The organism is Aquiflexum sp. (assembly GCF_041751335.1).
Taxonomy (GTDB): Bacteria; Bacteroidota; Bacteroidia; order Cytophagales; family Cyclobacteriaceae; genus Aquiflexum.
Genome location: NZ_JBGSXS010000167.1, coordinates 1 through 43,719, shown reverse-complemented (window position 1 = coordinate 43,719; position 43,719 = coordinate 1). Strand labels below are relative to the sequence as shown.

Annotated in this window: 28 protein-coding genes and 2 pseudogenes; 22 read left to right on the top strand and 8 right to left on the bottom strand. The window is 40.5% G+C overall.

Translation table 11 applies throughout. The annotated features are described in order from the left end of the window. Positions 1-3,221 (bottom strand): UvrD-helicase domain-containing protein (locus tag ACEW8U_RS09530; protein WP_373521809.1); only part of this gene is annotated, 3,221 nt, incomplete at its 3' end. 390 nt (positions 3,222-3,611) lie between these two features. Between ACEW8U_RS09530 and ACEW8U_RS09525 the strand changes: the two genes are divergently transcribed. Then, complete coding sequence (locus ACEW8U_RS09525) at positions 3,612-5,123, top strand: S8 family peptidase (RefSeq protein ID WP_373521808.1); 1,512 nt, start codon at positions 3,612-3,614, stop codon at positions 5,121-5,123. A 112-nt stretch (positions 5,124-5,235) separates the two neighbouring features. Here ACEW8U_RS09525 and ACEW8U_RS09520 read toward each other — a convergent pair whose 3' ends face one another. Further along, the gene (locus ACEW8U_RS09520) at positions 5,236-8,184 is read right to left on the bottom strand and encodes an FAD-binding and (Fe-S)-binding domain-containing protein (protein ID WP_373521807.1); all 2,949 of its coding nucleotides are present in this window, start codon (positions 8,182-8,184) and stop codon (positions 5,236-5,238) included. A 697-nt stretch (positions 8,185-8,881) separates the two neighbouring features. On the opposite strand from ACEW8U_RS09520, the gene ACEW8U_RS09515 reads away from it, so the two are divergent. The 6 genes from ACEW8U_RS09515 (at position 8,882) to ACEW8U_RS09490 (ending at position 20,915) form a co-directional block, all read left to right on the top strand. Next, on the top strand, positions 8,882-9,946 hold the full coding sequence (locus ACEW8U_RS09515) for an NAD-dependent epimerase/dehydratase family protein (protein ID WP_373521806.1): 1,065 nt from the start codon (positions 8,882-8,884) through the stop codon (positions 9,944-9,946). Then, complete coding sequence (locus ACEW8U_RS09510; protein ID WP_373521805.1) at positions 9,946-11,634, top strand: hypothetical protein; 1,689 nt, start codon at positions 9,946-9,948, stop codon at positions 11,632-11,634. Before ACEW8U_RS09515 ends, ACEW8U_RS09510 begins: the two co-directional genes overlap by 1 nt. 93 nt (positions 11,635-11,727) lie before the next feature. Continuing rightward, a complete protein-coding gene (locus ACEW8U_RS09505) occupies positions 11,728-13,233 on the top strand; it encodes a glycosyltransferase (RefSeq protein ID WP_373521804.1) in 1,506 nt (501 codons plus the stop codon). A gap of 184 nt (positions 13,234-13,417) precedes the next feature. Continuing rightward, positions 13,418-17,257, top strand: a complete 3,840-nt coding sequence (locus tag ACEW8U_RS09500; RefSeq protein ID WP_373521803.1) for a glycoside hydrolase family 2 TIM barrel-domain containing protein — start codon at positions 13,418-13,420, stop codon at positions 17,255-17,257. A gap of 66 nt (positions 17,258-17,323) precedes the next feature. Continuing rightward, complete coding sequence (locus ACEW8U_RS09495) at positions 17,324-19,135, top strand: hypothetical protein (protein ID WP_373521802.1); 1,812 nt, start codon at positions 17,324-17,326, stop codon at positions 19,133-19,135. A 1,021-nt stretch (positions 19,136-20,156) separates the two neighbouring features. Continuing rightward, positions 20,157-20,915 carry a YdcF family protein gene (locus ACEW8U_RS09490; protein WP_373521801.1) on the top strand — a complete coding sequence of 253 codons (759 nt, stop codon included), beginning with the start codon at positions 20,157-20,159 and terminating at the stop codon, positions 20,913-20,915. A gap of 8 nt (positions 20,916-20,923) precedes the next feature. Here ACEW8U_RS09490 and ACEW8U_RS09485 read toward each other — a convergent pair whose 3' ends face one another. Further along, complete coding sequence (locus tag ACEW8U_RS09485; RefSeq protein ID WP_373521800.1) at positions 20,924-22,444, bottom strand: M20/M25/M40 family metallo-hydrolase; 1,521 nt, start codon at positions 22,442-22,444, stop codon at positions 20,924-20,926. A gap of 372 nt (positions 22,445-22,816) precedes the next feature. Next, positions 22,817-24,541 (bottom strand): thiamine pyrophosphate-binding protein, encoded by a 1,725-nt coding sequence (locus ACEW8U_RS09480; RefSeq protein WP_373521799.1) that lies wholly within the window; start codon positions 24,539-24,541, stop codon positions 22,817-22,819. Positions 24,542-24,679: 138 nt separating this feature from the next. Between ACEW8U_RS09480 and ACEW8U_RS09475 the strand changes: the two genes are divergently transcribed. Next, positions 24,680-26,305 carry a PQQ-dependent sugar dehydrogenase gene (locus ACEW8U_RS09475; RefSeq protein ID WP_373521798.1) on the top strand — a complete coding sequence of 542 codons (1,626 nt, stop codon included), beginning with the start codon at positions 24,680-24,682 and terminating at the stop codon, positions 26,303-26,305. 23 nt (positions 26,306-26,328) lie between these two features. On the opposite strand, the gene ACEW8U_RS09470 is transcribed toward ACEW8U_RS09475, so the two are convergent. Beyond that, complete coding sequence (locus tag ACEW8U_RS09470; protein WP_373521811.1) at positions 26,329-28,944, bottom strand: putative LPS assembly protein LptD; 2,616 nt, start codon at positions 28,942-28,944, stop codon at positions 26,329-26,331. Positions 28,945-29,156: 212 nt separating this feature from the next. On the opposite strand from ACEW8U_RS09470, the gene ACEW8U_RS09465 reads away from it, so the two are divergent. The 3 genes from ACEW8U_RS09465 (at position 29,157) to ACEW8U_RS09455 (ending at position 33,088) form a co-directional block, all read left to right on the top strand. Continuing rightward, entirely contained in the window at positions 29,157-29,957 is an 801-nt protein-coding gene (locus ACEW8U_RS09465; protein ID WP_373521797.1) for an N-acetylmuramoyl-L-alanine amidase, read from the top strand. A 204-nt stretch (positions 29,958-30,161) separates the two neighbouring features. Next, positions 30,162-31,787 (top strand): acyl-CoA carboxylase subunit beta, encoded by a 1,626-nt coding sequence (locus tag ACEW8U_RS09460; protein WP_373521810.1) that lies wholly within the window; start codon positions 30,162-30,164, stop codon positions 31,785-31,787. Positions 31,788-32,230: 443 nt separating this feature from the next. Then, a complete protein-coding gene (locus tag ACEW8U_RS09455; RefSeq protein ID WP_373521796.1) occupies positions 32,231-33,088 on the top strand; it encodes a transglutaminase-like domain-containing protein in 858 nt (285 codons plus the stop codon). Here the strand turns inward: ACEW8U_RS09455 and ACEW8U_RS09450 are convergent. Beyond that, positions 33,081-33,665: a redoxin domain-containing protein gene (locus ACEW8U_RS09450; protein WP_373521795.1), complete on the bottom strand. Its 585-nt coding sequence runs from the start codon at positions 33,663-33,665 to the stop codon at positions 33,081-33,083. The two genes, ACEW8U_RS09455 and ACEW8U_RS09450, sit on opposite strands and share 8 nt — an antisense overlap. A gap of 46 nt (positions 33,666-33,711) precedes the next feature. Then, complete coding sequence (locus ACEW8U_RS09445) at positions 33,712-34,341, bottom strand: 4'-phosphopantetheinyl transferase superfamily protein (RefSeq protein WP_373521794.1); 630 nt, start codon at positions 34,339-34,341, stop codon at positions 33,712-33,714. A gap of 38 nt (positions 34,342-34,379) precedes the next feature. Here ACEW8U_RS09445 and ACEW8U_RS09440 point away from each other — a divergent pair, with 38 nt between their 5' ends. From ACEW8U_RS09440 to ACEW8U_RS09390, 11 genes and pseudogenes are all read left to right on the top strand, one after another. Beyond that, on the top strand, positions 34,380-35,288 hold the full coding sequence (locus ACEW8U_RS09440; protein ID WP_373521793.1) for a WD40 repeat domain-containing protein: 909 nt from the start codon (positions 34,380-34,382) through the stop codon (positions 35,286-35,288). 6 nt (positions 35,289-35,294) lie between these two features. Further along, complete coding sequence (locus ACEW8U_RS09435; protein ID WP_373521792.1) at positions 35,295-36,161, top strand: DivIVA domain-containing protein; 867 nt, start codon at positions 35,295-35,297, stop codon at positions 36,159-36,161. After that, positions 36,161-36,526: a dihydroneopterin aldolase gene (folB, locus tag ACEW8U_RS09430; RefSeq protein WP_373521791.1), complete on the top strand. Its 366-nt coding sequence runs from the start codon at positions 36,161-36,163 to the stop codon at positions 36,524-36,526. Before ACEW8U_RS09435 ends, folB begins: the two co-directional genes overlap by 1 nt. After that, positions 36,519-37,382, top strand: a pseudogene (locus tag ACEW8U_RS09425) (ChaN family lipoprotein). Before folB ends, ACEW8U_RS09425 begins: the two are co-directional and overlap by 8 nt. A 5-nt stretch (positions 37,383-37,387) precedes the next feature. After that, a complete protein-coding gene (locus ACEW8U_RS09420) occupies positions 37,388-37,846 on the top strand; it encodes a DUF4268 domain-containing protein (protein WP_373521790.1) in 459 nt (152 codons plus the stop codon). A gap of 289 nt (positions 37,847-38,135) precedes the next feature. Continuing rightward, positions 38,136-38,705, top strand: a complete 570-nt coding sequence (locus tag ACEW8U_RS09415) for an RNA polymerase sigma factor (protein ID WP_373521789.1) — start codon at positions 38,136-38,138, stop codon at positions 38,703-38,705. After that, entirely contained in the window at positions 38,698-39,456 is a 759-nt protein-coding gene (locus ACEW8U_RS09410; RefSeq protein WP_373521788.1) for a hypothetical protein, read from the top strand. Before ACEW8U_RS09415 ends, ACEW8U_RS09410 begins: the two co-directional genes overlap by 8 nt. Positions 39,457-39,479: 23 nt before the next feature. Further along, the gene (locus ACEW8U_RS09405; protein WP_373521787.1) at positions 39,480-40,505 is read left to right on the top strand and encodes a hypothetical protein; all 1,026 of its coding nucleotides are present in this window, start codon (positions 39,480-39,482) and stop codon (positions 40,503-40,505) included. 25 nt (positions 40,506-40,530) lie between these two features. Continuing rightward, positions 40,531-41,340 (top strand): hypothetical protein, encoded by an 810-nt coding sequence (locus ACEW8U_RS09400; protein WP_373521786.1) that lies wholly within the window; start codon positions 40,531-40,533, stop codon positions 41,338-41,340. Positions 41,341-41,358: 18 nt separating this feature from the next. Continuing rightward, positions 41,359-42,297 (top strand): DUF4097 family beta strand repeat-containing protein, encoded by a 939-nt coding sequence (locus ACEW8U_RS09395; protein ID WP_373521785.1) that lies wholly within the window; start codon positions 41,359-41,361, stop codon positions 42,295-42,297. A 296-nt stretch (positions 42,298-42,593) separates the two neighbouring features. Beyond that, positions 42,594-43,487: a dienelactone hydrolase family protein gene (locus ACEW8U_RS09390; RefSeq protein ID WP_373521784.1), complete on the top strand. Its 894-nt coding sequence runs from the start codon at positions 42,594-42,596 to the stop codon at positions 43,485-43,487. 134 nt (positions 43,488-43,621) lie between these two features. Here the strand turns inward: ACEW8U_RS09390 and ACEW8U_RS09385 are convergent. Beyond that, positions 43,622-43,719, bottom strand: a pseudogene (locus ACEW8U_RS09385) (DUF1080 domain-containing protein); the annotation flags it as partial.

Sequence of the window (43,719 nt, the reverse complement as noted above, 5' to 3'; positions counted from 1 at the left end):
ACCTCTACAACTCTCCCGTCTTCCAAATAGCACAAATAACCCTTTGTAGTCTTTTGACTTAGAGATGCCACCAAGTCCATATACTCTCTGACCTGTTTTTGATGTTTCTCAAATTCATAACCTGTCTTAAAATCCACAATAATTGCCTCTTTGTCTTTTAGAATAATCCTGTCAGGACGCTTTTGAGAACCATCGGGAAGTATAATACCCTGCTCAGCCATCAATTGTCCCTCTCCTTCAAACCAGGATGCAAAAACAGGATTGCTGAATAATTTGTCCAGTTGCTTACTCACCTCTTTCTTTTCTCCTTCATCCAATCTCCCTTCAAAGTAAAACGCCTCCAAATGCATGTTGATATCAGCATGGGTTCGGGACTTCTCCAGAAGCTCATGGACTAACAATCCAAAATCACGCTTCTGCCTTTGATCCAATCCTTCTTTGGAAAAATCAACAGCATATTGCTTGACCTCAAGCAATTGAGTCCAGTTTTGATAGGTCCAGCGAAGGTCAGGTGTTTTAAAATCCTCTTTTTCTTTTACTACTTTTTGGGGCCAATGCCCAAAGTCAAATGTCTTTAATTCAAGATCAAAATATTCTGAAAGAGAAAGTCCATCAGTTTCATCCAAGGAGTTGCTCAACAACATTTGCAGATGGATTTCCAAATAGTTCAAAGAGGTGTCTTTCTTTAATTCCTGCTTAAAGGGGGACAGGCCCCAAATCACCTCTTCTGCTCTTGTTAATGCCACATAGATCATATTCAAGCTATCCAAATAGGCCATGATGGCCTCTTCTGCATATATTTCCTTGAAATCCGACTTGGCCAATTTGGCGTTCAGGTTCATTGGAATAATGACATCCAATCCTTTGTCCTTATCTTCAAAAGGAGACCATATGACATTGCCTTTATTGGTATCAAAAATGGTCCATGTCAAAAATGGCATCAATACCACCTTAAACTGTAGCCCTTTGGACTTATGAATGGTGAGTATCCGCATGGCATCATGCCCTTCGGGAATTTTGACGGTCCTTTTGATTTGATTTTCCTCCCACCAAGCCAAGAAGCCCGGCAGGTCAGCCCTGTTGTTAGCCGTAAAGTCAAAAACAGCTTCCTTGAAACCGGACAAATAAGCCTTTTCCATACCCGTTTTCTGTAAGTCCAATTCTGCGATCAATTCCTCCAAGGCTTCCATTAAGGGCAATTGCAATAAGGCTTTTTCCTTTTCTTGAAAGGCTTTAATTTTTTCAATTAAATGAAGTGGCGTTTTGTCCAAAGCAAAAAGATCGTGATCAATTGGTTCATTCCGCAAGACAGATCTGTAATACCACATGGTCTTAAATTGAACCTTATCATCAGGATCATGCAGGTATTTCAACCCGGCAACCAATGCTTTGACCGAAGCGGATTTATGAAGGTACATAGATTCATCGGACAGCACATCAAATCGATATCCCAATTCAGAGTTTTCAGAAGCAAAAGCCATCAATGAATCCGCTATTGCTTCACCTTCTGATTTCCGCCTAACCAAAAAAGCGATGTCTTTCAGTCCATAACCTTTGTCCTGCAGTTCCATCACTATTTGCGGCAATCTCTTTAAAACCTGATCATCAAATTTCCCATCCTCTTCTTCACTCTCCTTGAAATCTATAAATTCAAATCTGACTTTACCTTTATAATCAGATTCTGCTTTTTTTGGAGATACATGTTGAAAAACATCCTGGTATGCCTTGGAAATGATACCGGCATCTTTAGCGTGATACGAATGGGTCACCACATTCTCAAATGATTGAGGTAACTTTTTGAAAAGTGCATTGTTGAACGCAATGATATTGGGCAAACTCCTGAAATTGGTATCCAAGTCTCTTTGGTCGATATTTTGGCTGCCTATTTCGCTTTCCACCTGTTCCAATAGCAATTTCATCTCCCCCCCTCTCCAACGATAGATGGATTGTTTGACATCACCAACAAGCAGGTTGGTATTTCCCTGAGAAAGAGAGTTTTCCAAAAGTGGTTTGAAACTTGCCCATTGAAAACCGGAGGTATCTTGAAATTCATCAATCAGGTAGTTTTTATATTGGTTTCCGACTTTTTCATAAATAAATGGCGCATCATTTTCTCGGGTGATCTCCTTGAGAAATTCGTTGGCATCTGATATGAGCAACATGTTTTCCTCATCTTTGACCTGCGTAAGTTCTTCCAATAAATTTCTGAATATCCCATAAACAAATAAGTTTTTGGAAATGGCTTCAAGGGTATTCCATTTGATGAACAGTGGTTCAAATTGGGCAAGAATATTACCTAAACCTTGGTGATAGGCAGTAACAATAGCATCAATTTGTTTGCTGCTTTTTGAAAACCAACCTTCTTCGGAATAGGACAAATTGACTTGTGTCGGACTTAATTCTAAAACCGGTTGGATTCTGTCTCCCAATTTATCGAATTTGAGTGCAAACGATCTAGAGCCTCCTGAGAAATCAGTCCACTGTAGCCCATTGGCTTCCCGTATGTAATTAGCTTCTTCCTTAAGTTGCAAGGTGATTTCGATAATCTCCGTTTTTCTATCTCTGAGATATTTTTGAAGGTAATTCACATTTTCATTTTCCTTTAAAAACTCCTTGATTTCTGTCCCATACTTTTTAAAATCTTCCTGAAAAATCTGACTTCCAAGAGATTTGATATTTTTTTTAATGTCCCATGATTTTCCGTTTTGAATTTGTTCGACGGCATAATCCACCAACCATTTATGCAAAAACTTATCCTCCATGACTTTGCCTATCACCCGATCCACCACCCTATCCAGAACATCATCCTGATCCATTTCCACCTCAAACTTGGCACTGAGATCCATTTCACGGGCAAAAGCCCTTACCACCTTCTGAAAAAAACTATCAATGGTACTGACTGAAAACCGACCATAATCATGAAGTATGGCAGTGAGTGATTGGGCAGCACGGACTTTCAGTTCATCCTCCCCCACCCCCAAGGCAAATAGGATTTCAATATCCATTTTCTCATCAGGTCTGACCTCAGTTTTCAAACGCTTCAATTCCTTCAGAATCCGCTCCTTCATCTCCTGAGTAGCTTTATTGGTAAAAGTCACTGCCAAAATAGACCTGAAACTTTCAGGAGAAATCAAGGCTAACTTGAGATACTCTGTGGTAAGTGTGTAAGTTTTACCCGATCCTGCCGAGGATTTATAGATGATAAAAGGTCTGCTTTTCATATTCAAAAATCAATTTAAACAAATCAAAGGGAAAATAGAGAGATAAAAAAACTACTGACATCAATTGTCAATTAAAAAAAGAAATAGTCCTTTCATCATTACATCATCCATTTAGGTTGCAGAAATGGGTTTTGTAAAAATATGATTATTCCACTCAAATAAAACCTCGGTAAATCATGTAAACTAGTAGGAAGAAATACTATTTTTGAAATCTTTTATTTTAATAATTCAATACCGATTATGACCATAAACCCAATTAACAATTATTATACAGCTGTTTTAAATAGAATTTCAACTTTTGTAGTATTTATTTTTTTCTTCTCTGCTTGTAGTTCACTCTCACCACTCCCAAAGCCAATAGAATATAGAGGGAAATCAATTTCCAAATCCGTGGATCTTACTGATGAGGAGAAGAAAAACTGGTTTCATCTTGATCTCCTAAAAGACACCATTCCCGGCTTGAGTCTGAACCGCGCCTACTTGGAAATCATCAAAAATAAAAAAGGTGCCCCTGTGACGGTAGCAGTTTTGGATTCGGGTATGGACTTGGAGCACGAAGATTTAATCGATGTACTTTGGTCAAATTTCAAGGAAATTCAAGGAAACGGTATAGATAATGACAACAACGGTTACGTGGATGATATCCATGGGTATAATTTCCTTGGAGAATCTTATCACGAACAGGAAGAATATTCAAGAATCCTAAGGTTAGGAATCGGAGATGAATTCTTTCAGCAAAAAGCCAAAGCTGCTCATGAGAAAGAATTAGAAGAGATCACTGAAGGCTCAATGCAAATGCAGGGGATGGTATTCTTCCTTGAGGAGGCTGACAAATTTATTGTCAGGGAATTGGGGAAATCTACTTATGAAGCTGCTGATTTGAATAAGATTGAGCCTGACAATGAGATGACAGAACAGATCCTATTTTTTTTAAAGGAAATGTTATCCTATGGTGATAATATTGAAGACTTGAAAGAAATGATAGCCGAAGGAATTACTCAAATGGATTCTCGTTTGAACTATCATTTGAAAATCGACTTTGACGGCCGGGAAAAAGTGGGAGATGATCCTTATGATATCACAGACTTGGGCTATGGTAACGGCAACCCAAAGAACCTTGTTAAGGATGAAAGCCATGCAACTCACGTAGCAGGGATTATAGCTGCCAAACGGGATAATTCCTTAGGCATAAAGGGGGTCGCAGAAAATGTTACCATCATGTCTATTCGTGCTGTCCCTGATGGTGATGAATACGACAAAGATATTGCTTTGGGAATACGATATGCGGTAGATAATGGCGCTAAAATCATCAATGCTAGTTTTGGCAAATCCTTTTCTCCAAATGCGGAATGGGTTTACGATGCATTAAAATATGCGGCATCTAAAGATGTTTTATTTGTATTGGCCGCAGGAAATGATGGGGATGACCTGGATGATCCCAACAACCCAAATTTCCCCAATGACCACCAATTTATTAAGGGACGGGAATTTGTGGACAATGTAATAACCGTTGGCGCATTGACTCCCTATTTTGGAGAAGATTTGGTAGCTGTTTTTTCAAATTATGGATCTATGAACGTAGATGTTTTTGCACCCGGTGATGATATTTATTCTACGATGCCGGAAAATGAATATGAATTTCAGGGAGGCACTTCCATGGCTGCACCTATGGTTTCAGGTTTGGCCGCTTTGATCCGTTCCCATTATCCCCAACTGAGTGCAGTACATGTAAAGAAAATCATCATGGAATCAGGGATTAAGCCAAAATTGAAAGTAATGGTGGCGGGAGATCCTGAGAATGTTTTGCCTTTCGAACAACTTTCGAAGTCAGGGAAAATGATCAATGCTTATAATGCTTTGATTATGGCGGAAAAGGTTTCGAGAGGAAAAGTAAAAATTTAATTGACCTTTGGGGTTTTCAAAACCCCGAAGGTCTTGAGGATTAGGGGAACGCTTCTTTGAGAACTTTTATGACATTTCTAGAATGAAAACCTTCGATTCCGCAAGTGCGGAATTAAAGGTTGATGGCCTCCCACAAAATCTCCACAGGATGTTTGGCTTTTTTGCCAGTGCCATCGGCTATTTGATGTCGGCATGAGGTGCCAGGGGCAGCGATCATTGTACTTTCATCTGAATTTCGAACGGCTGGAAACAAAATCATCTCCCCGATCTGCATGCTTAGATCATAATGCTCAGCTTCATAGCCAAAAGAACCTGCCATCCCGCAGCATCCAGAAGGAATTACCTCCACAGAATAGTTTTTGGGAAGACTCAGTAATTTTTGCGTCCAAGTCAAAGAAGATAGTGCTTTTTGGTGACAGTGTCCATGAAGCTTTATTTTTTGAACCTTCTCAGTGAATGAATCTGCTTTGATATTTCCTGATGCTATTTCTCTTCCCAAAAACTCATCAATAATTAAGGTGTGGAATTTTAGCTTTTTGGCACCTTCAACCAGATCCTTTCCTACCAATCGGGGATATTCATCTCTAAAACTTAAAATTGCAGAAGGTTCAATCCCGACCAAAGGCGTGTCTCCATCAATGAGGTCCTGAAAGATCTTGACATTGGCCTCAGCATGTTTCTTTGCTTTTTCAAGTAGGCCTTTGGAAAGGGCTGAACGTCCACTTTCTTGATGATCAACCATTTTCACCTCATATCCAAGCTTTTTAAGCAATTTGATAGCGGTAATTCCGATTTGAGTATCATTGTGGTTGGTGAACTCATCGACAAACATATAAAAGGATTTGATAGTAGGAGTTTTGCCAGGTAGCGATGAATAATGCTTTTTATACCACTTTCTCAAACTCACCTTGGAAATTTCCGGCAACTTTCTATTTGGTGCAACTCCTAACAAAGACTTCATCAAACCACCTGTCAGGCTATTTGATAAAGAAAAATTGGCCAAGCCCGGAAAAATCGAAGCAAGACCATTTAATTCATTGATGTGTGCAAATGCTTTAGAGCGTAGGGGCGTCCCATTTATTTTTTGATATTGGTAGAGAAACTCTGCTTTCATAGAAGCCATGTCCACATTGGAAGGGCATTCTGAGGTACAGCCTTTGCAGGAAAGGCATAAATCCAAGGCTTCCTTGATTTCGGGATGGTCAAAGGCATTTTCTTTTTTGTCCAAGGTCAAAAATTCCCGTAGCGTATTTGCTCTACCCCTTGTGGTATCCCGCTCATTTCTGGTAGCCTGAAAACTAGGGCACATGGTACCTCCTGATTCAGGCAGTTTTCGGCAATCTCCCGATCCGTTGCATTTTTCAGCCAATCGAAGAAATCCTCCTACATGACTAAAATCCATCAAAGTATCTTGCATCGGAGTCACCATATCAGGTTCATACCTTAGTGAGGTATTCATTGGAGCTGTATCCACGATTTTACCGGGATTGAAAATATTGTCGGGATCCCAATTGTATTTGATCCTTCTAAAAAGTTGATAATTATCTTCCCCCACCATCATAGGAATAAATGGAGCACGTACACGTCCATCCCCATGTTCACCACTTAGCGAACCTTTGTATTTTTTGACAAGTTTGGCAACATCTAAAGAAATATTGTAAAAATCCTCCTGATCTGATTTTTTCTTCAAATCAAGTATGGGTCGAAGATGGATTTCACCAGCCCCCGCATGGGCATAATGTACTGGTTTCTGTCCGTAGACTTCCATCATCTTATCAAACTCATCAATATAATCAGCAAGGTCATCGATATCTACCGCAGTATCTTCAATGCAGGCCACAGCTTTTGGATCCCCCGGAATATTTGCCAACAAGCCCAATCCTGCAGAACGTAATGCCCATGCTGATTTAGTCAAGTCCGGACCAATGACAGGATAAGCATAACCCAATCCAGCTGCTTTCAAGTCTGCAATCAATTTATCTCCTTTGGCCCTAGCTTCTGCTTCTGTTTTCCCGGTGAATTCCACCATCAACATGGCCATGGGGTCACCTTCTACGAAATACCTGTTTTTACTGTATTCAATACTCTCCTTGGTACAGTCTAGGATGATTTTATCCATCAGTTCCACAGCAGTAGCAGGATGTTTCATGGCGACCTGTGCCGCCCTCATACTTTGGTTGATGGTCTCAAAATGCGCTGCAACTACAATTTCAAGAGGGTCAGGTAAGGGGTCAAGAGAAATTTTGATTTCAGTGGTAAATGCCAATGTTCCTTCGGAACCACTTAGTAGTTTGCAAAAATTAAAAGCCTCTCCCTCCTTAGTAAATATTCCCGAATCCAATAAGGAATCCACAGCATAGCCTGTATTTCTTCTGTGAATGGATTTTTTTGGAAAATGGTCAATGATGTTTTTTTGATTTTCCAGATTGGTTAGCTCTTCATTTACTTGGCGGTATAGGTTTCCTTCCAAAGAATCCATTTCACCTTTCGCATGAAAATCTTCCTTGCTGATTTTACCAAATACCACTTGGGAACCATCACTTAAAAATGTTTTCAGTTCCAGCACTTTATCCCTTGTAGTTCCGTAGACGATGGATGTTGTTCCCGAGGAATTATTCCCTACCATCCCTCCTATCATTGCCCTGTTGGCAGTAGATGTGATCGGACTGAAAAATAGCCCATGTGGATTAAGATACCTATTTAACTCATCCCTCACCACTCCGGGCTGAACACGGACCCATCTTTCCTCTTTGTTGAATTCCAGTATTTTGGTAAAATGTTTGGCAACATCCACTACGATTCCGTTCCCTACACACTGACCTGCCAAGGATGTTCCCGCAGTCCGGGGAATCAATGAGGTTTTGTGTTCTTTGGCAAAAAGGATCAATTTATTGATATCCAATTCGGATTTTGGAAAAGCTACCGCCAATGGCATTTCCCGATACACAGAGGCATCGGTGGCATAAAGTGTTTTGGTAAGGGAATCATATTTCAGTTCACCTTCCAATTGGGTAGACAGATTCTGTAATAAAGGCAATAGGTTCGGTTTGGTCAATGTCATGTAGCAAAAATAAGAAATAGATGTAAGGTAAATACTGTCATTCGACTGAATTCTAAAACTGGGAATAAAGCCTTCCGGAATCCTAATTAAGGTGGATTTTTTGAATTTTGAAAAACACCCCCCGTATTTAAACTGAACAATTCAAATTGTACTATTTTCAGGTCCCTATCCAAACCTGATAATCTACCTGATCTGATAAGCTTTATCAGCGAAATGTTGGTATACATGTTTTTCGCTGCCATGTTTTCGATGATAACAAACTGCTCAGCTTCTTTGCATTGTCTATGAATTACCGAAAACAATAAATTGGCAATCAAAGCTACCCATACCTATGTCCTGATCCCCTCCAAGCTGTCCGAGTAAAAATACCCTTATTCTTATAAAAAACTATTGATTAACCATTGTTCCTTTTCTTGGGAGACAGATGAAACCTAATCAGTTTATTATATTGAATATCCTACAATTCAAAATTGAATTATTGCAGAAGGTTTGAATAATTCTGTCAATATAAAAGGACCACATGAAGGTTTAAAGTTTGTCAGGGAAACTTGATATTATTGGTAAACGCCTGATTGAGGGCTTAATAGAAAAAAATAAGATTATTAATAATATTTTAGCTAAACCATGTTGTTTTCGAAATTTCATACATACTTTAGTACAGTTTTTAATAATCATCCATCATATAATATAAAAACATATGAAAATCATCCTTGTCACAGGAGCTGCCGGACTTGTCGGTTCGGAAGCAGTGCGTTTTTTTTGTAATCTGGGATATACTGTTGCTGGCATAGACAATGATATGCGCCGCGTCTTTTTCGGCGATGATGCCTCTACCGACTGGAACCGACGTCAACTTACCGAACAGTTTGGAAGCAAATATATTCACCATAATCTTGATATCCGTGACCGGGAATCGGTTGACAACCTCTTTCGGGAATACCGGGAAGACATCGACCTCATCATCCACGCAGCAGCGCAGCCCTCACATGACTGGGCTGTTAAGGATCCCCATACCGATTTTTCGGTCAATGCTAATGGCACCTTGAACTTGTTGGAATGTACCCGTCAATTTGCTCCCAACACTACTTTCATTTTCTGTTCCACCAACAAAGTTTACGGCGACACCCCCAACCGCCTACCTTTGCTTGAACAGGATCAGCGCTGGGAAATCGACGGTTCGCACCACTATGCCCAAGGAATTGACGAAACAATGAGCATCGATCAGACTAAACATTCGCTTTTCGGCGCATCCAAGGTAGCCGCAGATATACTTGTGCAGGAATACGGCAGATATTTCTCCATGAAAACAGCCTGCTTCCGGGGTGGTTGCCTGACAGGTCCCAGCCATTCGGGAACACAGTTACATGGCTTCCTTTCATACCTAATGAAATGCGCGATGACCAAAAAACCTTATACCATTTTCGGGTATAAAGGCAAGCAGGTAAGGGATAATATTCATAGCTATGACCTGATCAATGCTTTTTATCATTTTTATCGGAATCCCAAGATTGCGGAAGTTTATAATATCGGAGGCGGCAGGTTCAGCAATTGCTCGATGATAGAAGCTATTCAAATCTGCGAATCTATCAGTGGAAACAAACTGGCTTACACCTACGAAGAAGACAATCGGATCGGTGACCACATCTGGTGGATCAGCCAAATCCGGAAGTTTGAAGAGCATTTTCCGGAATGGAAACTGACCTATGACGTACCCGGTATTTTGGAGGAAATCTTCCGGAATAATTCCTTTAGATGGGCATAATGAAGATTGACATCAAGACAAACTCACAAAAGTACCTGAAAGACGGACTTTTTCTTGGGGCAATATTAGTTTCCCTTATCAGTTCATGTATTATTATGTCTGGTAAAAAAATCTTTTGGAATGACGAGCTATATTCTTGGTTCCTGCTTTCAGATCCGTCCTTCCTTCACATGTGGGATGCATTTAGCGATCAGATCAACAATACCCCGCCCTTGTATTTCCTCATCGGTTGGCCTTGGACTCAGCTTTTCGGTGATTCGGCCTTATCCCTGCGTCTTTTTTCTGCTTTGGGAATCTGTGTGGCATTGGTATTGGCCTGGGTCATCCTGCGGCGCTTTTATTCATTTTGGCCAGTGGCCATAGGATTGGCATTGTTTTTTGGCACCTCTCAATTGATTTTGGAGCAAAATGCTGAAGCCAGAATGTACGGTCTTTATCTGGCAAATGCATCATTGGCCCTCTTTGTGTATGACCGCATTTGTAGGGCACGGGTACCGGGAAGAAAGCTGCTTCTTCTCAATTTTTTAGCTCATGCAGTTTTGATCAATACCCATTTACACGGGACTTTTTACAGCGGTGCACTATTGCTTTCATTGATCGCTTATGATTTCTTTCATTTGGGACTGCGTCTAAAAGTTTACCTCACAATTATAGGGAGTTGGCTCACCTTTCTGTTTTATTTACCTGCATTTTTTGTTCAGATCGGGGTAAGCAAACCTAGGGGGTGGATTCCTGAGCCGATACAGGTTGATCTGATGAATTTGTATTTCTACCGTGACAATTTCTTTAATCCCAGCACCTTAATTCTGATATTTTTAATTGTAGCCTTCGGGTACATTCTGATTCGAAGACCACAAAATGATATAATTCTTAGTAAGGAAAAACCTGCGGACCCAAAGCACCTTTTATTGGCAGCCTTCACATGGGTGACCGTACCTCTTGGAGTTTACTTGCTTTCGAAATTCATGCAGCCAATCTTCTGGAACAGGTACTTTTTGCCTACTGGTTTGGGAATAGTAATTATTCTGGTCCATAATTTCCAACCCATTATTAAGAATATGGGTTTTCAGCGAGAAGGTATCTCAAAAATCTTCTTTCCACGAAATTGGCCAACAGGATATTTGATTTCCCGTCTAATCCTTTTCCTATTTCTACTTGCGCTCATCTGTATTCCATTAATAAGAAGCATATCTTATAAGGAAAATCCAAGGCTCGCAGGAAGTTCCCAATTGCTAAAAACCCATCCTGATTTGCCGGTAGTCTGTCAATTTTCCCATTATTTCTGGGAAAATCTTTTCAATGATAATCAACCAGAAAAATATTATTTCATTCTCGATGAGGAGGGTGCCCTGTCAGGTAGAAGTGGAATGTTCGGTGCACAGGAATTTAAACATATGACAGCCATTCTCAGAAATTACCCGGAACATATCCAGGATCAGGTAGTAGAAAGCGGAACATTTTTAAGCCGATTCGATCGCTTCATAGTCATGGATTATTCGGTGTATGACAAAGCTTGTCCCAAAAAAGTTAAAGGTCTAGACCAAGCAAAACTTTGGGAGAACATACATTGCCCTCAATGGATGGAAAATGAGATTCTAAATAATCCAGAGTACCGGATAACGGAAATAGAGCCATACGAATTCATCACTTATTTATTGGTGGAGAAGTTACAAAGTGTAGTAAATTAATTTTATAGTATGGGTGGAATAAAATAACTTCATAATAAAATTCAAAGTTTTTACGTAGCAAAATGTATAATTTTAAAGAAACCAGAAAAAATAATGGAAGCTACAGCCCCTGTTAAAAAAGATATACTCTTTGATTTTCCGCAATATCCCATAGGGATCAGGGAGACTTACCGAGATGAATACTGGAAGAAAAAAGATCCTATCTGCCGAGACCGGCTCTGGTGGAGAGCACAAACCTTCCGGCATTTGGTCCATCTGCTACCACACCAAAACATCCTAGAATTGGGCTGTGGCGCCGGTCTATTCACCGAGCAGTTGATGAAGGTTTCCAGAGGGGAAAACCCCATTACCGCACTCACTTTTATAGAAGAAAACATCCGACCAACCCATTTTACTGATCAAGTTGAATTTATCAATGTATTCAAGCATACGGATGTACTAGCAGGCCGGCAATTCGATTTTATTGTAGCCATGGACCTTCTGGACTCCAAGAACTGTGCTTGGTTGTTACAGAAAATCCATGATCTGCTCAAGCCAGGAGGACAAGTGATTTTTTACGAAAGTAATCCCTGGAATGTGATGCTAAAAATTAGGAGGTTACTGGGCATCAGTGATCCGCGAAACCTATTGAGCCGGCGGAGACTTTACGAACTCATCTCTGAACTTGGTTTTATCCGAGTTTTTGCGGTTTACAATGATTTTGTATTTGCACCCCTGACGCCGCGCCTTATCTGGCTGATGCGCAACCTATCGATAATTCTGGAGAATACTGCCAGGATTCAGACGCTGGCCGGTTCTATTCTATTGCGGGTACAAAAACCGCCGCGGCAGGTGGAACATCCCCCCTCCTCTCTTGCGGACCATCCCCAATTGAAAGGCTTGGTTTCGGTGGTCATCCCCTGCCATAATGAGGAAATGAATATCCCCGTACTTATCTACCGATTGAAGGGTTTTTATGGCGAATACTTGCACGAAATTATTCCTGTGGATGATAACAGCACGGACAGCACCGGTGAAATCTTGCGGAAAATGGCAGCAGAAGATCCGCTTATCCGCCCTGTATTCCGCAAACCACCAAATGGAGTAGGACGGGCTATCAAGGATGGGATTGATGCTTCTAAGGGATCGTATGTATTGACCATGGATTGTGATTTTCAACATTTGTTACCCGAATTGCGCGACCTATTCGATGCCATTGCCGAAGGATATGATGTAGCGGTTGGCAGCCGATTTTCCAGGCACAGCGTATTGCTCAATTATCCAGTGCAGAAAATTATTGCAAACCGGGGATTCCATTCCATCGCCCAAATACTGCTGCGACGCAAATTCCGAGATCTCACCAACAATCTTAAACTGATGAGACGTGAGGTTGTCAATCGTTTGGAACTTACCCAGCCCGGTTTTTCGGTCAATGCCGAAACTGGTTTACAACCCTTGTTGATGGGTTTTAAACTCAAAGAGGTCCCCATCTCCTGGATCAACCGGACCCCGGATATGGGAGTATCATCTTTTCATTTGATGAAAGTGGGGGGGGGATATTGGGAAGTATTGAAACAGTTGTGGAGGAAAAAGCGGGCCGGGGGGTTTAAGGGCAAATAGGTTACCACTTAAAATTGATAGTTGCTGCTTCTTGTATATACGTTATAATGAACTTACTGTCGGGTTTCCGCTTTTGAGACATATATATTTCTGCAGTCAGAAACGTCACTCAGATAGTCCATAAATCCAATATCTTTGGGAATCCACATGTAATAAATTACTGTTTTTAAAAAATCTAAACTTGATGAGAAAAAGCATTTTCATTTCTTTGTTACTATTGGTGCTGGTCTTGGCTTTATCCCTATTTTTCTTTTCCAAAAGGGAATCCAAAAGTTTTACTTTTAAAGAATACGAGGATCCAACCATATTTAGTAAAAACCAAACCGAAAGTCACACTCCTATAATCCCTTACACTTCTCTGGCAGCGGCCTTAGCCGGTCAGCGTGAAAATTGCGTTTATTATCAATCCCTGAACGGGACCTGGAAATTTAAGTGGGTAGCAAAGCCTTCAGAAGCACCTGCTGATTTTTTTACAGAAGGATTCGAGGCTTCAAATTGGGACGATATTAAAGTACCCGCTCACTGGCAAATGGAAGGATTTGGGCATCCAAAATTCCGAAACATAGCACTGCCCATCCCTACCGATCCTCCAGGGGTTCCTGATGATTATAATCCGATAGGATCATACCTTCGTACTTTTCAGATTCCAGAAAACTGGGCGGAAAGGGAAGTCTTTCTCCGATTTGCAGGGGTTACCTCCGCTGCCTATATCTGGGTGAATGGCAAGGAGGTGGGTTATAGTCAGGGAGGGATCGCCCCTGTAGAATTTAATGTAACGCCTTATCTCCGTTCCGGGAACAATACTTTGGCCGTTCGAGTGTATCGCTATTCGGATGGGACTTACCTAGAAAATATGGATATGTGGCACCTTTCCGGCATCTTTCGGGAAGTCACTTTGTTTTCGGCACCCAAACTTCACATGCGGGATTACTACATCACCACCGATTTGGATGAAAACTATCAGCATGCAGATCTTAGAGTTTGGGTGGATTTGGCCAACTACGGTCTTAAGGAAAATTCGGGTTATCAAGTTCGCCTCAATCTATTGGATCAAGCCGGAAACCAGATCCTTGCCAAACCTTTGCTACAGGCAGTACCGGATATTGCTATGAGCACAACAGACAGCCTTGTTTTCACGGCACGTGTGGAAAATCCTCTCAAATGGTCTTCAGAGGCTCCTAATCTATATAGATTGAGTCTGGAATTACTGGATTCCTATGGAGAGACAATTGAGGCATATTCGCCTCATGTAGGATTCAAAAAAGTTGAAATAATAGGCAATGCGATTTTTATAAATGGCGCAGCAGTGAAATTCAACGGCGTTAATAGCGTTATGCACCACCCCCTTCACGGAAAAGCTGTTCCTACTGAGACGATCATCAAGGATTTTACCCTGATGAAGCAATTCAACATCAACCTTGTACGAACCTCCCATTACCCACCTTCACATGAATACCTCGACCTCGCCGATCAATTCGGTATCTACATCGTGAATGAAGCCGAACTGGAATGCCATAGTTTTCTCCGTTTATCTTATGATCCCAAATGGACACAGGCCTTCCTTGACCGGGGCCGTAGAATGGTTTTGCACGATCGCAATCATCCTTCCATTGTATTCTGGAGTGCCGGTAATGAATCCGGTACAGGCAATAATTTCAAATATGTGATCGAACAGGGAAAAAAGCTCGATCCTGCACGGCCATTCTGGATGTACGGAGCCAATGTTTTTTTAATTCCTTACGAAGACATTGTAGGGCCTCGTTACTGGAAGCCATTTCAACTGAAGGAACTGGCTGAACAGGATCCTGGCGAGGACAGTCGCCCTTCCTTTATGGATGAGTATTTGTGTGCTTCTGGAAACAGCCTAGGTGGGCTGGATGAATACTGGGATCTGATCTATCGGTATCCAAGATTGAGCGGTGGTGCTATCTGGGATTGGGTAGGTCCAGGACTAGAGGTTCCAGTCCGCTTGCTTTCAAATGATGCTCCAGGCGCCGTCCAAACCGTTATTCTGGGAAGAGCAAAATTGACAGAAGGAAAAGTAGGAAAAGGAATCTACCTTTCGGGACATGATGAGTGGATCCAAGTTTACCGGGATGAAGTTTTTGACACGATCAAACAATTGACTTTGGAATGTTGGGTTAAACCGGGGGATTTTTTTCAAACCAATCCTTTTATTACCAAAGGAGATCAACAATTCGGGCTGGTTCAAATGGAAAAAGGGCGTCTGGAATTGTATATCACAACGGAAAAAACAGAACGGCGCTTACCGAACGAAGAGTATAAGCCAATCGTACGACCTCTTCAACGGAAAGCTGCTAAAACTGTGGTGAAAGCCAGTGTTCCCGGGAATTGGTCAAACACTTGGCATCATCTGGTAGGCACTTACGATGGAAAATCCCTAACATTGTACATTGATGGGAAAAAAGTTGGATCGGAAAAATGCGAAGGGTCGATCGTGCCCAACAACTTCCCTGTCAACCTGGGGCGCAACGCCGCATTTCACGATTCACATTACAATGGCATGCTCGCTCATAGCTATTTGGACGACGTTCGAATCTATCGGCGGTCTTTTACTCCAGAGGACTTGGAAAAGTTGGGGCAGGAGACCCTAAAGCAGGAAAGTCTTTTATGGTTGGATTTTGAAGAAGAAGAACAAGCCGGGAAATTCTTCTGGACAGGTCTATTAGGTGACACTTACGGGATGATTTGGCCCGACCGGGAGATTCAACCTGAGCTTTGGCAGGTCAAAAAATCTGCACAGCCCGTGAAAGTAGAAGCATTGGATATCGAAAACGGTACGATTAAAATTACCAATCGCTTTCACTTTACGAATTTGAGTGAACTGGAATGCCGCTGGCAATTGCAGGGAGAGCAAAAAGTGTTGCAAAACGGAACGCTTTCATTAGATCTTGCTCCCGGCGGTCAGCATGTGGTACAAATCCCCTTTCAAACACCCTCTCCAACAGAGAAAGATAGCTATCAACTGCTGGTTTCTTTCCATTTAAAGGAAGACGGATTATGGGCGGAGAAGGGGCACGAAGTAGCCTGGGAACAATTTGCCTTGCCAGTGATAAAAAACTTTAAGGGTATTGAAGGCAACAGCTACCAAAAAGTAGAAATCGAGGAATCGTCAACAGCCTTGTTAATCAAGGGGTCTAATTTTCAGTACAATTTCGATATAACCTCTGGTAAACTCCAATCCATGTCAGCTGGTGGGAGCGAATTGGTAAAGCAGGGTCCACAGATTAATTTTTGGCGTGCGCCTATTACCAATGATATCAACGGCTGGGCTCCCTGGATGCATTCCCAAGCATATGACACGAAGGTCTCTGATTACAGTAATGAAGTTTATTGGCGAAGATTTGGTTTAAACAAGCTGCATCATCAATTGGATGACTTTGAGGTCCTCAGGATCAATGAATCCACTGTTGCTGTAAACATCCGTGCTAACGCTAAAACCCCCGACCGACTTTGCGTCTTCGATATTCAATATAAATACCTGATAACTGGTGATGGGAAGGTACGCTTGGAAACGATTGTTGTACCCGAGGGATTACCTCCAACATGGTTGCCAAAAGTGGGCCTAAAGTGGGAACTACCTGAAAGTATCAATAGCCTGGAATGGTACGGACGCGGCCCATTTGAAACCTATCCCGACAGGAAAACAGGAGCTAAAATCGGCACTTATTCAGGAAAAGTGGCTGGGGAATACGTTCCTTATCTTGTTCCACAGGATTATGGTAACAAGACAGATGTCCAATCTCTTTCTCTTAGAGACCACAATGGAAATGGATTGGCTTTTACCTTTCCGGAACCTATGAATTTCAGTGTACACGAATACAACCTGGACCACTTGGATAGGGCCCTTTATCCCTTCCAGTTAAAAAAGTCTGGGTTTATTACGCTAAATACAGATTATCGTGTTTCTGGGGTAGGAGATACCGCCTGGTCTACCCTGGAAAAGTACCGGGTAACGGCGATAACTTATCGTTTTGTAATTGAATTTTCACCTTTGCATTGAGTAAAAATCAAAAATTGGGTAAACCACACAGCAAATCATCAAAACTTTGCAAAACAACGTAATGCGATGGAACTAAAAAAATCCAATCCATGGCAGTCGGTTATTGTATGGGGCCTCCTGGGGGCTATGCTCATTAGTATGATGGGTTTCATATGGTCGTTCGGGAGCAACGTCCCTTCTTGGGATGGCTGGGACATGGTGCCTCCGCTCACCGGCTATCAGCCGGTTACCTTGGAATGGCTATGGTCACTGCACAATGAGCACCGGGTTCCATTGCCCAGGCTCACCGCTTTGCTGCTATATTCCATTACTGGTATTAATTTCAAAATAGGGATGGTGTTCGGGGTTCTGTTGATTACAGTGATGACTTATGCCCTGATTCGTGCTGCAAGCCGAATTCGCGGTTACACGAGCTGGACTGATGCCTTTTTTCCACTCTTACTATTGAATATCGGCCATGCCACCAATTATTTATGGGCCTGGCAGATCCAGTATTTTCTGTCAGTGCTTTTTGCCGGGATTCTGTTGGCAGTGCTAGCGCAAGCTCCCAGGCATATATCGGAAAAAAACACCATCACTTGGATGGGGATTGGCGCTGTGGCACTGATTCTGTGCGGAGGAAATGGCTTGTTGATCGTTCCACCTTTGTTGACCTGGATGGTCTTTGTATTATTCATGCCTGGCGTTGCGCCCACGCTTCATAGAGGACAACGCATTTGGTTGGCTGGGCTGGTTTTGGTGGCCGCCTCTTTGACCGCTGCCTATTTCATAGGTTATGAAGGAGTGCCTTACCATCCGGTTGGTAATCGAAACTGGGCAATGATACATACCATTACCCAGTTATTTACAATCGGTCTGGGACCAGGGCTTTATCTGGCATGGCCATTATCCGGGGTGGCTGCGCTGTTGGGGCTGTTGCTTGGATTTGGGCTGATGGCGAAAAATATCCCTGATCCCAACGAGCGTTTCCGGGCTACCGGTCTGATGGCTTTGCTGGCCGGACTGTCGCTCCTGTGTGTCGCTATTGGCCATGGCCGAGATAGCATGAGCTTTACCTCGGGTCAGTTTGGCACAGGCTTCATGTTCGAAATCCGTTATTATCTGCTAATTGTCCCTGTTTGGTGCACCCTGTACCTGATATTCAGCATCTACAGCCCGCATCGGTTCAATATTTATGGGCGTGGCGCCTTGTGCATCACCGCATTGCTTCTCATTTGGCCGAACACTCAGATAGGCTTTGGCTACGGAAAATTTTTGAGGGATAATTTAGGCGCATTTGAAAAGGATATGCTTGCTGGCCTACCTACCCATGAGCTTATTGTACGCTACGGAGATGTCCTGCATGTAAACCAGGATATATTGACAGACTATTTGCCGATGCTAAGAGAGTCGCGGGTCGGCAACTTTGTTGCCTTAAAGCAGGACCCGATATTCGAGGAAATACAGTTACCCTACAACTATCTGACCTTCGAACGGGCTGTTTTTCAAGGGGATACTGTTTTCACAGAGGACTACCTTGGGTATATCGGTTTTGTGCTGCCCGAACCCCTTCACGTCAATGGAGTAATGCTTAAATTTACTAACTCAGGCCTAAAAAAAGCGGCCCCTTTCCGAACCTACTTTTGGAGCAGCAGAAAAATGGAACAAAATATCGGTTACCATGAAACCAAAGAGGGGTATAATTGGATAAACTATCAGCCGACTGGCGATCGCATGAACTGGGCAAAGGCCACTTGGCTGAAACAAGATGAAAGAGTGCCCTCTACTACAGTTTGGATGAATGATATGCTACAAGAATTCAGGATTTACCCAGACATAGAACCTTGTGCTTTTCAATTGATTGAAGTCAAGCTGCTCGTGGCTCCAAAGGAAGATTGATTTTACAGGGATATAGAAAGTAAATAATAAATTACTGTCATCCTAGTGTTCTGACACCCAGGAGTCAACAATTTGACAGGGAAAAAAAGAAAATAGCTGACAAATTACCGGTTGACCCTCAAGATTCGTGTTTTTGGACATGATGTTTTTTAGTGTGGTAACTTCAAACATCATATTTAACCAGTTGTAAAAACCTCGCTATTGTATTTTTTCAAGAATCGAAAAAACATGCAGTGTTTTTGTCGGATACCAATAGTAGTTAAAAATAGAGTTTTGCAAATAAATACAGAGAAGGAAATTTAAATCTGTTTATTATCAGTATTCTCGAGATATAAAGTTGAAATAGGCTTCCCAATGTTGAATAGAAATATGCTTATCTATTTAAAGTGTACACTTAGAGCGCTTTTAGGCGCAGAAATAAGTTTAACCAATCCCAAAATTTATTTCTTTTATCCTCAAAAACAATGCAGGTAATTGTTTAGATTTATTTTTTACAAAATATTAAAATGGGTAAGGTAATAATTTAGGTGGAGCTATTTTCTTTGTGCTGGATATGGGAAAAGCTTTGGTGATTGCTTACTGGGGTTGCCTTGATCGTATTAATATTATGCATTTTCTATGTGTTGGGCTTTTATTTGTTGATTATTAATGGACATGAATTTCCCAAAAATTACAGCGATTCATTCCATCTAATATTTTTGACCCTTGCGATGGTAGGTTTAATTGAGATATTCTACCTGATTACCAACAGTTTTGAACATTTAAAGCATCAGGCTTTAAATAGCCTATTGATGAAACAAAAAGAACTGGAATAAGAACAAAAAAGGTCTGAAGACCTCTTGTTAAATATTTTCCCAAAAGAAATTGCAGAAGAACTCAAAGATCACTTCATTTGCGAACCTCGTGGTTATGTACCTGCCAAAAATAAAGGAGAAATCAAAATGTACTGGGTACATGATGTTAGAATCAAGGATACATCAAAATAGCAATTGAATACTATCTTTGAAAAACCTTTCCCCCCATGTTCTTCTATCTTTCCCAATTTCTGAGTTTTTTAGCCATGCCCTTGACCATCATCATCATCCTGATATTGGTAGGCGTTATTTTGAAAAGGAAGAAAATCCTTTGGACAGGAATCGTTTTATTATTCTTTTTCTCCAATCAGTTTATCGCCAATCTGGCTATGAATACTTGGGAACAGGAATATAAGTCTTTTGATAGTCTTGAAAACTACGATTTAGGAATAGTATTGACAGGTGTGACAAACCTTAATAAAACAACATACGACAGGACTTTCTTTAACAAAGGTGCGGATCGTGCTACGCACACTGTACAGCTTTATAAATTGGGCAAAATAAACAGAATCCTAATCACCGGAGGACAAGGTTTGAACCCCTCCAATACCAATTCCGAAGCAGAATTGCTTCGGGACTTTATGGTCATGGCAGGTGTTGCTGAAAATGATATTTTAGTCGAAAATCAAGCTTTGAATACTTACCAAAATGCAATTCTAACAAAGGACACTTTGATAAAAAACGGAATACCCTTAAATCAAACCCAGCTTTTAATCACTTCAGCTTTTCATATGAAAAGGGCCAAAGGCTGTTTTGACAAGGCAGGAATTGTGACCGAAACCTTTCCTGTTGATTATTATGCAGAAGACATCACCTTTAGCATCCCAAAACTTATCGCACCTGAACCCTATTCTATTTTTCTCTGGCAAAAACTTTTCAAAGAATGGATTGGGATTGTGGTGTATAAGGTGGTGGGGTATATGTGAGACAAACCTTACAACTCCTGAGTCAATATCGCCAAAGCCGTCTTGATCCCTTCTTTATAATTCCCCAATCTGATGTTTTCGTTGGGACCATGTTGGTTGTTGTCAGAATTGACGGTTACCACGGTGACAGCAGGTACATTCAAGGCATCTACAAAAGGTGCAATTGGCAAAGATCCCCCGCTGATTCTTTTCATGATCGGATCTTTGCCGAATGCCCTTACCATGGATTTTTTTAACCATACTCCCGGTTCTGAATCAAAAGGGGTTCTAAAAGCCTGATAGGAAATACTACCTTCCCATTTTACCAATTTAGGATACTTGGTTCTTTCTTCATCAGTTGGATCATTTTCCAGAATATGATAACCTTGATTTTGAATATGCTGCCTAACAAGAGAAAAAAGCCTTTCAGGATCACTTTCAGGAACCAAGCGGACATCTATCTCAGCAGTTGCATCTGCCGGAACGATGGTCCTGACCTCATCACCGACCCATCCTGATGACAAGCCTCTGATATTCAGTGATGGAAATTGCAATGATTCCTGATAGGTATTCCCCACTTTATCGGTGCTGCCAATACCTAATTTTCTTTTGATCTCATTTTCATCATCTGGAACCTGATCTAAAATATTTTTTTCTTCAGCTGTAAGATTGATCCCATCATAAAAACCTGGGATGGTCACTCTTCCATCATCATCTTTCATGGATGCCAACAATTGGGACAACCTGAAAGCTGGATTTGGCGCATAGTTACCATAATGCCCTGAATGCTGTGCAGCCCTTGGACCGTAAACTGTCAGTGTAAATTGGGAAATACCTCTAGCTCCGAAACTCAAAGTAGGTTCATTACTCAAATGCCTTGGTCCATCCATGATCAACATCATATCAGCAGCAAGTTTTTCTCTATGCTTCAAAACGGCATTTGGAAGATTCGGAGAACCTATTTCTTCCTCAAAATCCAGGATCACTTTAATATTGTAATTGGGTGATTTGCCATTTTCAATCATCGCATCCCAAGCGGTTAGAAACATGGCCAAAGGTCCCTTATCATCCGAAGAGGAGCGGGCAAAAACACGCCATTCAGGGTCATAGGAATTTTGAAGTGTTTCCATGGGAATAATTTCCCAATTACCTGATGCATTTTGTTTTTTCAGAACAGGCTTGTATGGGTCTTCTTGTTCCCAACGCTTTCTGTCCACAGGCTGCCCATCAATATGAAAATACAACAACACTGTTTTTTTTGACTTAGGCACAGTCCTTTCTGCCAAAAGCATAGGAAAGCCCTCGGTTTCCAATCTTTCTGTTTTCCATTGCCTTTTGGTGAAATTATCCTCACACCATTCAATATTGGCTACCAACTGTGCCGGGTCATTGGAATCATTGGGCATGGATAAGATACTGTTGAGAATTTCAATTCCATTTAGAAAGTGTTTATCTGTCACCTCATCAAGATTGATAGCTTTTTTACTTTGGGCAAAAAGAAATATTGGTGAGAACAAAAGCAATCCGAATAGGTATATAGTTTTTTTCATAAGCTGAATTATAAGAAATAGATAATGTCGAAAAGATAAGTCAAAGTGGTAATTAAAAAAAACGGATTTATTTGAAGTAGATGAAATTGAATTTCATCATGATTTAGTATTCAAGAATTATCCCTACCATACCAATGACATAATTCGGAGTCGCCGTCATGCTGATCCCCCCGATAGCTCGGGAGAAGAGTCTCTCGAGGATCAGGAAATGTATTATAAACATAAATAGGACCTCTGGAGATTCTTCGTACCTCAGAATGACGGCTGCCTAGCTGTTAACCTGATGTCATCACCTTTTCTAAACATCTTAAAAATGTTGTAAACTCGAAATGAATGGTGAATGCCTTTTACACAAATAAACCAAGAAGCAAATCACACCGAAATAGACCCTTTTCTAAAGTCTGTCTTGCCAATCACAGCATTGATCAAAAAGGGCTTTCCTTGACCATTACAATACTTAGCCTTTTGGACTGATTTTACAAAGGCATCCATTGTTTCTACTTTCTCCCCTTCCACCCCAAAAGCAGACGGAATTTTATCATAATCAGAGGGTTTCAACATTACAGCACAATCCGAACCCAAAAATTCCACCTGATCCCTTGCGATTTGAGTCCAGCAAGCGTCATTTCCAATCAGAGCAGTTATGGCCAATCCATGTCTCTGAAAAGTATCAAATTCCATTAAAGAATAACCTGAACTTCCATCCCCATATAGAATCCAAACTGGCCTGTCCGGATAAACCAAAGCTGCTGAGATGGCAAATCCCGCACCCACTCCCAAAGTACCATATGCGCCGGGATCTAACCAAGATAAAGGTTGTCTAGCCCTCAGCACATATGAGGCGGTTGCCACAAAATCACCCCCATCAGCTACCAACACACATCTATCATCTAAAAGCAATTCAAGTTCAGACAATAACTGAACTGGATTCAAACCCTCGATATTTTCTTTGGATTGATTCTTGATTTCTAAGTCCCGAATTTCATCCCTTTCCTTTAGCTTTTCCAACCATTCTTTGGGATTGAACTGAATTTTGAAGCCCAGTTCAATCAAAAAATCACATGGATCAGCCTGAATAGGAAGATTCGGCTTTTTATTAAGATTAAGGTCAATTTTGCATCTGTTAATTGAAATAAATTTTCTGCTACCGATATGGTTTCCATAATCCAACCTGAAATCATTTGGTACCCCCGCAAGAATAATAAGGTCAGCTTCTTTGATGGCTTCTTTTCGTTTGTGGCGAATGTGTAACCTGCCGGTTCTTCCTAATAGCCCCCTAGCAGTCCCACTTAGATACACAGGAATCCCCAATTTATTCAATGAAGCTGCCAAGCTTCCTGATTTAACTGGCTGAAGCATACCACCACTTCCCAAAATCATAAGAGGTCTTTTGGACTTACTAATAAAGTTTATTGCAATGGTCAAATCCGAATCAGTATGTTTTGGAAATACTGGTAATATCGGCTTGGTATTAAAAACTGTCTTATCCGAACCTTCAAATAACTTCCTGGCATGTCTTTGAATATACCATTGAAGGGCTTTATCTTTTATGGATTTGGAGCTTTTATTGCTCTTAGCACTATACCAATCCTTCACCATTTCTTCTGGATAAAGTATATCAATGGGACATTCAATAAAAACCGGGCCAGGCACTCCTTCCTGTGCTACCTGAAAAGCCTTTTCCAGAGAGGGACCAATATCTTTAACTTTTTTAATTGATACTGCCCACTTGACAATAGGCTTCATAATGCTCAGTTGATCAATATCCTGTAAAGCACCCCTCCCCTTCAACATAGTAGCAGCAGCACCCCCCAACAAAATTAAAGGAGATTGTGCCATTTGGGCATTTTTGATGGCCGTCACTGTATTGGTCAATCCAGGACCTGCGGTCACTGCTACCACTCCGGGTTTCCCTGTAAGTCTTCCAATTCCATCAGCGGCAAATACAGCCGTAGCTTCATTTCGGGTGTCGATGACATTAATTCCAAGCTTTTCAGCTCCAACAAAAATCGGTGAGATATGGCCACCACAAAGGGTAAACAGGAATTTTACACCCTGATTTTTGAGTACTTGGGCTATGATTTCTCCTCCGTTCATAAATAAAATTAATAATGGTCGATTTAAAGTCAATTACAATAAATTGAAGATTGTTAAGTTAAAAAATTTAAGTTGTTGATCCCAAGATGATTAATTGGAAAAAAGGAATAAATTTATAAACCACTGACACAATCACCCATGGCAATACATAAAAAAATTCCTAAGAAGTTTGTTTTCAAAAGTTTTCAGGCCTTTTCAATACTGGTTTTTTTGTTGCTTTTTTCGAGCTGTGATTCCAAAAAAACAAATCATTCCTATTCACAATTCATCGAACCAGATATCCCTGTTTATGGCCCATATACGGCCATAAAGCTGCCCATCAAAAATGGAGTTGAAATTTCAAATCCCCTCCAGATTTCTCTTGGTCCCGGCGGATTGATCTTTGCGTCAAACCAAACAGGAGAAATCTACACCCTGAGGGATACTGATGAAGATGGGGTCGAGGACATTGCCCTCCTTTATTGCAATGTCAGTGATTTTGGATTAAGATCTCCTGCAGGCTTTGCTAGTCGGGGCGACACTGTATATATAGGAACCGCCCAACAGGTCAGGGCCTTTATTGATCTGGACAGAGATGGAAAAGCTGATTCCAGTTGGGTGTTTTTTGACGATATCCCTGAAAGTGGTCATCCTTATGAGTGGTCTACCGGTTTGGAATTCGCGCCGGATGGAAGTCTATATTTGGCTTTGGCGACTGATTCCTGGAATGCTGCCCCTTCACCTGACCCGAATGGATACCGCGGGTCTATTTTGAAAATTTCTCCCGACGGAAAAGAAGCAATGGCTGTCGCTACAGGTATCCGTTCCGTTTATGGAATGAAATTCAATGCCCATGGAGACCTGTTTTTTACGGACAATGAGGGCGGTGGCAATCCCACCGAAGAATTGAATATTTTGATCAGTGATAGTTATTATGGACACAATCCCAGAAAGTATAAATTTGACAAGGCAATTGATCCGATATTTTCTTTGCAAACTGAGATAGCACCTTCTGGAATGGTATTCAATCCAATTGATAATGATTTCGGAGGTTCAGCCGGAAATCTATTCATAGCCTATTATGGCCCGGGTGAAAGATGGACTCGAGGTGCCATAGGGCGTCTGGAAATTGAGCAATCTGGCAATGGGGAATATATTTTTCGGGAATACCCCATAGCAGAAATACCTAAGCTCTCAGGATTGGCTTTTGGTAAGGACGGAAGCTTGTATATAGCTCAACATGGAAAAGCGGATTATTGGTACAATACGATTTACGAAAACGAGGGTGCCTTTTATAAACTTATTTATGATCCTTCTCGGGTATATTTACCTCTGGAATCTAGAGTAAAAAAATCCAAGGACTATTCTGAAAGCTCTGTTGAAATGGGAAAACAACTTTATGCTGAATATGCCTGTCTTGCCTGTCATTCTGTGGATGGGAACACCGAACTATTGGGACCCAATCTCAAGGATGTTGGAAAAAGATTTTCAAGAGAAGAAATTCTGTATGAAATCGAAAACCCCTCCCAAATCATCAAACCCAGTATGAAGGGAGTAAAAGTTACAAAAAATAATGGGCAGGTAATGATCGGCAGAATAGTCAATTCAAATGAAAGTGATATTTCAATGATGTTGGTAGGAAACAATGTAGTCAAAATAGTCCGTAATGAAATAATGATAATACAAGATGAGGAAAAATCACTGATGTATGAAGGCCTGACCAGAAGCCTTTCTGAAACACAGTTAAATGCTTTATTGGATTACTTGATGAGTTTGAATAATTAAATTAACCAGCAACTTTCAGACTACTATCTATCAAAGAAACTCCTTCTTCTCGACACCTTCAAATCCTGCAAAATCGATGATTTCACCCTAATATCAAGGTTATAGGAAGTGAATCGTCCAAATGGAATCCAGCTTACGTTCATCTGCCAACAGTGAAGGTCCCTGGCAATACCTATCATACTTTGGGTCAATTGTGCAGTGATAAAATCGTAACCCCCACTGAAATTTATTTTCCACTTGTCAGAGATACTTAAATCACCATTGATATTAATAGCTGTCGTGATATTAGAAGGCCTTCCAGGTTGATTGTTGAAAGCGATATTATAGCCAAAACCCAAGTTCCAAGGAATATTCCAGTCTATATATTGGGTAGGGTCATTGATCACCCTGTTGATTTCTTCCTCCACAAATTCATTCAATTGTCCTCCTTGCTGCAAGAAGTCATTGGTCATATCTTCTCTCATTTCCCCTGCTGATTGGCTTGCACCTCTGGGATTTAGACTTCCGTTGACGTTCATTTGGATACTTCTAACGGTACCGAGACCCTGACCTGCTTGCCAGGCATAACGGTTGAGTCTTCTGCCGGAAACAGCGCCCGTTTCGGGATTAGTTATGACCAATGCAGCATATGGGTCGAGGTTACCTGAAAGGTTGACAGATAGCTTGTCATCAAAAAATGAAGTTCTTGTATTGAAATTGATCTGGGACAATTGGAATGAGTCTGCTGCAAAATTGTAATTCGTTGATATGTTTAAGGACTGCAATAATGGAATTTTCTTGGTAGTAGCTTCATCATCATCGTCTTGTTTTTTAAGTTTTGCTTCCACTACATTTCGGATACTCAAACTAAGCGCCCTGGATTCCCCCAGTGGTGCACCTTGGAAGATAAATCCTTGATGTCTGGAAAAAAATTGTGTTCTACCACTTTCATCTACCTGTACCTGTTGGTAATACCCAAAGATTGGATTGGAAAAGTCAGGATTAAAATTAAAACCAAAAGAGGGCTGCATGTGGTGCCTGATGGCTTCTATTTTTTTACTTTTTTTGAAATTGTAAAAACCATAAACGTTGGTGTTCATGTTGAATGAGGTATTGTAAAAACTCACTCGGTTGAATCCGTTTTCCAAAATCCTATCAACCCGCTGTTCCACCGGATTATAAAAGAAATTGATTTTTTCTGTGTACCACAACTCGGTATAGTTCATGGAAGCGGTTCCCGTAAAATATTTGAATAGGGTAAAGTTGGAAGTAAGGGGAATGGTATTTCTTGCACCATTATCCGCCTCTCTTAGCAATTGGGGAAGGTTGGCCAAATTAAATGGAATTATATTCTGATCCGCACTGATTCCCTGACCTTGCTGCAAAACCTCATTTTGGACTCCAAATGGAGGGGTAATCCTGTTGTTGATTGAATTTTGAAGGTTAAAGTTCCAGGCAATGTTCAATGTTTTCAAAGGTTCAAACTTGACATTTTGAAAAGGGTTCTGCCTGTTCATGTTGACGGCAATATCTGGTAAAATCAAGTTGACCTCATCCGTCTGTACATTTTGGGAATGCCTCAAGTTAGCAGACATACTGAAAGGAGTACCTGTGAATGTCTTGCTGTAGGACACATTGGAAGAGAATTCCGAATTGACATTTTGGACAAAACTGTTGGGATTGACCACCACGTTATTATAGTTGGTAGTTCCGGCATTGACTGATGCCGAAAAGCGGGAATTGCCCCTTGACTCAGGACTATGCTGCCAATTGACCCAAATGGTATTATAGTCCACTGGATTCAGTTCGGTTTCAGGGCTTTTGAACCTTTGGTAATCGATATTAAAACCTCCGTTATACCTGTATCTCTTTTTATAAATAGTCGCGGCCTTGGCACCATATCCACCATTGGTAAAAATATCCCCTGTTACTCTGGTATGTACATAATCATTGAAAGCAAAATAATACCCAAAGTTTCTGAGAAAAAATCCCCTTATCTGCTCTTGACCATACGAAGGAAATACAATTCCGGAAGCTTTTTCATCAGGAGTATCAGGGATTATCCCAAAAGGCAATCCGACCGGAAGCGGGATATCGTTGAAATACATATTAAACGGTCCCGTCACCACCTGTTTGCCACGGATAGACTTGATTTTATTTGCGCTGATATGCCAATGTGGTTCTGCCAAATTGCAAGTAGTATAATACCCGTGGTCCATATATATACTACCATCCTGGTCTTTTTTGATTATCTGTCCACGTAATAGGCCATCCTGCTGTTCTGTAACCACATCCTTAATAATGGCCTTTTGGGTTTTGAAATTGTACCGCATTTCTTTCCGTATTTCGTAAGTTGATGCGCCTTCCTTAAAAACCGGATTGCCTGTCAAATTCCCTAAACTGTCTGTAACACCTGAGGCAAACAACTCGCTTTTTTCCCAATCAATGATAATCAGATCCGCATCTAAACGGATATTACCATATTCAAACCAAGCTTCTTTGTGCAGAAATACTTTATTGGCAACAAAATCAGTTATTATACTGTCTTCTCCGTAGTAATTGATGGTAGTTTGGATATCACTCTTCGGAACTGTCTGGGTTGTATCATTCCTTGGGATGGTATCTCTTGATATAATACTGATGGAATCCAAAGGGGGCATCAATAATTCCGGGCGGTTGAGAACAGAATCAGGGGCAATAATTCTTCTCTCCACATTTGTTTGGCTTCTTATTTGTGAAAAGCTAAATTGGGGTATTACCCAAAGTAGGATGAAGGCAATCAAATGGAACCAGTTATTCCGCACTTAATAATGTTGATTTGTTTAAAAATTTGTGAAATTTGCTCGGGCAAAGTTAATAGGATTCAATACGCATGAAACGATTCAAAGTTAAAAATATTCTCTTATTTTCCTTATTGACCATATCCATGCTATTCGCTGGATTTGTTCCAACAGGATCTAGGGCACCGGAATTCAAACTAAAACGCATTGTAATAGATGCAGGCCATGGAGGCAAAGACCCCGGAACGGTTGGAAATATTTCCAGGGAAAAAGATGTGGCCCTCAAAGTCGCACTTCAGGTTGGTAAATATGTGGAAGAATTGCTTCCTGGCGTAGAGGTTATTTATACCCGGAAAACAGATGTTTTTATAGATCTGAAAGAAAGACCCAATATCGCGAATAGGAACAAGGCTGACCTTTTTATATCCATACACTGCAATGCCGCCACAAACAAAGCTGCTTATGGCACAGAGACATTTGTCATGGGAACTAAGAACTTTGAAGCTAATTTTGACATTGTAAAAAGAGAGAATTCAGTAATTCTTTTGGAAGATAATTATGAGGAAAATTATGAAGGATTCGATCCCAAATCACCGGAATCCTACATGATGTTCAATCTGATGCAAAAAGCATTTCTCTCCAACAGTATCTCCCTAGCCGCCAAAGTAGAAAGTGATTTTGTGACCAGGGTCAACCGCTCAAGCAGAGGAGTCAAACAGGCTCCTTTTTATGTCCTTTGGACCACTAGTATGCCTTCAGTGCTAATAGAATTAGGTTTTTTATCTCACCCCTCTGAGGAAAGATTTCTTAATAGCAAAGATGGACAGACCTACCTTTCTTCAGCTATTTTCAGATCCATCAAAGCTTATAAAGAGGAGATTGAGGAGTTGTAGGATATTTATGCCTTGAAAGGACCCCGATTCATGACATGACTTTGAGGCGCCGATATTCATGCCATGAATTTGAGTCATGGCATGAATATTAAACATGAATACTTAGAGTCATGGCATGAATAATCCCCTACCCAATTTGATTCTTGTAGGTTAATTCAGTTATTTTAGCTTTCCGAAAAACTAAACCCAAAAGACTTTAGGGATATCGAATTCAATAGGAACGAGGACCAACTTAAACAACAACTTTATCAACTTCAGAAAAAACTGGAACAGGTTAAACTTGGGGGCGGAAAGTCTAAGATTGAAAAAGAACATGCAAAAGGAAAACTTACAGCGAGGGAAAGAATCGAGTATTTAACCGATCCTGGGACTGAATTTTTGGAAATCGGGGCTTTTGCCGCCGATGGAATGTACGAGGAAGAAGGAGGCTGCCCATCTGCAGGGGTTGTCACAGGAATAGGCTATGTTTCAGGAAGGATGTGTGTAATAGTTGCCAACGATGCGACCGTAAAGGCCGGAGCATGGTTTCCGATGACCGCAAAAAAGAACATGAGGGCCCAGGAAATCGCCATGGAGAACAGATTGCCCATCATCTATCTGGTGGATAGTGCAGGTGTATTTCTACCTATGCAAAATAAGATTTTTCCGGATAAGGAACATTTTGGAAGACAGTTTAGAAACAACGCCAAGATGTCTGCCATGGGCATTGTTCAGGTAGCTGCTATCATGGGCAGCTGTGTGGCAGGTGGGGCATATTTGCCTATCATGTCAGATGAAGCGATGATAGTTGATAAAACAGGTTCTATCTTTCTAGCGGGATCTTTTCTCGTCAAAGCAGCAATAGGTGAATCCATAGACAACGAAACACTAGGTGGCGCCACTACACATTGCGAAATCTCCGGTGTCACGGACAATAAATATGAAAACGATCAGGAATGTTTGAATGCCATCAGAAAGATTTTTGATAAAATCGGGGCATTTGATAAAGCCGGATTTGACAGGGCAGAACCTAAAAAACCCGAAATAAATGAAGCGGAGCTTTATGGCATCTTTCCTTACGATAGGGTCAAGCCTTATGACATGATTGAAGTCATCAAAGGATTGGTGGATAATTCGGAGGTCGATGAATACAAACAAGATTATGGTAAAACCCTGATCTGTGCTACTGCCAGGATTGATGGCTGGGCTGTAGGAATTGTCGCCAATCAGCGTAAAATCGTGAAAACCAAAAAAGGTGAAATGCAGATGGGCGGGGTTATATATTCTGATTCGGCTGATAAAGCTGCCAGGTTTATCATGAACTGTAACCAAAGAAAAATACCCTTGGTCTTCCTTCAGGATGTATCAGGATTTATGGTAGGCAGCAAGGCCGAACATGGAGGCATTATCAAAGATGGTGCAAAAATGGTCAATGCCATGGCAAATTCTGTAGTGCCGAAGTTCACCATTATTTTGGGCAATTCTTATGGTGCCGGAAACTATGCCATGTGCGGAAAAGCTTATGATCCAAGATTGATATTCAGCTGGCCCACTGCCCAAATGGCTGTAATGAGCGGATCCTCTGCTGCCAAGACCCTTTTGCAGATCAAAGTCGCCTCGCTCAAAAAATCCGGAAAAGAAAAAATCACCCCTGAAGAAGAGGAACAAATGCTCAAAGAAATTACTGACAAATACAATGAAGAACTCAGCCCCTATTATGCTGCTGCCAGACTTTGGGTAGATGGGGTCATTGATCCTTTGGAAACCAGAAAAGTAATCAGTATGGGAATTGAAGCTGCCAACCATGCACCGATTACCGAGAGGTTTAATGTGGGGGTGATTCAGACGTGAGATTTTAGATTTAAGATTTTAGATTTTAGATTTGGAATAGAAGGAGAAAGGATGAAGGTAGTGCGTCATAGCGAGTCCTTAACATTTTACAAATGTTCAGAAAAGGAATGACATCAAGTTATCCACTAGGCAGCCGTCATCCTGAGGCACGAAGGGTCTCCAGAGTTTCTATTTATGTTCAATTTATCATTTACTGTTCCTCGTGAGATGCTTCTCCTCGATAGCCCCGATAGCTATCGGAGGAATCAGCATGACGGCTGCTCCGATTTATGTCATTGGTAGTAGCACCTGGGAAACTTTGATATTTTGAATTGTCCTTCGTGCGACGTGGCAATCTCTTTAGATGAAATATGAGGGATAAAAAAAGGATGAAGGAGAAAGGATAAAGGATAAAGGCATCAACTAACCATAAAATTTAATAAATTGGAGTAACAATATACGTTATGGACCATCTCAGCGAAAATGAACTTCATGCTTTGGTTTCCCTTTTGGATGATACTGACAGGGAAGTTAAATCCCATGTAAGAGATAGAATTATCTCTTTGGGACATGACGTGATTCCATTTTTGGAAAAAAAATGGGAGAACAGTTTCAATCCAGATATCCAAAAAGAAATCGAAGAACTGGTCCATGATTTACAATTTTTACAGCTTAAGGAAAGGTTAATAGATTGGAGAGAATCTCCTGAACAGGATTTGTTGACAGGATTATGGATTATCAACACATATCAGTATCCTGACCTTGAGTTTGAGAAAATCAATGCTGAAATGCACCAAATTTATTTTGAAGTTTGGACTGCCTTCAAAAACGATCTTCTACCTTACGAACAGGTTAGGATTATCAATGGCGTTTTGTTCAATAATTTAAGGTTTTCTGCTAATACCAAGAATTTCCATTCTCCGGGTAATAGCATGCTGAGCAATGTACTGGACACGAAAAAAGGTAATCCCATCAGTCTATGTGCCATCTATTTATTGGTGGCACAAAAATTAGGGCTGCCAATTTATGGAGTCAATCTGCCGAATCTTTTTGTTTTGACCTATAAATCTGCCGATGCCACCTTCTACATCAATGCCTTCAACAAAGGTCTGATTTTTTCAAAAAAAGACATCCACAATTATCTGGACCACTTAAAAATTGATCCTTTGGATGTTTTTTTTGAGCCATGTTCAAATAAGGACATCATTATCAGGACCTTTAGAAATCTTACAGTTGCTTTTGAAAAACTGGGAGAAACTGAAAAGGTGCAAGAAGTCAGGGAATTGCTGGCAATTGTTGAGAATCTAGAAATGCCTAATTAATCAATTTCACATTACATCCCACTGCCCTGCTGGATGAAGGACTTGGGTTTCTTCTGTTTTGGATTGCACTTAATGCACTTTCAAGATATTTCATATTTGCATTTTCCGCCATCTGAGGGTTATTGTCTATGGCACCCCTGTAAGAAACCGCATAGCCAGTAGGACTTGGTGTGATGACTACTACCTCAGGTAATTTAGTGATTCCAAACTGCTTTGTAACAGTCTGGGCAACATCTTCCAAAAAAGGAAATTTGAAGCTTTTTTCTCCTACTCTTTGTTTGACCGAGGCTGTATTTTCTTCTTCCTCAATTCCTGAATGGGGATTGATCATAGCAAAAACAAAACCATCCGAATTGAATGTGTTTTGCAAAGCAATTATCCTATCCTCATAAAGTTTGGAAAAAGGACAATTTATACTGGTAAAAACCAAAACTATTGCTTTCGTATTTTTATGCATATCCAATTCAAATACCTGACCGGATTCAGCATCTTTCAACTGAAAATTTTCCACTCTTTGGGAAAAACAGAGAGAAACAGAAACAGTCAATAGAAGGGTAGTAAGTAAGATTCGCTTCATATCTTGGGTTATTATGCTTGTTGAAGTAAATAAAAGTACAAAGTTCTTACCAAATTGTGTAAGTCAATACAATATCATTTTCTATTTCCACTTTTACTTTATAAAAATGATCAGAATATTCAGACTGCTGAATCTTACCTTCAATTACCATATCCATCAATGAAAATGGCGAAAGTCTTATATTATGTTTAAGGCTGATACCTTTTTTTCCCTGACATTTAAAAATTGACTCTTTAGCAGACCAAGCAATGGTGTTCATTAACGGGTCTGTTCCTAAAAATTCCATTTCTGACTCATCTAGAAATTTCGGACCCAAACGCACCACTTTTTCCCTGACAAAATCCATATCAATACCTACCGGCATCTCTTTGTGGAAGATTGCTGCTGCCAATCCTTTGGTATGGGTCAGTGAGACATACCCATACCCGTCCGCAGGATGGGACTTCCCATGCTCGTCCTTGATAAATCCCGGATAGGGTAAAGAAATGCAATCCATCGCAGATTTGATGGCGATTCGGGCACATTTCCATTCCAGTTTTTTTTCTGGATGGGAAATATTGGCATAGGCCAATTTCTCTCTATAGCTTAAAAATTCAACACCATTTTGCGAGACTTCCTGAATATTCTTTATGGCCAAAGCTGATAAAGGACTTATTTTTTCTATTTTTGTTTGCATAGAGCCTTTTATGGACGAATTGATAATCCCCGCAAAATATGATAAAAATCCAAGTAAATAAACTCCATACATTATCCGGTCACAATGATTGCGTATATGCTTTGGTAGAGGCACCTGATCCGCAATATTTTTTTACCGGCTCGGGTGATGGAATGGTAGTCTTATGGGATTTGGAAAATCCGGAAAACGGCAAGCTGATGGCAAAGGTCAACCATTCCGTATATGCCCTTGCGGTAGACAAAGTTAGAAATCTATTGATTGTAGGCCACAATTTTGAAGGTGTACATGTGATTGATCTGGATAGCAGGAATGAACTTTGGTCCATCAACCTGACCAATCAATCTATTTTCGATATCAAAGTTTCAGGAAATGATATGTTTGTAGCCACTGGAGATGGTTTGATCATTGTGGTGGATATTGAGAAAAGGGCGATCAAAAAACATCTTAAAATCTCTGATAAAAGTGTCAGGGTATTGGCAATCAATCCCGACAACCATACACTTGCTGCTGGACTAAGCGACCATAGTGTCAAAATATTTGATCTGATCACTTATGAACTGATGCAGAACCTTGAATCTCATACCAACTCTGTCTTTGCACTGGCATTTGACCCAAATTCCAAACTCTTGATTTCCGGTGGCAGAGATGCCCATTTAAAAATCTGGGATACCAATACCTACACATTAACAGAATCCATTGTTGCCCATATGTATGCTATTAATTACCTGGCATTCCGTGAGGATGGCCGATATTTTGTAACTTGTAGCATGGACAAGTCCATTAAAATTTGGGATGCCGAATCTTATAAGCTCCTTAAAGTAATTGATAAAGCGAGGTACGCCGGACATAGCACTTCGATTAATAAAGTAATTTGGAGCAGCTTTAATCAAAATATCATTTCAATCAGTGATGACCGAAAAATTTCCATTTGGAATTTAGAAATTTAAAAAAATATGAAAATTACTTCTAAAGAAATCAGCGAAAAGACTTTTGAAAAAAACTTCAGAGGATACGACAAAGATGAAGTCACCGCATTTTTGAATGTGCTTTCGGGAGAATGGGACAGAATAATGGCTGAAAAAGCCGACTTGGAAAAGCGACTGGTAAGCACTGAAAAAGAAGCCAACAAACTGAAGCAGGTAGAGGAGTCTTTGTTTCGAACCCTTAAAACCGCTGAGGATACAGGTGCTTCAATTATTGAAGAAGCCAATAATGCCGCGGAGGATATTATGAACGAGGCGCATCAGAATGCTGGCAGTATGCTGAATGAAGCTCAAACCCAATCCAAAAACCTGATAGAATCAGCAGAAGCCAAAGGAAGGGAAATCATGGAGAATCTAAAAAGTGAAGTCAATTCATTAGTATCAGGTTTTGAAATCTTGATGAAGCATAGAGATCTTTTGATCAAAAATCTAAAATCCCTGACGGAAGGAATTGATGATACCATCACTGTTTCGGAAGAATCTCTAAAAAAAGTTAATATACAGGCCCATTCCAATTTAGTAGAGGAATTATCTAAGGCAAATGCCTTCAGCATGGCCAATATCCTTGAATACCAAAAAGAGGAGGAAATGGTAAGCAAAACCTTTGATGGGGAAAATCTGGAAGCTGGAAATCCTGTCGATTCAGATACTGATTCGGAAGATGATATCGAAGAAAATGAGATGGAATTTGCTGAAAAAGAAATTGGATCTTCTAAAGAGGTGGTTGAAGATAAAAGTGAAAGAGAAGTTGAAATTGAGAAAGACGCCGAAGAACAAAAGGAAGAACCTAAAAGCAAATTAAACAAAGGGGGTTCATTTTTTGACCAGTTGGATTAATGGGAAAAGTATCTTTGGAAGGAATAGAATTCCACGCATATCATGGGGTCTTCAAAGAAGAAAACAAACTGGGAAACAGGTTTACAGTAGATATCCATGTTGAAACAGATTTTCGAAAAGCCATGTTGGATGATGATCTCAAATCCACTGTGGATTACGGGAAAATCTACAGAATTGCCAAATCTCATATGCAAGAACCTGTAAAACTACTTGAACATCTTGCCCATTTGATGATCAAGGATATTTTGGTCGCCTATCCCGAATCCAAACAAATCACAATTATCATTAAAAAACACAACCCCGCTTTGGGTGGGGTGGTCAACTATTCTGTTGTTACAGTCAAATACCCCGAAGATTATGGTTAAAAATATCCTGTTAGTACTTTTGTTTTCATTTGTAACAACCAATCTTTTTTCCCAAACCCAAGTTTTCAAAATATTCAATACTGATGGCAATGAAGTAAAGTTTGAATTAATGGTGCAGATAGCAGGGCAGCATGAGGTTATCTTTTTTGGTGAACTTCATAACAACAGCATTGCCCATTGGCTTCAATTGCAGATGCTCAAACAATTGCATAAAAATGGTAAAGATGTTGTTTTGGCAGGTGAGTTCTTTGAAAAGGATGACCAACTCAATATTGAGGAATGGTTTACCGGGAAAATGACAGACAAAACTTTTTAAACGGAATCAAAGCTTTGGAACAATTACCTTACCGACTACAAACCTATGATGCTATATGCCAAAAACAACAACATCTCTTTCATAGGTTCGAATATTCCAAGAAAATATGCCTCATTGGTCAGTAGACAGGGTTTGGCTGCTTTGGACAGTCTAAGTGAAGAAGCCAAAAGGTATATTGCTCCCCTACCCATCGAAGTCGATAAATCCTTGCCCGGATATGTGGGCATGAAGGACATGATGCATGGTTCGGGTATGAACGCAGATTTTATGGTAGAAGCACAGGCGGTCAAAGATGCGACTATGGCTTTTTCATTGTTTGACCTTTTGGGTGAAGGGAAAAAAATACTCCATATCAACGGTTCCTACCATAGCAATAATTATGAAGGCATTCTTTGGTATCTCAAAAAGCACAATCCCAATATACGGATTTTGACGATCAATACCGTCGAGCAGGAAAATATCTACACCTTGGAAGAAAAGACGATGGGTACTGCTGATTTTATTATTGTCTTGCCATCTGACAGCCCAAAAAGTTATTGATTGCCATGTATTCCCGCGCTGAAACTACAAAAATCAGAAAGGAATTCTGGACGACATTTGGCCAATATATGAAGCCTGTGCCATCAGCTACAGGATTCAGAGTAAACTGGCAGAATTACAAAACTGGGGTGAGAGACATTTATTTCAGGATGAGGGTCGAACGGCATTATGCTTCTATAGGGATAGAAATCGCCCATCATGATGAAGAGTTGCAGCAACTCTATTTCGAGCAGTTTTTGGGATTCAAAAAGTTGCTGGAAAATGAATTGGGAGAATCATGGGAATGGGAGTTGCACCAAATCGATGATTTCGGCAACAAAATTTCCAGAATCCAAAAAGTCAAGCAGGGATTAAATGTTATGGACAAAAACGACTGGCCGGACATCATCAGCTTTTTAAAACCATGGATAATTGCCTTGGATGCATTTTGGGCAAACATAAAACCAGGGTTTGAGGATTTATGAACCTTTGAGGTCTTTTTTTGACCTCGAAGATAGCCAATGACCTCAAAGACTTTTATTGGAAAGAGACCTATGTGAAAACCAATTGAAATTTTATTTTTACCACATAGCTCATGTAGATCACATAGTATAATAAATTTCTATTTTCTGGAAATAGAAATCTGAAAATAAACACAGAATCTCGCATCTCACTTCTAATCTCTAGCCTCTCAAAAAAAAATTAACCTTTTTTCACAAACCTATGCAACCTATTTTTACCTATCTGTATCTACCTATTTGAAAGCCATCAATAATGTTATTCAGAAAAACTTTTACAATGGAGTCGGACATCATCAAAGGTTGCCTAAAAGGTGAGCGAAAAGCCCAGCAGCATCTGTATGAGTCCTATTCCAAAAAGTTTCTCGCCATCTGCATGCGATATGTCAAAGACAGGGACCTAGCAGAGGATGTGATGATAGAAGGCTTTATGAAGATCTTTGAAAAAATGACCCAGTTTGAAGGAAAAGGAAGTTTTGAGGGTTGGATGAAAAGAATAATCGTCACACAATCATTGCTCACATTAAGAAACAACCGTAACCTCAGCATGGAGGTCAATATGGAAAGCCATCTTGAAACCATGGATTCCGCATATGAACTGAATCACATGGAAGCTGCGGAACTGATGGACTTGGTACAGGAACTTCCGGTAGGCTACAGGACTGTATTCAACCTATATGCCATCGAAGGTTACAGCCACGCGGAAATTGCCGACCTGTTGGGTATCACGGAGTCAACTTCCAAATCACAATTGAACAGGGCAAGAAATACATTGAAACAGAAAATAGCCGATCAACAAATCAAAGAAAGGAAAATCAATGGCTAATGCAGATAAAAATTTTGACCAGTTTTTCAAGGAAAAACTGGTTAATCATGAAATAAAACCATCCAAACTTGCATGGGAAAAATTGGATTCACAATTGGGTAAAAAAAGCAAAGCTGCATATTTCCCATTTATAAGAATAGCAGCTGTCTTTATAATATTATTAGGTGTGGGCTATTTGGTATGGCAATTTTCAAAAACTGAACTTACAAGACCACAGACTGCTGAAATTATTCAGATTCCAGATCAAGAAGCGCTTTTGGAAAGTAAATCTGAATCCCAAATTGAAGAGGAAATGACAAATGGAGATCAAGATGGTATTGTCAAATCAGAAAAAATTGAAACTGAAAAAGTAAAAGAAACACCTGACAAAAAACCACAAATGATAAGAAATACAGTCACTGAAAGTCCAAATGAGCTTTTAGCAGATCATTCAGTTCAGGTGGATAGAAATCAGGAACAGTTAATAGGAATCCCTGAACTTGATCTTCCTGAACTTAAATTAGAAGAGGCTATAGCCATGAATGACCCTGTGAAAGAAGAGAATGAATCAATTGTGGAATATAAAGTCATCATCAAATCCAATGGCTTAAAAGATGAACCCGCAAAACAGGGATTGATTGGCGGAATTGAAGATAAAGTAGATAAAATCGGAGGATTTCTGAACAAAGTAGAACAAGGATTTGCAGACCTGCAGGATGCAAAGGAAAATCTCTTTGCCAGCAATGTCCCAAGAAGAGAAAGAAGTAAATAACCAATTATTAGAAACTATACACTATGAAAAAATACCTGTTATTGTTTTGTTTGCTAGGCATGGTACAATTGGCCTATGGAGGTGTGAATGATGACTATTTGGTCCAGAATGACACCATCATTGTAGAATTCGGTAAATCCGGGAAAATTGTTGTCGTTGTGGACAACAAGGAGGATTTTGAAAGATTAACCGGGATGAACATCACTCAGCTCATCAGGGAACTGGATCTGGTAGTCGATGAAAAATCCGGAGAACTTGTAGTAGTAGAAGTACAGGGCAAGAAAGGGACCAAGGAAGTTGTCAGGGTCCGTGAAGACGGCCAGGAGACGGAAGTCAATGTTGGAGGAATCAGGGTCACTGTGGATGAAACAGGTGGTGACACCAAAGTAAAGGTTCAGACCGGAACCCGAAAGAGAAGCGACCCACCGTTCAGGACTTATTTTAATGTGGATTTAGGAATTAATAATTATCTCGATGGAAACGGTCAATTCCCTTCTTCAAGTGCACCCCATGCTGTCAGGGGATGGGGAAGCTGGAATGTCGGTCTCAACTGGATGGCAAGTCAGCGAATCAGCAAAGGTTTCCATTGGGACCTTGGTCTGGGTGTGCAATGGTACAATTTCAAGTTTGAGAATCGGGACTTTCAAGCTGTTCGGGGAGATGGATCAATTGATTTTATCCAAAGAACGGATGTCGCAGGATTCAAAAGCAAGATTTCAGCATCCTACCTGACAGCGATGAGTTTGTTCAAATTAGATTTTGGTCAAATGAATGATCAGGGAAGAAAAGGATTCAGAGTTGCCTTAGGGCCTTATGCGGGGTACAGGCTTGGTGGAAGAAGTAAGTATGTCTACAGACCATTGGAAGGTGGTGGACGCCAAAAAGACCATCAGGCCACAGGCATATATCTTAATAACTTCCGCTATGGCATCCGAGGTGAGGTGGGTGTTGGCAGGGTCAATTTCTTCAGCACCTATGATCTCAACAAACTCTTCCAAGATGGCGCGGGTCCTGAATTGAACCCAATCACTTTTGGAGTGATATTTTAAACTTCTTTTTATAAAAATTATACCAATGAAAAAGACCACAATGATTTTGACCTTCCTGTTTCTTTCTACCTGGGCATTTGCTCAGGTAGAAGATTCATTGAAAATCGCAATGAACAAAACTACCGTATTTTCAATTTTCGATACCAAAATAGAGGTTAAGAAAAATGATGACGGTTCAAGAACCTGGGAATTCATACCCAACTCCAAGGTTTACAATGAAAAAGATTCTGAAAAACACTTTAAAAGAAAAATCAAACACAGTACCGGGCTTGATCTGGAATTGGGAATCAATACTTGGATCGGTGATGGAGACGCTCCTACTGTAAGGCCTTGGGGAAGCTGGAACCCTGCTTTTAATACCTATTATGCCTACAAGCCTAGTAAAAATTTCAGCCTCAAAACCATGTTAGGTATCAGTTGGTACAATTTTAAATTTGAAGATAGAAATCTTCAGGCCTTGCGTTCTCCCGATGGAATTTTCTTTGAGCAATTTGAAGATGGCGGTGGTATCAAATCCAAGATTTCTGCATCCTATGCAAATTTCAGCCTGATACCTACCATTCAAAGCAATAATGGAAAATTCAGGTTTGGAATAGGTCCCTATGCAGGATTGAGATTGGGCGGGAGAGGAAAATTTGTTTACCGTGACAGCACCGGTGACCGCAGAAGACAATTCCAAATGGGAAACATGTTTGCCAATGATTTCAGGTACGGTGGCAGAGTCGAAATCGGTGTAGGCGATGTCGATTTATTTCTGAATTACGATTTTAATGAAATGTTCCAAACTGATAAAGGTCCCAAAGTCAATACTTTGAGCTTTGGCATCATTCTATAACAAACTCAAACTATTATTATGAAAACTAACATTATATTACACCTAAACTTGCTACTGATAGTAATAGTAGCTTCAGCAAGCCCAAGTTTTGCCCAGATGAAAACTTTGGTGGATGTCAACAGGTCCTTTTCAGGAATCAGCAAAATAGAAGTTTCGGGAGGTTTATTGGATATTGAATACCTTGGAAATAGCGGGAATGATGTATCCGTAAATGCTTTTTTGGAATCCACTAACCATGATCAGGACATCGTCTTTGTCACCATGGGAAATGTATTGAAGATATCTCATAACGTGAACAACACCCGGTCCAATTGGGGAAATGTACGCACCAAAGGCCATATCAAAATCCGTGGACCTCAAAGTGTCGAATTGGATATGAAAGCCGGTTCAGGCAGTGTGAGCGTGGATAACATAACTGGAGATATGACCAACCTAAATGTAGGATCAGGAAGCATCAAAGGTTCAAACATTAACGGAGATGTCTATGCCAAAGCAGGTTCTGGCTCTATCAAACTTTCCGATATCAATGGAGATGTCAATGGACAGATTGGCTCCGGTTCAGCAGAAATCAAAAACGTGGCTGGATCATTAAATTATAATTCTGGTAGTGGTGGGGTAAAAGCTTCCGAAATCAGAGGTCTTGTCAATATCAGCCTTACTTCCGGGAGTGCAAAACTGGACAATGTGGCTGAACTAGGAGACCTCAAGCTGACCTCGGGAAATCTGGATGCAAGGAATGCTGGATTGGGGCCTAATACCAGACTCAATGGAACTTCAGGTAATTTTAAAATTCAAACAAGTTCCAATATCAGGGATTTCAACTATACCTTAAGCGCCACCTCAGGCAATATCACGGTGGGCAATTCCCGTGGTGGCAGAAATTTATCCATTGACAATGGTGCAAACAGTAGTGTGAAAGGAAACATTACTTCCGGTAACATTTCCATCATGAATTAATTTTTTAAATAGGCTAGGGCAAAAGAAGCCCTAGCCTATTTAAAAAATTAAATGTGTTATTCATTGAAATGATTTGATGAATCAGGCTTTCTTTTGGTCATCAAATTTCTTGTTTCAATAATTCAAAAAACGCAAGACCTCTAAAATATTAAATTTTAGAGGTCTTGCGTTTTTTGGAAAACAATCTTGCCTGATTTCCGCTTATATTTCCATTCCCCATTATTCAGAGATTTTTCATCTTTAAATTATTTACTTTAAGGATCTTAAATTGAAATAATAATCAAAGGAAAACAAATATGGAAAACAGCCCAATTAAAAAAGAAGACCTGAATCAGGAGATTTTTGATATGTATGATTATTATGTACATGGTAAAATCGATAGGCGAGAATTTGTCAACCGACTTTCTGTGTATGCGGTAGGTGGACTTACGGTGTCTGCCATCCTTTCGTTTTTATTGCCAAATTATGCCGAGGCAAAACGGTTTAAGTTAGAAGACCCCCGTTTGATTTCAGAATTTGTGGAATATGATTCACCAAAAGGGGCGGGAAAAATGAGAGGTTTATTGACACGACCTGCAGATGCCAAAGGAAAGCTTCCAGGTATCTTGGTAGTACATGAAAACCGTGGTCTTAATCCCTATGTGGAAGACACTGCCCACCAAGCAGCCTTGGATGGCTTTATAGCTTTTGCACCGGATGCGCTTAGTCCTTTTGGAGGATATCCCGGAACAGACGATGAGGGCAGAGCGATGCAAGCAAAAAGAGACCGTAACGAAATATTGGAAGATTTTATAGCAGGCTATGAATTATTGATGAAAAATGAAAATTGTACCGGTAAAGTGGGGGTTGTAGGGTTTTGTTTTGGAGCTTGGGTCTCTAATATGATGGCAGCCCGATTACCAAACTTAAAGGCCTCTGTACCATTTTATGGAGGTCAGGTAAGTGCGGAGGACGCCGCAAAAATCAAAGCCCCATTGCAATTGCACTATGCAGAACTTGATACCCGGGTAAATGCAGGATGGGCAGATTATGAGAGCGCATTGAAAGTGAATGACATAAAATATGAAGTATTTTTCTATGAAGGAGTCAACCATGGATTTCATAACCATTCCACCCCAAGATATGACAAAGAAGCAGCCGAATTAGCTTGGGGAAGAACAATTGAGTTCTTCAAAAAGAATCTGACCTAACCTAAAATATTTTTCTCCCGCCCCACAAGAAACCCTCCTGATTTTCTAACAGAAATCAAAGGAATTCAAAGGTTGGCGGGAGTTTTTACAATTCTTTATTCCGCGGAACGAAAAACACCGAATCCAATTCGGTCCAACAATTGGCCTTCGATGGAAATTGGGAAATCCTGGTCTTTGAGCATAGTAGCAGGATCCTGAGCCCCTGAATTCCTAAACGCCCATCCTTCACCAC

Excerpts from the sequence above, each read along its gene's own strand:
- ACEW8U_RS09410 (WP_373521788.1), top strand. The coding sequence starts at position 38,698 with ATGGCTAATGCAGATAAAAATTTTGACCAGTTTTTCAAGGAAAAACTG.
- ACEW8U_RS09500 (WP_373521803.1), top strand. The coding sequence starts at position 13,418 with ATGAGAAAAAGCATTTTCATTTCTTTGTTACTATTGGTGCTGGTCTTG.
- ACEW8U_RS09435 (WP_373521792.1), top strand. The coding sequence starts at position 35,295 with ATGAAAATTACTTCTAAAGAAATCAGCGAAAAGACTTTTGAAAAAAAC.
- ACEW8U_RS09515 (WP_373521806.1), top strand. The coding sequence starts at position 8,882 with ATGAAAATCATCCTTGTCACAGGAGCTGCCGGACTTGTCGGTTCGGAA.
- ACEW8U_RS09475 (WP_373521798.1), top strand. The coding sequence starts at position 24,680 with ATGGCAATACATAAAAAAATTCCTAAGAAGTTTGTTTTCAAAAGTTTT.
- ACEW8U_RS09485 (WP_373521800.1), bottom strand. The coding sequence starts at position 22,444 with ATGAAAAAAACTATATACCTATTCGGATTGCTTTTGTTCTCACCAATA.
- folB (WP_373521791.1), top strand. The coding sequence starts at position 36,161 with ATGGGAAAAGTATCTTTGGAAGGAATAGAATTCCACGCATATCATGGG.
- ACEW8U_RS09395 (WP_373521785.1), top strand. The coding sequence starts at position 41,359 with ATGAAAACTAACATTATATTACACCTAAACTTGCTACTGATAGTAATA.
- ACEW8U_RS09520 (WP_373521807.1), bottom strand. The coding sequence starts at position 8,184 with ATGACATTGACCAAACCGAACCTATTGCCTTTATTACAGAATCTGTCT.
- ACEW8U_RS09510 (WP_373521805.1), top strand. The coding sequence starts at position 9,946 with ATGAAGATTGACATCAAGACAAACTCACAAAAGTACCTGAAAGACGGA.
- ACEW8U_RS09490 (WP_373521801.1), top strand. The coding sequence starts at position 20,157 with ATGTTCTTCTATCTTTCCCAATTTCTGAGTTTTTTAGCCATGCCCTTG.
- ACEW8U_RS09470 (WP_373521811.1), bottom strand. The coding sequence starts at position 28,944 with ATGCCCCCTTTGGATTCCATCAGTATTATATCAAGAGATACCATCCCA.
- ACEW8U_RS09400 (WP_373521786.1), top strand. The coding sequence starts at position 40,531 with ATGAAAAAGACCACAATGATTTTGACCTTCCTGTTTCTTTCTACCTGG.
- ACEW8U_RS09440 (WP_373521793.1), top strand. The coding sequence starts at position 34,380 with ATGATAAAAATCCAAGTAAATAAACTCCATACATTATCCGGTCACAAT.
- ACEW8U_RS09450 (WP_373521795.1), bottom strand. The coding sequence starts at position 33,665 with ATGAAGCGAATCTTACTTACTACCCTTCTATTGACTGTTTCTGTTTCT.
- ACEW8U_RS09495 (WP_373521802.1), top strand. The coding sequence starts at position 17,324 with ATGGAACTAAAAAAATCCAATCCATGGCAGTCGGTTATTGTATGGGGC.
- ACEW8U_RS09455 (WP_373521796.1), top strand. The coding sequence starts at position 32,231 with ATGGACCATCTCAGCGAAAATGAACTTCATGCTTTGGTTTCCCTTTTG.
- ACEW8U_RS09465 (WP_373521797.1), top strand. The coding sequence starts at position 29,157 with ATGAAACGATTCAAAGTTAAAAATATTCTCTTATTTTCCTTATTGACC.
- ACEW8U_RS09415 (WP_373521789.1), top strand. The coding sequence starts at position 38,136 with ATGTTATTCAGAAAAACTTTTACAATGGAGTCGGACATCATCAAAGGT.
- ACEW8U_RS09405 (WP_373521787.1), top strand. The coding sequence starts at position 39,480 with ATGAAAAAATACCTGTTATTGTTTTGTTTGCTAGGCATGGTACAATTG.
- ACEW8U_RS09390 (WP_373521784.1), top strand. The coding sequence starts at position 42,594 with ATGGAAAACAGCCCAATTAAAAAAGAAGACCTGAATCAGGAGATTTTT.
- ACEW8U_RS09480 (WP_373521799.1), bottom strand. The coding sequence starts at position 24,541 with ATGAACGGAGGAGAAATCATAGCCCAAGTACTCAAAAATCAGGGTGTA.
- ACEW8U_RS09445 (WP_373521794.1), bottom strand. The coding sequence starts at position 34,341 with ATGCAAACAAAAATAGAAAAAATAAGTCCTTTATCAGCTTTGGCCATA.
- ACEW8U_RS09505 (WP_373521804.1), top strand. The coding sequence starts at position 11,728 with ATGGAAGCTACAGCCCCTGTTAAAAAAGATATACTCTTTGATTTTCCG.
- ACEW8U_RS09420 (WP_373521790.1), top strand. The coding sequence starts at position 37,388 with ATGTATTCCCGCGCTGAAACTACAAAAATCAGAAAGGAATTCTGGACG.